Genomic DNA, 56,275 nt, shown 5'->3' on the forward strand with positions numbered 1-56,275 from the left:
TTCGTCTGCCATGATCACAGCACGCTGCGGCAGATGCACCGTGTTGAACGGGATCATGCCGCGCTTGCTGCCCCCGACAACAACAGCCGGTGCACCGCGCTGGCCGGCCGGGACAAGCGACAGCGTGTCGCCGTCGCGCTCGATCTGTACCGTCGTCGTCGTGATGCCGTCCTCTTCGAACAGCCCGAGCGTGCCGATTCGGCCCGGAACGTACGGCTGCTCGTTGATCGCAGCACTCAGGGACGACAGCGAGAACGCGTCGTCTTGAAACAGGGCGATATCCGCCATACAACCTCCGACATGAAAATGGATACAAAAACGGCCACGCGGACTGCGTGGCCTTGAATGGCGTGCAATGCGATCAGCGGACGATCACGTGTCGCTCGGCTAGATCCTCGCGACCGGCTGCGTCGAGTCCCGTGAGCTGCCCGCCAGCGACTTCGGCGAGCCGGACAATCACCGTTGCCCGGCGGGGCTCTTCAGACGCCGCCAGCGGAGCATAGAGAATCGCGGCGGCGACCTCGGAGCCGTCGTGCGCAGCGTTGTCGTACGGCGCATACTCGCCAGTACCGGTCACGCCGAGCACCTGCCCGGCTGGCAGCGCCACCCCCGCCTGCACAACGATCTGCTCGCGCGAGATCTGACCGTTACCCTCCGACACGAGAAATTCGGCCGGCAGCACGCCTTGTTGCTTCACGTTCGACATGAGTTTTCCCCTCCTCGGGTTACGTCAAAGTTACTTGCTGCTCTTGCGAGCCGCGTAGATGGACGCCGCACGCGGCGCATTCGCGACCACGGGCACGTCTTGCGACGCAACCGGGGCAGCACGATGGTTGATCGGCTTCTGCGAGGCTGTCACGCGCTCGAACAGTCGTGCGCGAACCTGATCGGGCGTGAGGCCGTCTGCGACGAAGCCGGCGGTCAACTCGGTCAGGCCCGCAGCCAGACAAATACCGGCGATGTCCTGTGCGCTACGGATCGCTGCGTCGACGGTCGCGCGGTCGCGCAGTCCCGTCGACAGCACGATGCCTTCAACGCAGTGCTCGATCTTCGCGTCGCGACACGCGCTATACACGTGCGACGCCAGGACCGACACCTCCGACGCCGTTGCGGACGTAGGCGTCGGCACTCGGCCGGGTTCAGGAGCAGGCGTCATGTCGTCGTCATCTTCCAGCAGTGCCCGAATCGCGACTGGCACCTCCGAGAAGTGCGCCGCAAGCCGCTCCGCGCCCGCGTATGCCTCAATGCGAATCGGGTCGGCGATCTCGTCGCAAAATCCCTGCTCCTTCGCTTGCGCTGCCGTCATCCAGGTCTCGGCGTCCATGATCTCCTGGACCTCCTCTTCGGTCCGGCCACTGCGATCCACATAAGCCACCACCATGTTGCTGCGCGTGCTATCGAGCAGGTCCGCACGCTTACGTAGATGGTCTGCCTCCCCGATAGCGAACGTGTGCGGGTTGTGGATCATCAGCATCGTGTTCGACGGCATCACGATCGTGTCGCAAGCCATCAGAACGAGTGATGCGGCGGACGCGGCGACACCATCGACGCGCCCTGTCACCTTGCCGGCATGCCGACGCAGTGAGTTGTAAATCGCGAACGCATCGAACACATCACCGCCCATCGAATTGATCGCGACGACGATCGACGTCGCCGTCGACCCTACCTCGTCCAGCTTCGCGGCAAACATCTCTGCGTCGGTGCCCCAAAACCCGATGTCACCATAGAGCCGCACCTCGACCTCCGTACCGCCTGCCGCATTTACTTGCGCACGGATGTCCCACCACCGCTTCTTCCCTTTCATTCGCCATCCCCATAAGAAAGATCGCCCGCCCCGTCGACCGGATCGAGCGTGTCATATCGAATCCCGAGCCGGCGCTCACGCGCGAGATCGTCCGCGTTCTCTTGGTCGACCTGCTCCGGATCATCACCACGCGACAACACCGCACCCGTTCGGCTCGCCAGCCCGGAGCGGATCTCCATCCGCTTCGCCGTGACGTCCTGCACCGGATGGATGTACGGCCAGCCCTGCGGCACCCACCGCACCCGCAGATACTCGCGACGGCGTCGGTAGTAGTCCGCCATCGGCATTGCACCCGACAACGCGCAGACGTCGACCCACCAGCGCCAGACCTTCCGGCAGAACTGATGAATGAACACGTTCCACTGGATCTGCTCGATCGACCGTCGGAACTCGTTCAAGATCACGCGCAACACGCGATCGCTGACGTCGCGCAGGTCGCCCGTCATGACCTCGTACGGCATGCCAACCGACGCCGCAGCGGCCATCAGTTGCTGACGCATGAACGGGCCGTAGTCGGTTCCCGAACCCGGCGGCTCGGCGAACTTGACGTCCTCTCCGGGGGCCAGCTCCTGCATGCTCCCCGGTTCGAGCGATACGACCGGCGAAAAACCGTCGACGTCGTACTGCATTTGGCCGCCCGTGACGGGATCTCCAAGAAAGCCCGGCTCGGCAGGCGGCTTCGTGATGAAGCCGGCAAAGAGGTTGCTGACCTCCTGCCGGAACAGCACTGCATCGTCGAAGTTGTCCAACGACTTGAGCCGCAGCAGCACGGTCGACAGCTCGGGAACTCCGCGCACCTGGCCGGGCCGCAACGCGAGGAACACGTGCGCGATCTCATCGGCCGGCACGCGAACGGTCTGCATGTTGGCCGTCGATGCACGCCCGTACTCGCCGGGATGACGCTGCAGCAGGTGATACGCAACGCGTCGACCGTCCGCATTGAACTCGACGCCGTTAACGATCTCGCCCCCGCCCGGGACGGTCTCGTTCTTTTCCATCGGCAGCAGATCGCCTTCGAGTAGCCGGATCTGCATCGGGACCGCCAAGCCCTCGCTCGGGCTGCGAAGCTGGCGACGCACCAACACCTCGCCGTCACTGAAGAACGCACGCGCTGCGAGCGTCTGCACGCCCGCCATGTCGAACAGCTCGTCCGCGTCGATCTCCTCGCAGCTATCCTCCCAAAGTTGCTTTTGCATCATTCGCACCGCAGCGTTCGGATGCTTCGGGTGCGCTTGGATGCCGTTCCCGATCGTGTTCGATACGAGTCGGGCAATCGCCGTCTTCGCCCACGGGTCGTTTCGGATCGCATCGCGAGCACGGGAGCGCAGTAGCGGCAGGTTTTGCACCGCCGCCGCATTCGGTCCCGCGCTCGACGTCCGCCACGACTTCGCCCGTGCGCCCGTCGTGCTCGCCGACTCGTAGGCCGCCGCCTTGAGCCGCGTCGGCACCACGAATCCGCGCCGCGCGAGTGACGGATAGCCCCCCTTCATCGCACCCCCTTGCCGGCGTGGCGAATCCGGACGATCGACGAACGCCCGGCAGCGCCGTTCAGGTCACGAATGATCTCGGTGCGCGCCTCGCGCAACTCGCCGATCGAGCGATATTTCACGCGCCGGTCGGCATACTGGACTTCCAGCTCGCCCTTCGCGATTGCAGACTGGATGTTCTGCAGATCCTGTTTTGTGTATGCCATGCCATTCCCTCGTTTAGCGCCGCTTCAGGTACGTCGAGCGACCAACACGACGCCCCTGAATGCGCGAAACCCCGCTCGGGGGCGGGGTTTCGGTGGGTTTTGCTACCTGCGGCGACGGCCGCGGAGTCTCTGTAACGGTCTCTTCGACCGGCGGATCGGGAAGTACCTCGGCAGGCAGCGCCGACGGCAATGTCTCCAGCACCGGAACCGCGTCGAACAGCGAGGCCTGCGACACACGATGCTGCTCGACCTGCCAGTGCGCCTCGGTCATCAGATGCACTTTCACACTCCGGGCCGCGTGCAGCGCGTAACCTTCGCAGTCCAGTGCCTCGTTACGCGGGCTGATCTTCTTCCATACGCGCTTACCGCCACGCGGCCCCGGCACCTTAACCTCCGCCGTGAGCTGCGACAGGTAGTCGCTGCGCACGTCGCTGTACCAGTGCATGCGACCCGGCCCTTCGCCCTCAAGCTTCAGCCGGTTTTCGAGGATCAGATCCTTCGCGCGGCTCACACCGACCATATAAGGCCGCAGCCCGTACTTTGCCGCCTTGCTGTTGTTGCGCGTCGAGTCGATCGACGCCTTCGGCACACTGAAGATCTCCGCGTCGATGTTGCTACTGCCCTTGGCGGCCATGACGTTGTAACCGGCCCTTTGCGCCGCACGCACGTAGTTGTATACCGCATCCGACGTCGCTCCGTCCGACGAGTCGATCGACGTCGCGCGTACACGCAGCAGCCAGCCGTTCTCGTGCCGGTATGCATGCGACAGCAGCATCGTCAACGCGCCCCACACACCGCCAGCCATCGGGTCTTGCTGCTGCTCCGTCACGTTGCCGTAGATCTCTCCCCACAAAACGAGCCAGCTTTCCTCTCCACGTCCCCATGCGCGCAGGACGATCGCGAGCCGGTCGTGCTGCACGTCGACGCCAAGCGTCAATACCAGACCGCCGGCCGGCACCGTCAGCTCCTCGTACGGCAGCGCACGCTCCGCGAGCACGTCCAGCTCGGGCAGATCCGTCCGGTACTTGTACGGCCGCCCCTGCGAGTTGTTCACGAACGCGCGCATCTTCGTATCGTCGCCTTCGCGCAGCGCCTTGTCGGCCGTCAGCCACTTCTTGACCAGCTCGGCCATGTTCGAGCCGGGAAACGGCGACACCAGCTCGTTGATGCGAAAGCCGGCAACGCCGTGAAACGGCGCCGTCGCAACCCATCGCCCCCGGCGAACTGCGCGAATGCGCGTCGCGTCGTCCCACAAAGAGCCGCAATGCGGGCAGGTGTAGCGGGCCGTCTCCGGTTGCGCACGGCCGTAGACCTCATGCACGACTTCGGCACCCTCGCTCCAGGTGACGTTCTCCCACGCCAGCTCATGCTCCTCGTCACAATCAGGGCATGGCACCAGATACACGCGTTGATCCGATGCCGCATAGCCCTGCTGGATGCGCGACAGGCCGTCGACGGTCGGCGTGCCGCCCAAGATCATCTTGCGCTGCCGGCCCGAATAGCTCTTGATCCGCTCTTCCAGCAGCGTGATCGAATCGCCCTGATCGCGCACGTTCGTGTTCGCGTCGTCCGGTTCCTCGACCGCTACGACCGGAGCCGGCGTCGACTTCACGTCATCCGGTGCGTTCGACGTGACGAACTTCAGGAAACCGCCAGCGAACGTCTTGTGATCCCACAGGTTGTTTTTGTCACGTGCCGCGTGCACGGGCAATTTGGCCGACAGGCGAGGCGTTACCTCGACCATCGGCTCGAACTTCTCCAGGTTGAATTTCTTCGCCGTCTTCTCTTTCGGGAACATGACAACCATCGGACACGGAGCAACGTCGATCCGCTTGCCGATGTAGTTCAGAAGCACGCCGTCCGTCCACGCGACCTGCGCCGACTTCATGCACACGACCTTCTGCACGGTCGGATCGTCCAGCGCGTCGTGCATGCCGAACACCCACGGCGTGATGTTCGGGTTATAGCGGCCGGGACTGGCGGATCCCTTCGCGCTCAACCTGCGATGCTTGCGCGCCCATTCCGTCGTCCCAATCTTCTCCGGCGGGCGCAGCATCTTCGCCAGCCGGCGAATCACCGCGTTGACTGTCTGGGTCGTATTCAGAAAGCTGCTCAAGACATCCATATATGTGCTCGTTCAACCATTCGACGTCGACCTCGACGCCGTATAGCGTGTGCAGCTCCTGCACCAGCTTGTCGGTCAGCGACAGCAGTTCCGTTTGAAATGCGCCGACCATCAGGCCGTACGCCTGTTCGAGCTGCGCCGCATTGACGAGCTGGCCCTTCTTCTCGGCCAGCGTCAGCAGTTTGATCTCGCGATCGACACGCTCCGTCATCGCTCGCTCGGCGACGAGGTCAATCCCGGTCTCGCTTGAGCGACCGGCCGCAACCTCACGCAGATGCCGGATATAGGCGATGCGGATCTCGTCGATCGACACCGCGCGGTAATCGAGCCGAGCCTTGTCGACGAACCGCGAAACGGCCGACTGGTCAAGGTCGAGATGGTCAGCGATCTGCTGCTGAGTCGGCATGAATATGACCCCCTATGGAAACTCGCCAGTAGAGAAAAAACGCGGGTGCGAGCCCCCGCGTGTGGCGATGCCCCGAGGGTCCCCGCCTGCTCAAAAAATAGGCAGACCTGCACCAACCGCGACATCGGCAGTCACGCCGTCGCCCGCGCGGTCCATCGCCCACACGACGCGGTCCATCGCGTCGTCAAACACGAAGCACCGTGCGGTAACGCGCCCCATGCTTCGATCTTCATCCCACATCGACCAGACCTCGCTCGGCCCGGCGCTCGTCGACTCGATTCGCATTTCGGCGCCCCAATGCAAAAAGCCCCGAGGGCTTTCGCACTCAGGGCTATACCACCGCTAAAAATCCCACCGATCGCTCAGCGATTAGCTGAACTGAAATCGCAACCGAATCTCACAAGAACACCCCAAGATATGCGATTCCGGTTGCAACTTGACACTTCTCTGAAACGTGCACCTTCGGACTACCGGCGAGTCCGGATGCATACGGTTCTGAACACTACATGTTCCGCTTTTCCGCAAGGTCCGCAGCAGTCGCCTTCAAATCCGCTTCCATGTTTGCGTTTCCGGGAAAGAACTCCGCAAGATATTCTTTTAAACGGCCTTCTTGCCCGCTCATTGTTAACAACACTAGCCCCAAGTAGTATATCGAGATTCCACTCGCCACCCCTTTAGCCGGCCAAACCACCTGGGAGAGTTCACGTCCATCTCGCGTGACAAATCGATGGGCGAATTTGACGATTTTCTCCTCGTGCTCCTGCAATAGCTGCTTCAACTGACCAACGCGATCAATCCCCAGGAATCGTAGCTGTGACACATTCCGGTCCGTTCTCGATTTAGGCGATGGAATCACAACCCCACTCGATGGACCGACTATCGCGTCGTCAATGCTCTTCACAAGTGAATCACCATTCACAAATGCAACATATGATGCTGCGTCAATTGCGACATCACTTAGATCCTTCGACATTCGACTAGCCAACGCCTGCTCGTACGCATCGATCTCTTTGCGTATTGTCATAAACTCTTCGTCTGCCAACTCCAGCAATCCAGAGAGACGCGAGAATCGCCTTCTGACGGGCGCAGGAACGTCTTCCGATGCCTTATATCCAAGGTCGTGTTCTATTTCCGCCCACGCATGCTGAAGTATCGAGCGAATCTGAATTTCTGCCTTGCAGGACTCATACCGCCGGTACTCAGACAAACATCTCCGGCTTGCTCGGTGCGTTACGACAAAGTGTACCGAGCGGTAGCCAAATCGATCCGGATCGCTCGCGTGGTACTTGTCCGTTGAGTTTTTCTCATCGATGTCAAACTCAGCGCGAATCAGATCAGCCACACGCGAAACGTCACCTTCAAAATAAGTGATCACGCGTACACCGCAAACATCAGTGACATCAGCCAACGACTTGTACCGCCCTACGCCTTTCGTAGCAATCTTTCTCTCCAAACTCCCCTTGCCTTTGACACGCGATGTCACACTCAATATTTCGATGCGTTTTTCGCTCAAAAGATCGCGAAGCAGACGCTCTACTGAACCGCAGAAGTCTGAGTACAACCCGTTGTTCTTGTCATAGGCGTCGAGCATTTTTGTCGAAACATCTTTTTCCATGCCTTCCCCGTCCGCTGCTCGTTCAACATGTCACTAGCATATCAGGTGACGGTCAGCGCATGGCAAAAAGCAAGAAGCCCTGAATGCACAGCAATCAGGGCTTCGATATTCATTTCGTAAGGGCGAACGCCCTCCCAACAGATCCCGACAGACAATTATCGTTGTTGGTCGCGGCGCTCCCGCGAATCAGTACGCCTGTCGGGCTAAGGTTGCGACACGAGTATGCGGTCGCTCATTTATCCAGTGACGCGGTAAAGGATGTGCAGAGTTTAAGCGATCCGCTCTTGAAATGGAATACGTTTCATCCTCGCAATTGCCGACGCAATGTGTCGTACACCGATCCATCAACCGTATCCAGCAGCGCGAGCATGTCGTGGAAGCGCCACGACCAGTTCTTCCGATACTCGTCGAGCGATACGCCGAGCGCGTGCGCTCGGCCAGCGTCGTCGACCTGCCGCTTGCCGGAACCGGAACAGCACGGGCAAATATGCCGGCCCTTCGAATCTGAAGCCGGCGACGCAGCGATCCGCCCCATCCCGCCGCAGTCGTCGCATGGTTCGTATTCCCGAAAGACAAGCGGCCCGTTACGCCCTTCGAAGAACGGAATACGCTCCTCTGATACGCACACTTTCCCGCTGCCTCCGCACACATCACACGTGCGCGTTGACGTCGTGACGGCAGGCACGCGACGCACAACGCCGCGTCCCTCGCACTCGACACACTGGTCGTTCACCCACTCGTCCAGCAACCGCAGAGCGAACCGCTCAACGATGTCGACCTTCGAACGCTCGACAGTGTTCCCCGCACGTTGATCGCGCCGCTCGTCGCGCGACAGGCCCGTGAATCGCGCACGCTTGAATCGGCCCGACGTCCGGATCATCTGCGCCAACAGCAACGTTGCACGTCGGACCGTCGCCGCCGTCGGCAGCGGCCCGGCCTTGATTCGGGCCAGCAAGCTCCCGAGATCGTTCGCAAAGGCGAGTGCGCCCAAAGTTACTTTAGGATCGGCAATCGGGTCGGTGAACTGCCCACGAACGCTCATCGCAACGCCCACCCGCTCTTTCAAATCGATCATCACTCTCTCCTACTCGTCCTAATGTCTCAATGTCCCAAGGGAAAAGGCTTGGAGGCGTGCGCGCCTGCGACATGCGACATGCGCCGCTCACGTCGCGCATGTCGCGCCCCTGCACCCGCGCCCGAGACCGCGCCTTGGGACGTTGGGACATGGGACGTCCACAGCGCGCCAAGGCGGGGCAAGTGGCGCGCTTTCCGTGCAGGCACGGCGCGCCACGCGATCACAACGGACTGTCGTCATCACCCGCTGCGACCAGCTCGCGCTCCGCTTCCGGCTCTTGCTCTTCCTTCACGTAGTACCAACCACGCGAACCGGTCGACTCACGCTTGCGCACCCACCCGAGCGACTTCAACGCCTTGCCGATGCGGCGTTGCTCCGCGAGCGTCCACTTCGAAGTGTCGAGCTTCAGAATGTCCGCGAGGATTTCCTCCATCGTCGTGCGCGCCACGAATTCCAGGGCCTTGGCGATCTTGTCCTCGTACACGTCGCCTTCGTAGCGCTCCGCCTGCTCGATCTCGAACAGCGGGCGCTCATGCTCTTCGACGTGCCACACGACGCCCGAGCGATACAGATGCACGGCTTCCGCCCAGAGCTGATCACGAATGGCCACAATGCCGTCGATGTCGACCAGCCCGCCGACACGCAGCGGCCAGTAGCGCCGGTTGCCCGATTCGTCCTTCAGGTACGTGTCGAAGTTGACGGAGCCAGCGAACACGCACTGACGCGGGACGTCGGTCGCCCGTTTGCCGTAGAAATTGCGGAACCGGTCGACGGCCGTCGCGAAGAAGCTTTTTACCGCCGACGAGTCGGCCTTGTTCAATGAGTCCAGCTCGGCCAGCTCGATCACCCACTTCCCGGCCAGCACCGCGTATGTGTCTTTGTTGCCGATCTGGATCGGCGTATCGGTGAACCACGATGCGCCGGCCAGCACCTTCAGCGCTGTCGATTTGCGATGCCCCTGCTTACCTTCGAGGATCAGGACGTTGTCGACCTTGCAGCCCGGCTCCATCACGCGCGCGACGGCCGCGATCATCCATTTCATGAACGCGAGCCGCACATACTCGCTGTCGGCCACGCGCAGGTATGTTGATGGCATTGATCGCACGCGCGGCACGCCGTCCCATTTCAGCCCTTCGAGGTATTCGCGCACGTCATGGAAGTGAGTCGCGTCCGCCACCAACAGGACCGCGTTCATCACGATATCGGTACGCGTGTCGAGACCATATCGTCGAGACAACCACAGAACAGTGCGCTGGTCGTCCATGTCGGTCCACTCTCCCGTGACACCCTGCGGGAACGGCGGCGCTTTGCGCTTCATCACACGACCACCGAAGTCGTCCTGCTCGATCACGCCCTGCCACGCCTTGTGGTTCGAGAGGATCAGGTGCACGTTTCCGAGCGTCGGCAGCAGCCTCCCCTTGTCAGACCGCGCGAGATCCTGCTCCCAGGTGTGCGCGCCGTTCTCTGCCTCGCGGCCATCCCATTCCGGCTGTTTCGCGGCAGCGGACGTCGCGGCCGGCTTCGTCGGCGTTGAGTCCGCGGTCGACACTGCAACCGTCGCCGGCCGAATCTCTTCGTTCGCTGGCGCGATGACGCGCAAGATTGCCGCCTGCACCTGCGCCTCGACCGCCTCGAAGCCCTCTTCGACGTGCAGGTCATTGAAATCGGTCAGCTTGCGCTCGCCGCGATTGGCAAATGCCGGATAGACGACGCTGACGTCGGCGACCGTCGCTGCCGCCTCGTACGCACGCTTCAGGCCCGTGTTCTCGAAGCGCTTACGGCGCAACGGCATCACGTCGTTTCCGTAGCTCACCTCGGCATACGGCACGCCATTGTCGTCAAGACGGCGTGACGCGGCGACCATGTACCACGTGTTCTTCGCCTCGATCCGCACCGGTTCGGCACCGAACACCAGCTCGCCCCGGAAAGCGAACTCGTCGGCGAGCCAGTCGCGCATGCGCTGTTCGATCTTCCAGTCGTCGTCAGCGCAGACCAGCACGTGCACATCGGGATACGTCGTACGCAGATAGCGCACCGCCGGGAGGATACCGCCCGCGTCGAAGCAGACATTGACCGCGAACGCCTCGTCGATCGCCATACGGATCGAGCGCGCGGTCGCGTAGCCTTCGGCGACCAGCACGATCTGATCGTCTGCGCCGACCGCGCCGAGGAGATACGACGCGCCCTTCTTTTCCATGCCCTTATTGAAGCGCTTCGCGCCGTCCGGCGTGATCTTCTGCAGGCCGACGAGCCGAGCATCGCCGCCGTACTGATACATCGGCACGAAAATCGTGCCGTCCGCGTCAAAACGCACGCCTTCCGCCGTGATGCGCTTACGTTGAAGATAGGCGGACTCGCCATGCTCCGCCGCACGGTTCCACTGATCTCGCGCGCGGTTCGCGGCGAGCTTCGCCTGACGCGCATCACGCTCCGCCTGCTCACGGTCGGCGGCTTCCTGCCGGCGACGCGTCTCCGCGAGCACTTCCTCGCTCATCGGTGCACCGCTCCACTCGAATCGCTCGGTGCCCGGATCGTCGCCCGAGAAATGGCCGAACGTACCGCCATAGCCGATTACCGTGCCCTTGCTGATGATTTCTCGAAGCTGATACCAGTATTTCTTGCGCGGCCCGTATCGATGATGCTTTCCGTCCGCGATGGGATGCCCGGCGGGCAACTCAGGATGCCCCGCCGCACGCAATTGCTGAATGATCTGGTCCAGTGTTGCCATACGAAAATTCCCTCGATCAAAGTTACTTTGGCCGCGTCTCGCGGCCAGACCACGATTCGTTGAGCAGCCTCCCCTTAGCTCGCACGCCGAGGCGAATCCAGCTCGGCGAGGCGACGGTCGCGTGCGACCCTGTGAGAGAAGCTGCGCCACGCTGCCCGGCCGGCGGCATAGCACTGCCGGCCACTCGGCGAGCGGCTGTACTGAGACGCACCGCGTCGCAACGCGCTGCTGATTCCGTTCACATTCACTGGGGTCTCCGGTTATTTGCCGCGCAGTCGACGCCATTCCGCCGACATGAGATCGTCGAACGCCGCAAGGTCCAGCGCGCAGAGACGATCGGTAAGCTGATCGCGGAACGCGTGCCGTTCCGCCTTGGTTGCGAGCGCTGCGCATGCACGCGCAGCTCGCTCTACGAATGGACGCACCTTTCCCGCTGCGCTCGCTTCCGCAAGAATCGGAGCGAGGCGATCCGGGAAGGCGGCAATCAGTTCTGACAGCAGGCGTCCTGCTTCAGCGGGGGCACACTCGAATTGAGATGCGAGCTTCGTGACAGCGCACGCCAATTGCTGCTGCGGTGAGCAGCAGAGGCCGACCCGCTCACGATCGGGCCGGCAGCAAGCCATGCCTTGCTTGAATCGCTCCATATCAGCGACGCCGACGCTTGGCCGCAAGGGTACGAGCTGCATGGATCAGCTTCTGGAACAGCCGCTGCCCCTTGCGCCCGGTCGCGATGATCTCTTCGGCCTTGCGGTCATCGATCCGCTGATCTTCGAGCGCACGGGTTACGTCATCGGCTACGCGACCGACGTGCGCCTGCAGGTGCAGCGTCGTAGAGACAAGATGCATCGTGCCCGGCTCAAGCGCCTCGTCTGATCCGTGATCGCCGACTTGCTCGGCGACCAGTCCGAATCGCGCGTTCAACGCGTGGAGCGCATCGAGTGCGTGCGCACTGCCTCCCGTCTTTTCCTGCATCCACTCGACCAACAGCTCGAACATTTCCATCGACAAACGACTGTCGCCGACGCCGCGCAGGCGCAGGCGGAGCGATTCAGGTGTGATGTTCTTACTGCGCCGGATAGTGAGATGGTTTGCGGCGTCGGCAACGCCGCCAGGCGTGTTTCGAACGGATGTATAGAGCACGTCCAGCCATTCGGTGCTGTCGTATCGGCAAGTCATCGCAGGGTTGCTTGAGAAAGGGCCTGTTTCATGCTGTCGCTACATTTCGACTGACGCATAAGATGCATCGCCTGCAGGAACTGGCCCTCGCCGGCTCGGATCGTCCTTCGACGCAGCAACAACGCTTGGCATGAACAAGTCGGGGCGCTCGACCTTGACCGCCGCAGGTATGCCTCGGACGAGCCAGTTGCAGACCCGCTGCGTACCACCAAGGCTTTTTTCGTAGCCGAGAAGCTCGGCCACCCTTGCCGGGCCGCCGAGTCGTTCGATCGTCTGTCGATCCGTTCGGATGTGCGCTGATTTGTCCATAGCGCACGATTAAACACCATGTTTATACACATTGCAAACACAGCGTTTAACAACAAGACGTTTACTTCATCGAACATTGGCTCCATGCGAGCCATACACGAAACCACGCGTCGTCTTTACGCTGCGGCCAAGGAAATTTGGGACATTGAGGGTCCCGCGAATGTGGCTCGCCTGCTCAACGAGTCGCCGCAGTTGATCAATAACTGGGAGCGACGTGGCATGTCCGCGTCCGGAATCATTAAGGCCGCGAGAACAATCGGCTGCCGGGCGGAATGGCTCAGATCTGGCGACGGCGACATGGTCGACAGAGGTGCAGCGAAAGGCACGTTACGAGAAGGTAAGGTCTCTGATAGCGCAAGCACTCGTCAGAAACCGGAGCCGCTGTCGACCGCCAGCCCCCATCTCGTCGAGCGCACCAAATCGTTCTGCATCGCTCTGACGCGAGCAGCCGAAGGAGGTCTTGTAACCCCTCAACTACTTCAAGCGCTCGAAGGCATGCTGGAGGCCGGTGTCACAAGCACAAGCTCAGCGGCGTTTGCCAAACGCTCACTCGCCGCAATACGTGCGGCCGTGAAGCCAGAAGACCACGCTAACGATGAAGGACAGAAACGGGGACCCACGCGATAACGTAATCGACTTCGCCTCATATCGACGGACACGTGAGCAACGCATAACGACGGACCCAGCTGGGTCAGAGTTTGTAACAGAAGTTCACTTTTCAATTTCACGCGGCGGCACAATCGCCGCTCCCCCGCCCCGCCTCGACGAGAACCATCTCCTCGCAGTTCTTGCTTGGAGCCAAAGCTTGTCAACCCTCGTACTCGAAACCTATCTAGACGCAACCACGTGAGATAACGAGATAACGCCATCTCCGGGCCTGCGCGCGCCGACGCACACCCCCAAAATAAACATTGTGTTTACACAAATCGTAAACGTAGTGTTTAATTCGAGGGCAGCGTCGACAGACGCGTCACCGGAGAAGCTAAATGAAACTCACCGATCTGCACGCCGAAACCCGCCGGGAATGGCTTCGTCACGAACAAGCGCCCCGGATCGCCCCGCGTGAACCGGGCGGCCAAAGCAACTTTGAAAAATCGAAGATCTTCCGCTGGACGGTAGTCGCCGCCCTGCTGTTTGTCGTCGTGAACGTGTTCCAGGACGATCCGGTAGTCGCTCCGACCACCGCATATCACGTCAGCGTTTAAGCCGCCCCGACCTTGCCGGGGCGACCGGCCCCGGCGTCATGGAGACCACCATGCCGCGAATCAAAGCCCGCCCCCTTCCCGTCGTCGACGTTGAGCGTCGCGACACGCTGTCACTGCGCACCATTACGCGATACGACCGGAACGCACGCCGGCCGTCGACCCCGATCCTGATCGGCAAATACGTTGTCGGTCGCCGCCCCTTGGTCGACAGCGTGCATACGGAATATTTGATCCTCGACGGCGCTGAGATCGCTGGCAAGCAGATCTCGATCCCGAGCGAAGGCGACTGCGCCGATGCGATCAAGCGCCTGCGAGACGCAAAGCGTGCGGCGGGCATAGCGACATCGAACGCTATCGATAAAGCGAAGAAGGCCGGCAAGCCGCGTACCACCTCAGCATCGGAGGTTGCGTAATGGACGATCGCACCCGACAGCTCGATCTGACCGCGTCGATCCCGACCGGCAACATCAAGGCCGCAGCCGCAGCGGCCGGCGCAACGTCAGCGGACCTCTGGATGGTCCCCTACGAACAGCTTCACTACGACCCGTCCGACAACATTCGGCCGGTTGATGCCGAATGGGTAACGCACCTCACCGCACTGATGATGGAGAACGGATACGACAAGGGTTCACCGCTCCATTGCTACGCACGGAAGGTCGACGGCAAGGATCTCCTGTACGTGTACAAGGGGCAGCACCGCTACCTTGCGGCCGGCAAAGCGATCGAAGCGGGCAAGGACATCGGCAAGATTCCTGTCGTCGTCCGCGACGCCAAGACGGTCAATCGTGCCGAAATGATTATCGACGGCTATAACAGCAACAACGGGAAACCGTCGTCGCCGCTCGATCTGGCCGCTGCCGTCGCAGAGTTGCGAGATATTCACGGCATGACGCTCGCAGCCATCTGCAAGCGCTTGAATGTCACCGACCAAACGATCCGCGACGTCGGTCTGCTCGAACGTGCACCGGCCGAACTGCATCAGCTCGTACGGAAGGGGCAATGTACCGGCACACTGGCGATCGAACAGATCCGCCAGCACGGCGGCGACAAAGCGCTCGAACGCATCGTCGCAGGCTTGTCCAAAGCGGCCGAAGCCGGCAAGTCGAAGGTGACGAAGAAGTATCTCGAAGCAGTGCCCCTGCTCGATACGCAGCCGGACCCGGAACGTTCGCCCGAGCACGCAGCACCCGCAGCACCCGCAGCACCCGCAGCACCAGCAGCAGCCGCAGCAGTCGACAGCAACACCGACACCGTCGCTGACGCTGCACCGCTCGTCGCGTCGCCGGCCGCGGATGCCACGATTGAGACGCAGCCGCCGGTGCAGGCAGCGTCGCGTCAAAGCGCCCCCCTCAAGATCTGCGAGAAACAGTCAAAGCAACTTTTGCAGGCCCTGCAGGCAGTACTCCATGACAAAAATTTCGGCCGACTGGCAAAGCCGACAATCGAAGCCGTTCATACCGCGCTGCTGCCGCTCACCGACCAACTCGACTACCCCTCGCCTCGAAAGGTCTGGCCCGTCTCCGAGCCGGATGCAAATGGCGGCTGCGAGCCTATCGATACGGTATGCGGACCTGAGCGGACCGGGAGAATCAAGGGCCCGCTGGCGTACATTCGCGTCGCACAGCCTGCGCCTGGCGCATGGATTTACGCGATCGAATACAACACCGGGACCAGCTTCGCGAGCGACGCGCTGAAGGTGTCGCCACAGACGCGCGCGGTATGGACGCGCGTTCAAGCGATCCGTTCGGGCGCAGCGCGGCTCATCGAGACGATCAAATCGCCGGTCCACGGGCGAACGAAGGCAGAGCAAGCATCATTCAAGCGCATTCTCGAATGGGCACACAAGATCATCGACATGCCCGATCCCGACATGACAGCCGAATTCTCTGCCGCGACCGCCAAGGGCGAACGCCCTGATTTGTCGGATGTGTTGACGGCCATCGGCCATAAGCAGCGGATCGCGTCGAATAAGGCACTTCTCGACACAGCGTTCCCGGCGCGGAAAGCAAAGACCGGCCTCGACCCAGCATCCGCATGGCCGTTCCCGAGCGGAGCCGCAAATTGACCCCGCGCCCGGCCCTTTCTACCCCACGTCCGCTGCCGCGAAAGCGGGGACACGCAAAGAAGCGCCCGGCTATCGCACTGGCGAGTGTCAACGGAACTTCGATGCAGTCCGATTGCAGCGGGCTGACGCCCGCAAAAGCGATCCAGAAGGACGAAGCGCCGCTCGCGCGGCGCAAACCTATCCAGACGAACGAAGCCTTGGCGGAGCCCCGCCAAGGCAGGCTCGCGCGATTCGACGCCCTACGCATCGAGATCCGCGCGTTGATCACCGAGATCTCGCACGCGGCCGACGTCGAGCTGCTGGACCTCATGGCCAACGAGATCGGATCGTTCGCTCGCCACAAGGCGGCGCAGGACGCACGCACCTGGGCAGCAACCGCCGGCATCACACTGGAAACCGGGCTGATGCAACTGGCTCGCGCCGTACCCGGCGCGGCCGACGAAGCATTGAAGAATCAAGGAGTACCTGCATGACCGTTGCAATGAAACCGATCTACCTCGATATCGAATCGGTCTCGGCCGCAATCTCCCTGTCGCCAGCCGTCATCCATAAGCTTGTCCGACAGGAAGAGTTCCCGAAGCCTCGCGCGCTGTCAGGTCGCCGCGTGGGATGGCTCACGCGGGAAATCGAAGAATGGGCAGAGGCCCGGATGCCGTCGGAATTCCTACCGCCGCCCAACTGCGGAACTGGACGACGAAAGGCTAGCGCACATGCGCCTGACTGACCGCCTCCAGCTTCGCGCTCAACTGCGACAACCACTGCCTGCGCTCGGCGTCATAATGGTGACGATTGTAGACGCCACCAATCCCCGGCAGCATGTGCCCGATGATCGCCTCACCGATCTCGTATGGACATCCGAGCGCAGCCAGCATGGTGCGAGCCGTGCGACGCAGGTCGTGTGGCGCCCAATGAGTAACTGCGAGACGTGGCCGCTGCTGCTCCGGTCGCGTTTCACTATAGGGCATATGAAAATGAACAGCCTGCCCGAACACTTTCTGCTGCATCGGGCCACCGCGCTCTGCCGGGAACAGCCACCCTTTCCCATAGCGCTCCAGTCGCCGACGTACAATTGCTTCCGCTCGGCCCACTAGCGGCACCCGCAAGTCCGTCGCGCTTTCATGGCGAGCGTTTTTGGTCTTGATCTTCGGTATCGTCCACCAAAGCCCGTCCGCCTCTTCGGCAATTTCCCGCCCTTCCATCGCGCCAATCTCGGCACCGCGCGTTGCCGTCCACAGATACAGCGTCAGCGCGTCCGCGACGTTGCGACTGAAGTTTGGCAACCAGTTGATCACCGCCCCCGCCTCAGCGTCGCTCAGAAACCGCTTTACAGTTCCAGTCGGTTGTCCCTGAATTCGCTTACCGTTGCTACGCAAACGACCGCGCATGACCTGACGCCACCAGTTCGGCGTGGACTCTGGCAATTTGCCGGCGTCGAGCGCATAGTCCCACGCAGCCCCCAACTCAAGCCGTAGCTTCGACGCCTGCACCGGTATATGGCGAAATGAGTCGATCTTGGTAAATGCGCGCTCGCGCGTCAGCTCGGCAGCTGGCGTCTCGGCGATATCTCCGAGCATGGTGCGAAACATCCGGGCAACTTCGGCGGCTCCCTTCGGCTTCCGATTGCGCTCGACATGCCCTTTCAGATAGGCGGAACACACTGCGCCCACTGTCGGCGAATCCCCTTGCTGTACCATTACGGCGACAGAGCTGAGTGCTTGCCGCTTGGTTTGTGCGGGGTCGTTGCCTGCGTTGCGCTGGTCCCTTAAGCGCTCCCACTCGACGGCCGCCGCTGCGATCGACAGCGCCGGCCATTCGCCGATTTTAATTTGTCGCATGCGCCCGTCGACGGGCGATTTGTACCGGTAGATCCAGCTACGACGCGACGCTGTCGCTTCGAGCCGTAGGCCGGGACAACCGTCGATAGTTATATGTGCACCGGGCAAAAGTTGCTTTGCCGTACGCGCGTCAAACCGCATTCAAACCTCAGCGTAGGTTTCCGCCACACGCCGGACAGCACCCGCGTAGGCGTAGGTTTCACGAAAGACGAAAAGCTACGCTGACGACGAAAATTTAGCAAGATGTCGCAACATGGGGAAACTCCATACCGAAGCCCCCAAAATTGACGGAATGCCTTGATGGATAAGGACGTGCAGGAAATTACGGAACGAAAACAGCAGCTTACAGAAGCGGCTTTTAACAACCACACGCCCATGATGCAGCAGTACCTGCGCATCAAGGCGGATCATCCCGACACCCTCGTCTTCTACCGGATGGGCGATTTCTACGAGCTGTTCTTCGAGGACGCCGAGAAGGCCGCGCGCCTGCTCGACCTGACCCTCACGCAGCGCGGCGCATCGGCCGGCAATCCGATCAAGATGGCCGGCGTGCCGCACCACGCGGTCGAGCAATATCTGGCCAAGCTCGTGAAGATGGGCGAATCGGTCGCGATCTGCGAGCAGATCGGCGATCCGGCGACGTCGAAGGGTCCCGTCGAGCGCAAGGTCGTGCGCGTCGTCACGCCCGGCACGCTCACCGACGCCGCATTGCTGTCCGACAAGAACGACGTCTACCTGCTCGCGATGTGCACGGGCCACAACAAGCGCGGCGTCGCGGTCAACATCGGCCTCGCATGGCTGAACCTCGCAAGCGGCGCGCTGCGGCTCGCCGAGATCGAACCCGATCAGCTCGGCGCGGCACTCGAGCGCATCCGCCCGGCCGAAATCCTGACCGCGGACGGCGCGACCGACACGATGCCGCCCGGCGCGGGCGCGATCAAGCGCGTGCCGGCATGGCACTTCGACATCGCATCGGGCACGCAGCGCCTGTGCGACCAGCTCGACGTCGCGGGCCTCGACGGCTTCGGCGCGCATTCGCTGACGAGCGCCTGCGGCGCGGCGGGCGCGCTGCTGCTGTATGCGGCCGCCACGCAGGGACAGCAGCTGCGTCACGTGCGCAGCCTGAAGGTCGAGAACGAGACCGAATACATCGGCCTCGATCCGGCGACGCGCCGCAATCTCGAACTGACCGAGACGCTGCGCGGCACCGAATCGCCGACGCTGTACTCGCTGCTCGACACCTGCTGCACGACGATGGGCAGCCGCCTGCTGCGCCACTGGCTGCATCATCCGCCGCGCGCGTCGGTTGCCGCGCAGTCGCGCCAGCAGGCGATCGGCGCACTGCTCGACGCACCCGCGAACGCGAGCCTCGACGCGTTGCGCAGCGCGCTGCGCCAGATCGCCGACGTCGAGCGGATCACCGGGCGGCTCGCGCTGCTGTCCGCGCGGCCGCGCGACCTGTCGAGCCTGCGCGACACGTTTGCGGCGCTGCCGGCGCTGCGCGAGCGCATCAGCCCGATCGTCGCGAATGCGGATGCGCTCGCCCGCATCGACGCGGCGCTCGAGCCGCCCGCCGAATGTCTGGACCTGCTGACGAACGCGATCGCACCCGAGCCGGCCGCAATGGTGCGCGACGGCGGCGTGATCGCGCGCGGCTACGACGCCGAGCTCGACGAGCTGCGCGACATCTCCGAGAACTGCGGGCAGTTCCTGATCGATCTCGAAGCGCGCGAGCGCGCCCGCACCGGTATCGCGAACCTGCGCGTCGAATACAACAAGGTGCACGGCTTCTACATCGAGGTCACGCGCGGCCAGACCGACAAGGTGCCCGACGACTATCGCCGCCGCCAGACGCTGAAGAACGCCGAGCGCTACATCACGCCCGAGCTGAAGACCTTCGAGGACAAGGCGCTGTCGGCGCAGGAACGCGCGCTGTCGCGCGAGCGCGCGCTGTACGACGCGGTGCTGCAGGCGCTGCTGCCGTTCATCCCGGAATGCCAGCGCGTCGCGTCGGCGCTCGCGGAACTCGACCTGCTCGCCGCGTTTGCCGAACGCGCCCGCGCGCTCGACTGGGTCGCCCCCACCTTCACCGACGAAATCGGCATCGAGATCGAACAGGGCCGCCACCCGGTCGTCGAGGCGCAGGTCGAGCAGTTCATCGCGAACGACTGCCGGTTCGGCGCCGAACGCAAGCTGCTGCTGATCACCGGCCCGAACATGGGCGGTAAGTCGACGTTCATGCGGCAGACCGCGCTGATCGCGCTGATGGCCTATGTCGGCAGCTACGTGCCGGCGAAGTCGGCCTGCTTCGGCCCGATCGACCGGATCTTCACGCGCATCGGCGCAGCCGACGACCTCGCGGGCGGCCGCTCGACCTTCATGGTCGAGATGACCGAAGCGGCGGCGATCCTCAACGACGCGACGCCGCAAAGCCTCGTGCTGATGGACGAGATCGGCCGCGGCACGTCGACGTTCGACGGCCTCGCGCTCGCGTGGGCGATCGCCCGCCATCTGCTCGCCCACAACGGCTGCTATACGCTGTTCGCGACGCACTACTTCGAGCTCACGCAACTGCCGGCCGAATTCCCGCAGGCAGCCAACGTGCACCTGTCGGCCGTCGAGCACGGCCACGGCATCGTGTTCCTGCACGCGGTCAACGAAGGCCCGGCGAACCAGAGCTACGGCCTGCAGGTCGCGCAGCTCGCCGGCGTGCCGGCACCCGTGATCCGCGCGGCGCGCAAGCACCTCGCGTATCTCGAACAGCAGTCGGCCACCCAGCACACGCCGCAGCTCGACCTGTTCAGCGCGCAGCCGACGGCCGGCGACTTCGAATGCGCGGACGCGCCGACCGTGCCCGACACGCCGCACCCGGCGCTCGAAAAGCTGCGCGAAGTCGATCCCGACGACCTCAAGCCGCGCGAAGCGCTCGACCTGCTGTACGAGCTGCGCACGCTCGTCCGGTCGCACGATGCCGACGGGCACGCGTAAGCACCCGATGTCGGGCCTGCCCGCACGCGCGGCCGCTGCGTTCGTCGCGGCGGCCCTCGCGCTGTCGCAGGCCGGCGCGCTGGCGGCGCCCGCCGCGCGCACCGCCGCGCCCTATTCGTTCGCGGTCGTCTCGGGCGTCATCAGCGTGCCTGCGGACGAAGCGGCCGCGCAGCGCATGCTCGAAGCGATCGCACGCGAGCGCAACCTCGCGTTCATCGTCTATGCGGGCGACCTGAAGGGCGCGAAGGAAGCATGCCGCGATTCGGTGTATACCCAGCGCGGTGCGATCCTCGATGCCGCGCGCGTGCCGCTCGTGTTCATCCCCGGCCACGACGACTGGGTGACCTGCGGCACGCCGGCCGGCGGCGGCTACGATCCCGTCGAACGGCTCGACTTCCTGCGGCAGACCCTGTTCGCCGACTCGGCGCTGCCCGATCCCGGCGCACTGCAGATCACGCGCGAAAGCGAAGTCGCACGCTTCCGGCCATATCGCGAAAACGCGCGCTGGATGCGCGACGGCATCGTCTATGTCGCACTCAACGCGCCCGCGCCGAACAATCATTTCCTGACGGCCGGCGGCCGCAACGGCGAATTCGAGGACCGCATCATCGCGAACGGGTTCTGGATCGACCATGCGGCCGAATATGCGAAGCGGCGCGATGCGCGCGCGATGGTGGTGATTTTCGAAGGCGATCCGCAGTTCGATCGCTATGAGCGCGCGGAGCGCTTTGCGTGGCTGCGCTTCAACCGGCCGCGCGGGCGAGACGGCTTTCGCGAGCTGAAACGCACACTGGTGAAGGCCGCGACGACGTTCCGCGGCCCGATACTCGTGATGCATGCGAGCGCGGAACCGCTCGCGAGCGGTTTTCTGATCGACCGCCCGCTGCACGCGGACAACGGCGAACTGGTGGGAAACGTGACGCGTGTCGCGATCGGACCGCGCCAGCCGGCGAATCAGTGGGTGAAAGTGAGCGTGTCGCCGGCGCGGCAGACGCTCTTCAGCGTGAGCCTGCAGAACGTGCCCAAAAACCTGCCGGTGCCGCCCGCCCTGCCGCTGATGCCGCACGACGACGTCCCGCTGCCGCAAATGCCGGAAATCCCGGCGTTGCCGGCGCTGCCCGACTCGTCGTCGGTCGCGCCGCCGCTGCAGGGCGACAGCACGATGCCGGGCGGCGCATCGTGGCCGGCGCCGCCCGCTGCGTCCGGGCCGACACCCGGCCGGCCCGCGAGCTCAGTGCAGGGTGCGCCCTGACGGCGACTCGCCGTTCGCGCCGTCTTCCTCGTCGTCATCCTCGTCGACGATCTCCAGCCCTTCCGCGCCATGCGCGTGCTCATGCTCGATCTCGTCTTCGGTCGCTTCGCGCACGTCCTGCACGGTCAGCGCGAAACGCAGCGCCATACCCGCGAGCGGATGGTTGCCGTCGAGCACGACCTTGTCTTCGGCGATGTCGGTGACCGTATAGATCAGCGAGTCGACTTCCTCGTCGCCATCCTCCGGCGTGCCTTCGAACTGCATGCCCACTTCGATCGGCTCGGGAAAACGATCGCGCGGCTCGATCTTCACGAGTTCGGGATCGTAGTCGCCGAACGCGTCCTGCGGCTCGAGCTGAATCTGCGTCTGGTAGCCGGGCTCATGACCATCGAGCTGTTCCTCGATCTTGGGGAACGTGCCATCATAGCCGCCGTGCAGATAGACCATCGGCTCGTCGCTTTCCTCGATCAGGTTGCCTTGCGCATCCGACAGCTTGTAAGCGATCGAGACGACCGTGTTTTTTGCGATTTTCATCCAATTCTCCCAAATACAAGTCTCATTATACGATGCGCAACCGGTCTCAAGCCGAACCGCGGGACGCCGCTGCCGCCCCGTTCGGCGCGCTGCCTCCCGATCTTCCCACACCGCTGCTCGGCGGTCTCACGCCGGCGCAATTCATGCGCCGCTACTGGCAGAAAAAACCGCTGCTGATTCGCCAGGCGATGCCCGGCGTGAAGCCGCCCGTCACGCGCGACGCGCTGTTCGAGCTGGCAGCCGACTATGACGCAGAATCGCGACTGATCACCCATTTTCGTAACAAGTGGCAACTGGCGCACGGCCCGTTCGAGCCCGGCGCGCTGCCCGCGACGACGCGCAAGGCCTGGACGCTGCTCGTGCAAGGACTCGACCTGCACGTCGACGCGGCGCGCGCGCTGCTCGACCGGTTCCGCTTCATCCCCGATGCGCGCCTCGACGATCTGATGATCTCGTACGCGACCGACGGCGGCGGCGTCGGCCCTCACTTCGATTCGTATGACGTATTCCTGCTGCAGGTCGAAGGGCGCCGCCGCTGGCGCATCGGCGCGCAAAAAGACCTGTCGCTGCTGCCGGACGTGCCGCTGAAGATCCTCGAGCATTTCGAGCCGAGCGAAGAGTGGCTGCTGGAGCCCGGCGACATGCTGTATCTGCCGCCGCATATCGCACACGACGGCGTGGCCGAAGGCGAATGCATGACGTGCTCGATCGGCTTTCGCGCGCCGTCCGCCGGCGAGCTGGGCGCGCAGTTCCTGTATTACCTCGCGGAGCGCGGCGGCCTGCGCGAGCGCGTCGGCGACGACCTCTACCGCGACCCGAAACAGCCGGCGGTCGACACGCCGGCGCAGCTGCCGCCGGCCATGGTCGAACGCGTCGCCGAGATCGTCGACGCGATCCGCTGGCGCAAGCGCGACATCGCCGAATTCCTCGGCTGCTACCTCAGCGAACCGAAGCCGAACGTCGTGTTCGACCCGCCCGCGCGCCCACTGTCCGAAGCCGCGTTTGTCGCGCAGGCCTCGCGCCGCGGCGTGTGTCTCGACAGACGGGCCGCATTGTTGTATAACGCGCGCTCGTACTTCATTAATGGCGAGGAAGGGCCGCTCGAGCAAGCCGACGAATGGCTTCCCGAATTGGCAAATCAGCGCCAGATGGAGGCGAAACGGTTTGTAACACTCTCCCGGGTTCCCTCAATGACAGCCTTGCTGCACGAATGGTATCGTGCGGGCTGGATACGGGTCGGGAGCCGGAATTAGGGTGGGCCGACCTGTACGCTCATGCAAATCAATTTTTGTATGGGAAAGACAACGTATTGACCCCGCATTTGTCGACGGTCGATAGGAAAGTGCATATAATTTCCGCCCAAGCCGTAGGGAAGATTCACGCTCTAGAAGTGCGTCTCCACCAGCGGCCCAGGTCGGTGTTGGAGCACATTACCGGTATTGTTTCGCGCTGTTGCTTACCTTTAACCATAAAAGGACGTGATCATGAAGAAATCCCTCCTCGTAGCTTCCCTGTTGGCTGCTGTTGCTCTGGCTGCTTGCAACAAGAGCGCAGACCAAAGCGCATCGTCGGCTGCTAGCGACGCATCGGCTGCCGCTTCGTCGGCTGCTTCGGCAGTTGCTGGTGCTGCGAGCGACGCGTCGGCTGCTGCTTCGTCGGCATCCGCTGCTGCGAGCGATGCAGCTGCTGCTGTGGCGTCGGCTGCTTCGGCTGCGACGGCTGCTCCGGCTTCGGGCGCAAGCCAGTAAGCCTCAGCATCAGCTGAAAAAAAACCGGCCCATGGGCCGGTTTTTTTACGTCTGCCGTTTGGCGGAACCGGGCAGCGCGTCCGCGCCGGCGCAATGGCCGCCATCGCGACCCTGCCCCCCCCGGCCGCTCAATCGAGCATCAGCCAGTCGAAGCCCGTGTCCTGCGTGGCGACGATCACGTCCTCCCCGTCCGTCCCCAGCACATCGGCAAACGCCTGGCGCGCCAGTTCCGGCAGGTTGTTCTGCTGGCTCAGGTGCGCGGCCACCAGATGCCGCAGCCGGCTGCGTTCGAGCGACGCGAGGATGCCGGCCGCCGCGTCGTTGCTCAAGTGACCGTGGCTGCCGCCGATACGCGCCTTCAGCGACTGCGGGTAGCGGCTCCCGGCGAGCATCGCGGTATCGTGGTTCGATTCGAGCACCAGCGCATCGCAGCCGCTCAGCACGGTCGTGATGTGCGGCGTGGCCATCCCGACGTCGGTCAGCACGCCGAGGCGGCGGCAACCGTCCATAAAGACGAACTGAAGCGGCTCCCGCGCGTCGTGCGGGACCGTATAGGGCATCACGGCCAGATCGCCGATTGCGGCCGTCTCGTCGCCCCACAGCACGTGGAGATCGACATCGGCGTCGTCCGCGCCGACCGCGCGCGCAGTGCCCCAGCTCATGTAGAGCGGCAGCGATGCGCGACGCGCGAGCGTCAGCGCACTGCCGACGTGGTCGCTGTGTTCATGCGTGATCAGGATCGCATCGAGATCGCCGATGCAGAGATTCAGGCGGCCGAGCCGACGCTCGACCTCCTTCGCGGAAAAACCGCAGTCGAGCAGCACGCGCGTGGTGGTCGTGCCGCTCGTGGCCTCGACGACCAGCGCGTTGCCCTCGCTGCCGCTTCCGAGGCTGGCGAATCGCACGCGCTCAGTTCAGCTGCGCGTGGAGCAGCGAAATGATCCGCTGCGCATCCGACGAGTTGTCGACCTGGCCGTTCGCGTCGACCACCGCGACCTGCGTGCCGCCATTGCCCTGCGCACGCACGTTGACCAGGAACTCCTTGCCGGGCTTCGCGGCCGACGGGCCGCCGTAGAACAGCTTGCCGAACAGGCCGTCGCGCTTGAGCTCTTCCATCGAGTTTGCATAGCGCACCGTGTACACGCCCTTCTCGCGGTCTCGATTGTCGACCGTGAAGTTGGTGCGGTCGAGCGCGAGGCCGACGCGCAGCCATGCGCGGTCGAACGACTCGGACAGCTGCAGCGTCGCCGCGCCGCTGCTCGTGTCAGTCACCTGCGCGGGCGCAGTCGACGAGCGCGCATCGGTCAACAGCTGCTTCGCCTGCGCCTCGGTCAAGCCGAACTTCTGCATCAGCTTGGTCAGGAACACCGCCTCGAGCACCGGGTTGCGCGGACGCTCCTCCCAGCGCGACGACGTGCCGCCCTGCGGGCCGACCATCATTTCCTCCATCGCGCTGTGCGTGATCGAGATGTCGGTGTTGCCGTCCGGCGTCCGGTTCACGAGCGTGCGGAACCGGTCGCGGGTGCCCGACGAGTACGCGAAATCGATGACCTTGCCGATCGTGCGGCGGAACCAGTCGTCGGGAATGTTCGCGCGGTTCTCGGCCCAGTCGGTGGTCATGATGCCGGTCGACGGCGCGTCGGTCTTCAGCGAGAAACCGTTCTCCTGCCAGAATTCCTTCAGGATCGGCCACAGCTGCTCCGGCGTGCGGCCGTCGACGACGAGCCAGCGGCGATCGCCGTCGCGCTCGATGTGCATGCCGTACGGATCCTGCGCATTCGGGATGCCGTCCGTCGCGTTGCCGGCCGCCGTCGTCGCCCGCGGCGGCAGCGTGCCGAGCCCGGCGTTGGTCGGCGGCGCGACGAACTGCTGCGTCGTCGGCACCGGCTTCAGGTCGCTCGGCACCGCGAGCGGCGGCGCCGAGCCCGTGTTCTTGTAGTTGACCCGGTCGGGGGCCAGGTAGTCGTTCAGCGTATCGCAGCCGGCGAGCGCGCCCAGCGCCAGCGCCATCACCGACATCTGGATGGCGCGAGAGGAAAAGGCGAAACGTTTCATGAAATCCTTCGTCTTGCTTGAACGCTCGTCAGGAGCGGCGCCGGACGGAGCCGGCCGGTGCGGGTTGATCAGGGGTCGAGGGCGGCCGCAGGGCGCGGCCGCCGGGACATCAGGCGAGCACGCCCGCCTCGACGAGTGCCGAACGCACGGCATCGTGACAGCGCTCGTCGAGTGCCGTCAGCGGCAGGCGGATACCGCCCTGCATCTTGCCCATCGCCTGCAGCGCCCACTTCACCGGGATCGGGTTCGCCTCGATGAACAGGTTCTTGTGCAGCGACAGCAGCTTCATGTGCAGTTCGCGCGCCGTCTTCACGTCGCCGGCCAGTGCGGCGCGGCACAGCGCGCTCATCGCGCGCGGCGCGACGTTCGCCGTCACCGAAATGTTGCCGTGGCCGCCGAGCAGCATCAGCGCAATCGCGGTCGGATCGTCGCCGCTGTAGATCGCGAAATGCGCGGGCGCGGCCTTGATCAGCTGCGCGGCGCGATCGATGTTGCCCGTCGCTTCCTTCACGCCGATGATGCCCGGCACCTGCGCGAGGCGCAGCATCGTGTCGTTCGCCATGTCGGCGACCGTCCGGCCCGGCACGTTGTACAGGATCACCGGCAGGTCGACCGCTTCGGCGATCGTCTTGAAGTGGCGGTACATGCCTTCCTGCGTCGGCTTGTTGTAGTACGGCACGACCTGCAGCGTCGCGTCCGCGCCGACGGCCTTCGCGTGCTTGGTCAGCTCGATCGCCTCGGCGGTCGAGTTGCCGCCCGCGCCCGCGATGATCGGGATGCGCTTGGCCGCATGCTCGACGGCCGTGCGGATCATCAGGATGTGCTCTTCGACGTTGAGCGTCGCCGACTCGCCGCTCGTGCCGACCACGACGAGCGCGTCGGTGCCTTCCTCGATGTGCCAGTCGATCAGTTTGCGAAACGCCGGCAGGTCGAGACTGCCGTCTTCGAGCATCGGGGTGACGATCGCGGGGATGCTGCCGCGGATTTGAATGCCGTCTTGGGTGCCGTTAGCCATGAAACGCGATTGAATATGTACCGGTAAACATTGAGATTGTAGCGGATTAGCCGGGCAGTTCGTAACGTGGAATTCCCGCCCCCGCCTTCGGGGTCGCGCCCTCGCGTACTGCACCGAGGCGCTGGACGAACGCGGCGCGCGGCGCGGCGACGAATCCGTCCTCGTACGCGACCACCCGCAGATGGCCCCGCACCGCGTCCAGCAGCTCGCCCGGGGCGAGCAGGAACGCAGGATTGGACGGCTTGCCGACCGTTTCGTTTCCTTGCGCGAACGTTTCGTAGATCAGCACGCCGCCCGGCGCCACCGCATCGAGCAGGTGCGGCCAGAGCGGGCGATGCAAATAATGCGTAACAATCACCGCCGCGAACTGCGTGCCGGCCGGCAACGGCCACGGCGCGCCTTCGAGATCGGCGTCGCGGGCGTCGACGCCGGGAATCGCACGCAGCGCGGCCAGCGCCGCCGGGTCGCGATCGAGCGCGAGCACCGGATGCCCGTGCGACGCGAACCAGCGCGCATGGCGGCCGCCGCCCGCGGCAACGTCGAGCACCACGCCGCCCGCGGCCACGAGATGCGACCAGCGGGCGACCCAGCGCGACGGTTCGGCCTGCGCAAGATGACCGCCCGCGGCGGCGCTGACGGGTTCGTGCATGGCGATCAGGTGTACGACAGGCCCATCGCGTCGCGCACGTCGCGCATCGTTTCGGTCGCGTGCTTGCGCGCCTTGTCGCAACCGTCCGCGACGATCGCGCGCAGCAGCGACGGATCGTCCATGTACTTCTGCGCGCGCTCGAGCATCGGCTGCTGCTCGCGCAGGATGCCTTCGACGACCGGCTGCTTGCAGTCCAGACAGCCGATCGCCGCCGAACGGCAACCCTTCTGCACCCAGTCGTGCGTCGCTTCGTCCGTATAGACCTGGTGCAGCTGCCACACCGGGCACTTGTCCGGATCGCCCGGGTCGGTGCGGCGCACGCGCGCGGGATCGGTCGGCATCGTGCGGACCTTCTTCGTGATCGTCTCCGCGTCCTCGCGCAGGCCGATCGTGTTGCCGTACGACTTCGACATCTTCTGACCGTCGAGGCCCGGCATCCGCGACGCCTCGGTCAGCAGCGCCTGCGGCTCGACCAGAATGATCTTGCGCGCGCCTTCGAGATAGCCGAACAGGCGCTCGCGGTCGCTCATCGACAGGCTCTGCGACTCCTGCAGCATCGCCCGCGCCTGTTCGAGCGCCTCGTCGTCGCCCTCCTGCTGGTACGCGTTGCGCAGCTCGTGATACAGCTTCGCGCGCTTGCCGCCGAGCTTCTTCGCGGCTTCCAGCGCCTTCTCCTCGAAGCCCGGCTCACGGCCGTACAGGTAATTGAAGCGGCGTGCGATCTCGCGCGTCATCTCGACGTGCGGCACCTGGTCCTCGCCGACCGGCACCAGCGAGCCGCGGTACAGCAGGATGTCGGCCGCCATCAGCACCGGGTAGCCGAGAAAGCCGTAGGTCGACAGGTCCTTGTCCTTCAGCTTCTCGATCTGCTCCTTGTAGGTCGGCACGCGTTCGAGCCAGCCGAGCGGCGTGCTCATGCCGAGCAGCAGCGCCAGCTCCGCATGCTCGGGCACCTTGCTCTGGATGAACAGCGTCGCCTGCGCCGGGTCGATGCCGGACGCGAGCCAGTCGATCAGCACGTCCCACACGTTCTTCTCGATGACCTCGGGCGTCTCGTAGTGCGTCGTCAGCGCATGCCAGTCGACCACGCAGAAGAAGCACGGGTACTCGGACTGCAGCTTCACCCAGTTTTTCAGCACGCCGTGGTAATGGCCGAGGTGCAGCGACCCGGTGGGTCGCATGCCGGAGAAAATACGATCTGGGAACATGATTGTCGTTAGAAAAGCGAGGCGAAAGGAGTCAGGATGGCGCTCACGACGTCGTAACCGATATTGACGAGCGGACGCAGCCAGAATTTCGTCAGCACGCCCGTCATGACCAGCACGAGGACGATGATGAAACCGTACGGCTCGATGCGCGACAGCGCGATCGATTGCTTCGGCGGCAGCAGCGCCGCGAGCACGCGGCCGCCGTCGAGCGGCGGCAGCGGAAACAGGTTCAGCACGCCGAGCACGAGGTTGACGCTGACGCCGGCGACCGCCATCCGCGTGAAGAACGGCTCGTCGACGCCCGCGGCGGCCAGCACGATGCTCAGCACGCCCCACAGCAGCGCCTGCACGAAGTTGCAGGCGGGGCCGGCGAGCGACACCCACAGGCTGCCCCAGCGCGGATTGCGCAGGTTGCGGAACGCGACCGGCACCGGCTTCGCATAGCCGAACAGGAACGCGCCGCCGGTCAGGAAATACATCGCGAGCGGGATCGCGATCGTGCCGAGCGGGTCGATGTGGCGCATCGGATTGAACGACACGCGCCCCATCATGTAGGCGGTGTTGTCGCCGAGCAGGCGGGCGGCATAGCCGTGGGCAGCCTCGTGCAGCGTGATCGCAAAGATCACCGGCAGCGCGTAGACGGCGATGGTCTGTATCAGGGAAGCATCCATATCGCGTTATTGTAACAAGCGCGCTCGCGCAAAAATGAACGGCGCACTCATGCGGCGGCGAGCCCGAACGGTTCGAGCGCGCCGCGCCCCGCGCGGACGAGCTGCGGCTCGTCGCCGGTCAGGTCGATCACCGTCGACGGTTCGCGCGGGCAGGCGCCGCCGTCGATCACGAGGTCGACCTGCTTTTCGAGCCGTGCGCGGATTTCCTCCGGGTCGTTGAGCGGCTCGTCGTCCGGCGGCAGGATCAGCGTCGTGCCGAGCAGCGGCTGGCCGAGCGATTCCAGCAGCGCGAGCGTGATCGCATGGTCCGGCACGCGCAGGCCGATCGTCTTGCGCGACGGATGCGACAGCCGGCGCGGCACTTCCTTGGTCGCCTGCAGGATGAACACGTACGGGCCCGGCGTCACCGACTTGATCAGCCGGTACTGGCGATTGTCCACCATCGCGAAATTCGCGAGTTCCGACAGGTCGCGCACCAGCAGCGACAAGTGCTGCTTGTCGTCCAGGCCGCGAATGCGGCGCACGCGCTCGACCGCGTTCTTGTCGTCGAGGTGGCAGGCGAGCGCGTAGCTCGAGTCGGTCGGCATCGCGATCACGCCGCCCTTGCTGACGATCTCCACGGCCTGCTTGATCAGGCGCGGCTGCGGATCATCCGGATGAATCCTGAAGAACTGGGACATGGGGACAGATAAAGAAGGAAGGATCGAAGGGGCGTGCCGGCAGTCATGCGGGCGACGGGCCGCCGCGCAGCGTCAGAGCCAGCGCTCCCAGACCGGTTTCAGGCCCGACGGCAGCGGCGGCAGGCTGCCCAGCTCGACGCGGCCCTCGCCGGGCGCGTGGAAGTCCGAGCCGCGCGACGCCTCGAAACCGAAGCGGCGGGCGACATCCGCGTATTCGCGGTACTGGTCCGGCGTGTGGCTGCCCGTCACGACCTCGATCGCGCGACCGCCGAGATCGATGAACTCGCCGAAGAACGCGTCGAATTCGACCGGCGTATAGCGATAGCGGCCCGGATGCGCGACCACGGCCTCGCCGCCCGCGCCGCGAATCCATTGCACGGCGTCGGACAGCGCCGCCCAGCGGTGCGGGACGAAGCCGGGCTTGCCGTCGCCGAGCAGGCGGTCGAACACGTCGACGGTCGATTCCGCATAGCCGTTCTCGACCAGGAAGCGCGCGAAGTGCGTGCGCGAGATCAGGTCGGGATTCGACACGTACTTCAGCGCGCCTTCGTAAGCGCCGGCAATGCCGAGCGTCGCGAGCTGCGCGCCGATCGCCTGCGCGCGCGCCGCACGGCCGTGGCGCGTGCGGTACAGGCCGTCGACGAGCGCCGGATTCGCCGGATCGATGTTCAGGCCGACGATGTGCACGGTGCGCGACGCCCACGTGACCGAAATCTCGACGCCGCTCAGGTAGCGCATGCCGAGCGCTTCCGCAGCCGTGCGCGCGGCTGCCTGGCCGCCGATCTCGTCGTGGTCGGTCAGCGCCCAGAGGGTCACGCCGCCGGCATGGGCGCGGCGCGCGACGTCGGCGGGCGACAGCAGTCCGTCGGAAACATTCGAGTGGCAGTGGAGATCGGCGTTCATTGTCGGCATGGCAGGTGAAGCTTCATTCTACTGCAATGCGGCAATCGCGCCGCCCGCCTGCCCCGCCGCGGTGGCGGCGCCTACGCGCAGAACGCCTCGATCAGCGCCGCGATCTGCTCGGGCTGGTCGTGATGCACCATGTGGCCGGCGTCTTCGACGAGCTTCTCGCGCCAGTCCGGGAATGCACCGAAGCGCGCCTTGAATTCCGGCAGCGGGATGGCGCCGGCGATCTGCGCGAGCGTCGGCGAATTGACGGCCTCGACGTGCAGCACCTTCGCGCGCACCTTCGCCCACACGGCCATCACTTCGTCGAGCCGGTACAGCAGCGGGCCCGGCATCTTGTGCGCGGGATCCGCGAGCAGATGATAGAGACCGTCGTCGCCGCGCTTCGACCAGTGCGCGGCCAGGAACGCCGCGCGGCGCGGGTCGAGCCGCGGGTTGGTCTTGGTCAGGCGGGCCGCGACGTCGTCGAGCGACGCATACGCGCGCAGCGCGGGCGGTTCGCGCAGTTCGTCGAGCCAGCCGCGCAGCCGGCGCGGCGCCTGTTCGGCACGCGCAGGCGCCAGCCCGAAGCCTTCGAGGTCGACCACGCGCCGCACGCGCTCCGGCCGCGCGCCCGCATACAGGCACACGACGTTCGCGCCCATGCTGTGGCCGACCAGGTTCACCTCGCCGGTCGGCGCATAGTGGTCGACGAGCGCATCGAGATCGCCGAGGTAGTCGTGGAACCAGTAGTGGCCGCCGCCCTGCCGCGCGACCGGCCAGTCGGACAGCCCGAAGCCGCGCGCGTCCGGCGCGATCACCTGCCAGTCGCCGGCGAGCGCATCGACGACGAACTGGAACGACGCGGCGACGTCCATCCAGCCGTGCAGCATGAACAGCGTCGGCGCGTCGGGCCGGCCCCAGCGCCGCACATGCAGCCGGACGCCGCGCACCGTGACGAAATCGGAAACAGAACTCGAGGCATTCATTGCAGCCGCCAGAAAAAAGAATGGTCGTTCGATTATAGCGGCGGCGCCCTCGCTGCGGCGGGCCGCGCGGCGAGGCACCTCTCTAGCGCCGGCGCCGGCGCGGCATCCCGGATCGGCGCCGCTCCGGACGGCAGCCTAGCCGTTCTCGGCGCGCCCGTCCTGCGCGGCCAGTTCGTCGAGTTCGGCCGGCTCGAATCCGGCGCTGCGCCGCGCATCGAAATTGAACGGGCCGCGCAGGCGCGGCGCACGATACCGCTCGGCCAGCTCGCGGTAAGTCGGCACGGGATCGCGGCCGGCCTGCCCGCACAGATGCCGGAACCAGCGGTTGCCGATCGCGACATGGCCGATCTCGTCGCGCAGGATCACGTCGAGGATCGCCGCCGATGCGTCGTCGCCGGCCTGCGCGAGCCGCGCGCGGATCGGCGGCGACGCGTCGAGCCCGCGCGCCTCGAGCGTGCGCGGCACCAGCGCCATGCGCGCGAGCACGTCGTCACGGGTCCGCTCGCACATCTCCCACAGTCCGTTGTGTGCGGGAAAGTCGCCGTAAACATGGCCGAACGCCGCCAGCCGCTCGGCCAGCAGCGTGAAGTGATACGCCTCTTCGGCGGCGACCTTCAGCCAGTCCGCATAGAACGCGTCCGGCAGGTCCGCGAAGCGCCACACCGCGTCGAGCGCCAGGTTGATCGCATTGAACTCGATATGGGCGAGCGCGTGGAGCAGCACCGCGCGCCCCTCGGGCGAACGCATGCTGCGCCGCTCGAGCTGGCGCGGCTCGACGAGCATGGGGCGCGCCGGGCGCCCCGGCAGGTCGGCCGGCTCGGCCAACGCGAGCGACGGCGAGATCGCAGCCTGCCCCGCCAGCAGTGCGTCGTAGAGCGCACGCACCTGCGCCGCCTTGCCGGCCGGCTCGGGTTCGCGCAGTGCGGCGAGCGCCGCACGGCGCACGCAGGCCCGCGCATCGACGGAAGAAGAAGACACCATATTCACCCGCGGAACGCTGTCGCGCGCATCGCGGGAGCGCATGCACGCGACGGTTTACAATACGTGTTTTCGCCACGGCGCGGCGCGCCGGGCAACGCGCCATTTTACCGGCGCCCATCATCGAAAGAGACCAAGGAGACTCCGTGACGATCTACAAGCTGGGCGATACGGCCCCGACGATTCACGAAAGCGTGTTCGTCGCCGATACGGCGGCCATCATCGGCAAAGTGGTGCTCGAGGAAAACGCGAGCGTCTGGTTCGGCGCGACGATTCGCGGCGACAACGAGACGATCGCCGTCGGCGCGGGCAGCAACGTCCAGGAAGGCGCGGTGCTGCATACCGACCCCGGCTATCCGCTGACGATTGCCGAAAACGTGACGATCGGGCACCAGGCGATGCTGCACGGCTGCACGATCGGCGAGGGTTCGCTGATCGGCATCCAGGCCGTGGTCTTGAATGGTGCGGTCATCGGCCGCAACTGTCTGGTCGGTGCCGGCGCGGTCGTGACGGAAGGCAAGACGTTCCCGGACAACTCGCTGATTCTCGGCGCACCGGCGAAAGTCGTGCGCGAGCTGTCGGCCGACGACATCGCGCGGCTGCGCGCGAACGCGAAGACGTATGTCGAGCGACGCGCGCATTTCAAGGAGCAACTCGTGCGGATCGGGTGATCCGCGCGGATTTCAAGGAAGAAGAGTGAGCGACCAGTTACAGAAATTCATGTTCAATGCGGCGCCCGTGCGCGGCGAGATCGTTTCGCTGCGCAACACGTGGCAGGAAGTGCTCGTCCGGCGCGACTACCCTGCCCCGGTGCGCACGGTGCTCGGCGAGATGATGGCCGCGTGCGCGCTGCTGTCCGCGAACCTGAAATTCAACGGCACCCTCATCATGCAGATCTTCGGCGACGGGCCGGTGAAGATGCTGGTCGTCCAGTGCGGCTCGGATCTGTCGATGCGGGCCACCGCGAAGTTCTCCGGCGAGGCGGCGCAGACGATCGGCGACGACACGAGCTTCGCGGCGCTCGTCAACGCGAGCGGCCACGGCCGCTGCGTGATCACGCTCGACCCGTCCGACAAGCTGCCGGGCCAGCAGCCGTACCAGGGCATCGTGCCGCTGAACGGCGTCGACGGCCCGCTCGAATCGGTGTCGCAGGTGCTCGAGCAATACATGCATCACTCGGAGCAGCTCGACACGCGGCTGTGGCTCGCGGCCGATCGCGAACGCGCGGTCGGCATGCTGCTGCAGAAGCTGCCGGGCGACGGCGGCATCGTGCCGCGCAACGCCGAGACGGACACCGACACGTGGGAACGCGTGTGCACGCTCGGCGGCACGCTGTCCGCGCAGGAACTGCTCGAGGTCGAGCCGGAAGTCGTGTTCCGCCGCCTGTTCTGGCAGGAAAACGTGCAGCACTTCGAACCGGCCGTCACGCGCTTCCAGTGCTCGTGCTCGCGCGAGAAGGTCGGCGCGATGCTGCGCATGCTCGGCCGCGACGAAGTCGACAGCGTGATCGTCGAGCGCGGCCACGTCGAGATCCACTGCGAATTCTGCAACCAGCGCTACGAATTCGATCCCGTCGACGTCGCGCAGTTGTTCGCGGCCCCCGAGCTCGCGAGCGGCATCACGCCCGCCGCCGGGCAGCATCACTGAGCCGCGCGCCCGCGCGTGCACCACGCGCGGGCGCATAATGACGCACGAGCGTCGCACGCGCAGCGCCACGGCTTCGGCCGTCGGCGCCTGCCGTTTCCCGCCGTCGGCGCGCCGCAGGAGAAATTCATGAATCGCCCGTTCCGCACCATCGTCCTGACGAGCGTCGCCGCCGGTACGCTCGTGCTTGCCGGCTGCGCGGTGCAGCCGTCGTCCACGATCCTGAGCCGCCTGCCGGAGCCGGGCGCATCGGGCGGTCAGCCGCCTGCACTGTCGGCCGCCGAGCGCAAGCGCTACGACGAGATCGACCGGCAGGTGCTGCGCGACCAGAACAATGCGATGGCGGCCGAAGCCGCCGCGCGCGCGTGGTCGTACTATGCGCCGCCGCCGGTGACCGTCTACGGCGGGTATTACGGCGGCGGTTGGGGAAATCGCTGGGGCACGGGCATCAGCTACGGCTACCCGGGCTGGTGGTGGTAACGCGCGACCGATTGACGACTCTCAGGAAATAAAAAAGCGCGGCATTTCCCGCGCTTTTTCAATTCGACCGGCTCGTCGCGTTCAATGATGCGCGGCCTTGCCCTTGTCGCCGCCGTGATGGCGCGACGGCTTCGCGATCGACTGCGGATTCGGCACGACGCGCACCGGCGCCGCGGACACGACACCGCGCGTCGACGTGTTCGACGGCGCATTGTTCACGGGCGCGGCGGGCGCATTCGGCGACACGAACTGCACGAACACCTCGCCGTCCTTCACCATGCCCATCTCGTAGCGCGCACGCTCCTCGATGGCCGCGGTGCCGCTTTGCAGATCCTGCACTTCGCCCGCGATCCGCTCGTTGCGCAGCTTTTCATCGGCATTCTTCTGGAGCTGATCGCCGAGCTGCTGACGCAATTCGTGCACCCGCAACCAGCCGCCGTGTCCCCACCATAGGGGGTACTGAATGAGCGCCAGCAAGGCAATCAGGACGACAGTGACAAGCCGCATGTAAGAGACGCAGATATAAGAAGCGCCGCTCCGCGCATCGTGGCACAGAGCGGCGTCGATATGACGAACCCGATAGTAGCGCGTTAGCGCAGGTTATAGAAAGCCGATTTGCCCGGGTAGCTCGCGATATCGCCGAGATCTTCCTCGATGCGCAGCAGCTGGTTGTACTTCGAGATGCGGTCGCTGCGCGACAGCGAGCCCGTCTTGATCTGGCCGGCGTTCAGGCCGACCGCGATGTCCGCGATCGTCGAATCTTCCGTTTCGCCCGAGCGGTGCGAGATCACGGCCGTGTAGCCCGCACGCTTGGCCATCTCGATCGCCGCGAACGTTTCGGTCAGCGTACCGATCTGGTTGATCTTGATCAGGATCGAGTTCGCGATGCCCTTCTCGATGCCTTCCTTCAGGATGCGCGTGTTCGTGACGAACAGGTCGTCGCCGACCAGCTGCACCTTCTTGCCGAGGCGCTCGGTCAGCAGCTTCCAGCCTTCCCAGTCGCCTTCGTGCATGCCGTCCTCGATCGACACGATCGGGAACTTGTCGGCGAGCGTCGCGAGGTAGTCGGTGAATTCGGCCGACGACAGCTGCAGGCCTTCACCCGCGAGCTGGTACTTGCCGTCGTGGTAGAACTCGGAGGCCGCGCAGTCGAGCGCAAGCAGCACGTCTTCGCCGGCGCGGTAGCCGGCCTTCTCGATCGCCTGCAGGATCGTCGACAGGCATTCGTCGTTGCTGCCGAAGTTCGGCGCGAAGCCGCCTTCGTCGCCGACCGCCGTGCTCATGCCGCGGTCCGACAGGATCTTCTTCAGCGCGTGGAACACTTCGGCGCCGCAGCGCAGCGCTTCGCGGAAGGTCGGCTGGCTGACCGGGACGATCATGAATTCCTGGATGTCCAGGCTATTGTTCGCGTGCGCGCCGCCGTTAACGATGTTCATCATCGGCACCGGCAGCTGCATCGCGCCCGAGCCGCCGAAGTAGCGGTACAGCGGCAGGCCGGCCTCTTCGGCGGCGGCCTTCGCGACGGCCATCGACACGGCCAGCATCGCGTTCGCGCCGAGGCGCGACTTGTTGTCGGTGCCGTCCAGCTCGAGCAGCGTCTTGTCGAGGAACGCCTGTTCCGACGCGTCGAGGCCCATGATGGCTTCGGAGATTTCGGTGTTGATGTGCTCGACTGCCTTCAGCACGCCCTTGCCGTTGTAGCGGCCGGCTTCGCCGTCGCGCAGTTCGATCGCTTCACGCGAGCCGGTGGACGCGCCCGACGGCACCGCCGCGCGGCCCATCGTGCCCGATTCGAGCAGCACGTCGCATTCGACGGTGGGGTTGCCGCGCGAATCCAGAATCTCGCGGCCGATGATATCTACGATTGCACTCATGGGTTTCCTCTGAGAATGACGATGGATTCTTCAAACTGCGGCGGCTCGCGCGTCAATACCGCTTTCGCTACTGACGCGCGAAGCCGCCGCAAGGTTCATTCGGTCTTTAATTGAAATCGTTTTCCAGGAACGGGTTGCGCTTCACCGCCTGGTCGAGCGTGACGAGCGTCTCCAGCAACGCGCTCATCCGGTTCAGCGGCACCGCATTCGGGCCGTCCGACTTCGCGTCGGCCGGATTCGGATGCGTTTCCATGAACAGGCCCGCGACGCCCGTCGCGACCGCCGCGCGCGCGAGCACCGGCACGAATTCGCGCTGGCCGCCCGAACTCGTGCCCTGCCCGCCCGGCAACTGCACCGAGTGGGTCGCATCGAACACGACCGGTGCGTTCGTCTCGCGCATGATCGCGAGCGAGCGCATGTCGGACACGAGGTTGTTGTAGCCGAACGAGACGCCGCGCTCGCACGCCATGAAGCGGTCTTCCGACAGCCCCGCTTCACGCGCCGCGTCGCGCGCCTTGTCGATCACGTTCTTCATGTCGTGCGGCGCGAGGAACTGGCCCTTCTTGATGTTGACCGGCTTGCCCGAGCGCGCGCACGCATGGATGAAGTCGGTCTGGCGGCACAGGAACGCGGGCGTCTGCAGCACGTCGACGACCGATGCGACCGGCTCGATCTCCTCGATCGAATGCACGTCGGTCAGCACCGGCAGGCCGAGCTGGCGCTTCACCTCGGACAGGATCCGCAGCCCCTCGTCCATTCCGAGGCCGCGAAACGACTTGCCCGAACTGCGATTCGCCTTGTCGTAGGACGACTTGTAGATGAACGGAACGTTCAGCTTCTCGCAGATCTCCTTCAGGCGGCCCGCCGTGTCGATCGTCATCTGCTCCGATTCGACCACGCAGGTTCCCGCGATCAGGAAGAAAGGCTTGTCGAGACCGACCTCGAAATCGCACAGCTTCATGCTTTCACTCCGGCGCGCGCCTGCTTGTTGGCGAGCGCGGCTTCGACAAACGACTTGAACAGGGGATGACCGTCACGCGGCGTGGACGTGAATTCCGGGTGGAACTGCACGCCGACGAACCACGGGTGCATCGAGCGCGGCAGTTCCATCATTTCCGGCAGATCCTCGCTCGGGGTACGCGCGCTGATGATAAGGCCGCCGCTTTCGAGCTGGGGCACGAAGCGGTTATTGACTTCATAACGGTGGCGATGACGCTCGTTCACGTCCTTGCCGTAGATTTCTTCCGCCATCGTGCCGGGCTTGATCGGGCAGCGCTGCGAGCCGAGGCGCATCGTGCCGCCGAGATCGGATTCCTCGGTGCGCGTCTCGACCTTGCCTTCGCGGTCGTACCATTCGGTGATCAGCGCGACCACGCGTTCCGGCGTGTCCGGATCGAACTCCGTGCTGTTCGCCTGCTTCAGGCCGACGACGTCGCGCGCGAACTCGATCACCGCGAGCTGCATGCCGAGACAGATGCCGAGGTACGGCACCTTCGCCTCGCGCGCATAGCGGATCGCCGCGATCTTGCCTTCGGTGCCGCGACGGCCGAAACCGCCCGGGACCAGCACCGCGTCGAGGTGCTTCAGGCTGTCGACGCCGTTCGTCTCGATCTCTTCCGAGTCGATGTACTCGATGTTGACCTTCGTCGACGTGTGCAGCGACGCGTGGCGCAGCGCCTCGATCAGCGACTTGTACGATTCCGTCAGATCGACGTACTTGCCGACCATGCCGATCGTCACTTCGTGCTTCGGATTCTCCAGCTTCTCGACGAGCTCCGCCCACATGCTCAGGTCGGCATCGTGCGGCGACAGCTTCAGCTCGTCGCAGATGATCCTGTCGAGGCCCTGGTCGTGCAGCATCTGCGGGATCTTGTAGATGCTGTCGGCATCCCACACCGAAATCACCGCGTCTTCCGGCACGTTCGAGAACATCGAGATCTTCTTCGATTCGTCGTCCGGGATGCGGCGGTCCGCACGGCACAGCAGCACGTGCGGCAGGATGCCGATCTCGCGCAGCTTCTGCACGCTGTGCTGGGTCGGCTTCGTCTTCAGCTCGCCGGCCGTCGCGACGTACGGCACGAGCGTCAGGTGCACGAAGCACGCGCTGTTGCGGCCGAGGCGCAGGCTCATCTGGCGCGCGGCCTCGAGGAACGGCAGCGACTCGATGTCGCCGACCGTGCCGCCGATCTCGACGATCGCGACGTCAGGCTCGCCGCAGGTGGCCGACGCGGCCCCGCGCTCGATGAACGCCTGGATCTCGTTCGTGATGTGCGGGATGACCTGCACGGTCTTGCCCAGATAGTCGCCGCGGCGCTCCTTGCGGATCACCGATTCGTAGATCTGGCCGGTCGTGAAGTTGTTGGCCTTGCGCATCTTCGTGCTGATGAAGCGCTCATAGTGGCCGAGGTCGAGATCCGTCTCCGCGCCGTCTTCCGTCACGAACACTTCGCCGTGCTGGAACGGGCTCATCGTGCCGGGGTCGACGTTGATGTAGGGATCGAGTTTGAGGAGGGTGACTTTCAGACCGCGCGATTCGAGGATCGCGGCGAGAGAGGCGGCGGCAATACCCTTGCCGAGGGAAGAAACTACGCCGCCGGTGACGAAAACATATTTGGTCATCGCTGGATGCTCGCGGGAAAAACGGATTATACCGTAAAGCCCGCCCTTCTCTCAGCAATTGACGCGATGATCGCGCCCCTTCGCGCTGTGCCGCGCCGGTCGTGCGCGCCGGGGCGGACCGGCCGGCCGGTCGGCGCGGCAGCCCGCGTGCGCATGCCGCGCGCAGCACGTCACGCGCGCTTCGCGAGCGGCGCGACGCTTTCTTCCCCGCGCAGCGAATTCAGCATCCGCTGCAATGCCCGGGCGGTCTCGACCGGCCGCTCCATCGGGAACAAGTGGCTGCCTTCGAGCCATTCGATGCGGCCGTGCGACGCCCGGCGCGTCGCATCGAGCCCGACCTGCCGCACCTCGCGCGAACGCGTGCCGGCGAGAAAGCCGAGCGGCACCGGTGCACCGTGCGCGAGCCGCGGGCCGAGCGTGTGCGGCAGCGTCCGGTAGATCAGGTATTCGACCTGCCGATCGAATGCGAGCGCCCGTTCGCCGTCGATGCCCGCCTGCGGAATCCCGTAGTCGATGTAGTCGGCCAGCATCCGCTCGTCCCAGCGCGCGAACGCAGGCTTCTCGCGGAAATGCCGCCATGCTTCGTCGCGGCTCGCCCAGCGCGTGCGCCGGTTGCGCGTCGCGGCGGCCGGCGACAGCCGCTCGTCGAGCCCCGCCCACTGGCTCGCGCGCAGCGCGCCCGCGCGCCAGCCCGCGATGATCGGCGAATCGAGCATCACGACGCCGCGCACCCATTGCGGCTTCCGCAGCGCGGCCATCAGCGACAGGTAGCCGCCGAGCGAATGACCGACGAGCCATACCGGGCGCTCGTAGCGGCTGCCGATGTCGTCGAGCAGCTGGTCGACCAGATGCGGCCAGTCGCGCGTGACCGGATAGCGGCGATCGTGGCCGATCCGCTCGATGTAGCGCAGCTCGTAGTCGTCGGCCAGCTCGGCGAAGATGGTCCGGTACGTCGACGCCGGAAAGCCGTTCGCGTGAGAGAAATGCAGGATGTCCTTCAAACGCCGATGCCTCCGTGGTCTTGTCGAACCGGGCGGGCGCCTGCCCGGTTTCCTTGCCCTGCGTCGGGTCGCGCCGACATCGCTGCGGCCCGACGCCCGCCCGCTCACCGATCCATCCAGTAGCGGCGCTGCGCATCGCGGTAGCGCTCGAACGCGAACCCGCGATCCGCCGGCGCGACGTCGAACCGCACGGCCCCGTCGCGATCGGTGCGCGGCAGCGGAATCGCGCGTGCCGCGTAGCGGGCGAGGACGCTCGGGTGCGGATGCCCGAAACGGTTCCGATAGCCTACAGGAAATACCGCGACGCGCGGCCCGACCGAGTCGAGGAAAGGCTCGACCGACGAGGTGCGGCTGCCGTGGTGCGGCACGACGAGGATCTGCGCGGCCAGCGCGTCGCGCATCGTGTCGACCAGCCGACGCTCGGCATAGGCATCGATATCGCCGGTCAGCAGCGCGGACGTCCCGCCCGCGTCGATGCGCAGCACGCACGACTGCCGGTTCGACGCGCCCGCGCCGGGGCCGCCCGGCGGCCACAGCACCGTAAAGTCGACGCCGTCCCAGCGCCAGCGCTGCCCGGCCGCGCACGGCAGGCGGTCGGCGACGCCCGCCGACTGCGCGTCGCGCCACAGCCGGTGGCCGCGCGGAATGCCCGCCAGCAGCTGCCGCACCTGCGCCGACGCATAGACGGCCGGCGCACCGCCCGCATGATCGGCATCCGCGTGGCTGAGCACGAACGCGTCGAGCGTGCGGATGCCGCGTGCGCGCAGCGACGGCGCGACGATCCGCTGGCCCGCGTGGGTCGACTCCGCGCCCGGCCCCGCGTCGAACAGCAAGGTGCGGCGCGCGGTTTCGACCAGCACCGATGCGCCCTGCCCGACATCGAGCACGGTCAGCCGAAAGCCGCCGACGGGCGGCGCGTCGGCCGCCGGCGCGACGAGCGGCAGCCACGTGAGCGGCGCGGCCCAGCGCAGCGGCCAGCCGCGCGGCATCAGCATCCAGACGACGCCTGCGCATGCGAGCGCCAGCACCGGCCAGCCGGGCATGCGCAGCGCCATCACGCCCGGCGGCCAGTCCGCGAGCCGCCCGAGCAGCGCCATCATCGGTTCGAGCGACGCATGCGCAAGCCGGAACGCATGGGCATCGAGCGGCGCGGGCAGCACGAGGCCGGCCAGCACGACCGGCGTGACGACGAAACTGACCCACGGAATCGCGAACGCGTTGCCGAGCGGTCCCGACACCGAGATCTGCGCGAACCACGCGGCCGTCAGCGGCGCGAGTCCGATCGTCACCGCGTATTGCACGCGGGCCGCCTCGGCGACGCGCCGCGCCGCACGCCGGTACCACGCGCGCAGCCGCTCCCACCGACCGGCGACTGCGCCGCCGTCCGCTTCGTCGTCCTCATCGCGCACCGCGCGCCAACCGGCGACCGACAGCAGGATGACCGCGACCGCGCCGAACGACAGCCAGAACCCGGCCGACAGCACGGCCCACGGATCGGCCAGCAGCACGCCGCCGAGCGCCGCGCACAGCACCGCCGAGGTCGGCACGCTGCGCCCGGCCAGATACGCGACGCCGCCGGCCGCGATCATCCACCATGCGCGCTGCGCCGGCACGTTGAAACCGGCCAGCGCCGCGTAGCCGGCGGCGGCGACCAGCGCCGCGAGCGCCGCCGCATAAGGCGCCGGCACGGCGAGCGTCGCGGCCCGCGTGCGCCAGCGCAGGCGACGCCAGATCATCGACGCGAACCCGGCCGCGAAGGCGCCGACGAGCCCGACATGCAGACCGGAGATGGCGACCAGATGACTCGTGCCGGTATTGCGCAGCACGCGCCAGTCGTCGTCGCCGATACCCGACTGGTCGCCGATCGCGAGCGCCGCGACGATGCCGCGATGCAGCGCGTCGGCGCCGAGCACGTCGACGATGCGCGCGCGCAGTGCATCGCGCAGCCGGTCGATCGATGCGCTCGATCCCGCCGCACGCGCATCGACCAGCACCGCGCGCTGCGGCGCGGCCACGTAGCCGATCGCGCGAATGCCCGCGGCCAGCCACGCCGCCTCGCTGTCGCGCACGCCCGGATTGGCTTCGGCATGCGGACGCTTGAGCCGCACGACCAGCCGCCAGCGCTGCGCGGCGCGCAGCTCGGGCACGGCGTCGCGGCTCGCAGCCGCATCATAGGTGCGCCACGACAGCCGGATCAGCTGCGGAAAACGGGCGAGCCCCGCATCGTTCGATTCGACGGCGAGCAGCAGCCGTGCGCCCGACGCATCGACCACGGGCAGCCCCCTGATCACGCCCGTGACGACAATGTCGCGCCTTTCCCACTCGACCGGCAGGCTGTCGCGCAGCCGCCACTCGGCGCGCGCCGCCGCATAGCCGAACCCCGCGACGCCGGCCGCGACCGCGCACAGCGTCCACCCGAGCACGACGCCCGCGCGCGTGCGCGGCCGGCGCATGCGCCACGCGTACAACACAGCGCACCCGGACAGCGCGGCCGCGACGACGAGCCACGCAAGCGCGCCCGGCAACGCCGCCTGTCGTTGCAACACGACGACGCCGAGCGCGAATGCCATCCACCCCACGCGCATTCCGCCTCCTCGCCGACACGACGCCGCGCTGCATGCGGCGCCTTCCGGCAACGATTATGCGGACGAAAGCGCGAGTCGCGGCAGCGCGGCGAGCGCGTTGGCCGTTGTGCCGACGCTCAGCGCATGCGCGTCGATGCCGCGCAGTTCGGCGAGCACGTCGCCGATGCGCGGCACCTGGTCGGGCGTATTGCGGGATTTGTACGCCCATTCGGGCGCGATGTCGGGTGCGTCGGTCTCGACGACGATCGCGTCGAGCGGCAGCTGCGCGGCAAGCCGGCGGATCTGCCGCGCACGCGCGAAGGTCACGTTGCCGCCGAAGCCGAGATGCAGCCCGTGCGCGAGATACGCGTCGGCCTGCTGAAAGCTGCCGTTGAACGCATGGGCGATGCCGCGCCGCACGTCGAAGCGCCGCAGCCCCGCCAGCACGCGATCCTGCGACTTGCGCACGTGGCACAGCACGGGCAGGTCGAAGTCGCGCGCGAGCCTGAGCTGCCCCTGATAGAAGAACTGCTGCCGCGCTTCGTCGAGCCCCGGCACGAAGTAGTCGAGGCCGATCTCGCCGATCGCGACGAAGCGCGGATCGTCGAGGCTCGCCTCGATTTCCATGCGCAGCCGGTCGAGATCCTTGTCGCGCGCATGAGGCGTGTACATCGGATGGATGCCGAGCGCATAAACCGCGCCCGGCGTGCGCGCGGCCAGCTCGCGCACCGTCGTGAAGTTGTCGCGGCCGATGCTCGGAATCACGATGCGCGACACGCCGGCCGCGCGCGCCGCATGCACGACCGCGTCGCGGTCGGCGTCGAATTCGGCCGCATCGAGATGGCAGTGCGTGTCGATCCACATGTCGGGCACTCCTGCGCCCCGCCGTCCGCGCCGCCACACGGGCGGCAAGCGACAACCCGGAGCGGCGGGCGTTGGTTCAGACCGGCAGCGCCGGCTCTTCGTGCAGCACGCCGTCGCGCAGCCGCATGATGCGATCGCAGCGCGCGGCGAGATCGGGGTCGTGCGTGACGATCACGAAGCTCGTGTTCAGCGTCTCCGACAACTCGAGCATCAGGTTGAACACGGTATCGGCCGTCGCGCCGTCGAGGTTGCCGGTCGGCTCGTCGGCGAGCACGCAGGCCGGCTGCGTGACCAGCGCGCGCGCGATCGCGACGCGCTGCCGTTCGCCGCCCGACAGCTCGCCCGGCCGGTGCTTCGCGCGCGGGCCGAGCCCCACGCGCTCGAGCATCGCCTGAGCCTGCGCGCGCGCGTCTTCGGTCGTCATCCGGCGAATCCGCAAGGGCATCGCGACGTTGTCGAGCGCGGTGAACTCCGGCAGCAGATGATGGAACTGGTAGACGAAGCCGAGCGCGCGATTGCGCAGGTCGTTGCGCTCGCGCTCCGCGAGCTGCGTAAACGGCTTGCCGAGCAGCGACACCTCGCCCGCGCTCGGCTCGTCGAGCCCGCCCAGCACGTGCAGCAGCGTGCTCTTGCCGGAGCCCGACGCGCCGACGACCGCGAGTTTCTCGCCGCGCCGCACCGTCAGCTCGGTATTGTCGAGCACCTGCACGTTGAAGCCGCCCTGCACGAACGCCTTCGTGATCCCGCGCGCCTGAAGCACGTATTCCTGCATACCTGCCGAATCCTGTTTGATGTGTTGTCGTGAATCCGCGAATGCGGTCGCGCGGTCATTCATAGCGCAGCGCCTCCGCCGGCTTCACCTTCGCACCGCGCCAGCTCGGATAGAGCGTCGCGACCGCCGACAGCGCGAACGCGATCAGGCCGATCTTGATCACGTCGCTCGCGACGAGTTCGGACGGCAGCTCGCTGATGAAATACACGGACGGCGGCAGGAACTGCACGCCGAACAGATGCTCGATCATCGGGATCAGCCACGGGATGCTCCACGCGATCAGGCAGCCGAGCGCGACGCCCGACGCGGTGCCGACGAAGCCGATCGTCACGCCCTGCACGACGAAGATCTTCATGATCGAGCCGGGCTGCGCGCCGAGCGTGCGCAGGATCGCAATGTCGGCCTGCTTGTTGGTCACCGTCATCACGAGCGACGACACGAGGTTGAACGCGGCCACCGCGATGATCAGCGTGAGGATGATGAACATCATCCGCTTCTCGATCTGCACGGCCGAGAACCAGGTCTTGTTCTGCTGCGTCCAGTCGCGGATGTACAGGCTGCCCGACAGCGTATGCGACAGCTCGAGCGCGACCTGCGGCGCCTTCTGCATGTCCTTGAGCCGCAGCCGCACGCCGGTCGGCGCGGACATCCTGAACAGCGCCTCGGCGTCGCGGATGTCGATCATCGCGAGCGTGCTGTCGTATTCGTAGTGCCCCGACTCGAACACGCCGACGACCGTGAACTGCTTGAGCCGCGGCATCATCCCGGCCGGCGTGATCGAGCCTTCGGGCGCGACCAGCGTGATCTTGTCGCCGACCGTCACGCCGAGATTGCCGGCCAGCGCATCGCCGAGCACGATGCCGAACTGGCCCGGCACCAGCGCGCTCAGCTGGCCGGCCTTCATGTCCTTGCCGATGTCCGACACCTGCGGTTCGAGCGACGGCTCGACGCCGCGCAGCATCACGCCGCTGACCGCGTCCTGGCGCGTGAGCAGCGCCTGCGCTTCGACATACGGCGCGGCGCCGATCACCGACGGATTGCGGCGCGCTTCCTGCGCGGTCAATTGCCAGTCGGGCATCGAGCCCGTCGGCGAGAAGATCTCGACGTGCGCGAGCACCGACAGCATGCGGTCGCGCACTTCCTTCTGGAAGCCGTTCATCACCGACAGCACGACGATCAGCGCGGCGACGCCGAGCGCGATCCCGAACATCGACACGAGCGCGATGAAGGAAATGAAGCCGTTGCCGGTCGTACGTTTGCCGGCGCGCGTGTAGCGCCAGCCGATCTGCCATTCATACGGAAGTTTCAAGCGAATCCTTTCTGCTGGTTGCGGCGGGGCGGCGGCCCGCGGCGGGAGCGCCGCCGGTGCGGCACGCTGCCGGCCCGGAGGCGGTCGAAAAATGGCCGCCGGACGCAATCGGGCCGTCTGCCGGCCCGATCACGCGCGCAGTTTGCCATACAATGCGCAGCATCATGCACGACCGACGCCTCCATTTTCTCGTTCCGTTCGCGCTGCCGTCGGCGGCCGATGCGGCCTCGTCCCTGCACACGCTGGACAGCCCCGCGCTCGAAAAGTTGCTTGCGCGCGCGAGCCTCGTCGAGCGCGTCGCCGGCGAGGACTTCCAGCGCACGCTGCCGCACGAGCGCTGGCTGGCCCGCCAGTTCGGCGCAACGCACGGCAGCGCCGCCGACGAGGCGCCGCTCGCGCCCTACATGCTGCTGGCAGACGGCGGCAACCCCGGCGCGCACGCGTGGGCCTGCGTCGAGCCGGTCCACGTCGAAATCGCGCACGATCACCTCGTGCTGGTCGATCCCGCGGCCCTCGCGCTCGACGACGGCGATGCCGCCGCGCTGCTCGCAGTCGCGCGCCCGCTGATCGAGGAACTGGGCGTGCGCGTCGAAGCGCCGCAGCCGACGCGCTGGTACCTGTCGAGCGAACAGTTCGCCCATCTCGCGGGCGCCGCGCCGCTGCGCGCGAGCGGCCGCAACATCGAGATCTGGCTGCCGCACGAGGCGCACACGGGCGAACGCTCGCGGATGTGGATGAAGCTGCAGAACGAAGTACAGATGGCCTGGTTCCAGCATCCGGTCAACGAGGCGCGCGAGGCGCGCGGGCTGCCGGCCGTCAATTCGATCTGGTTCCATGCGCAGGGCACGCTGAAGCCGGTCGGCAAGCCGTTCGCGCGCGTGCTGTCCGCGTCGCCCGCGGCGCTCGGCCTGGCCCGCGCGGCCGGCACCGACGCCGGCGCGCCGCCGGCCGCGTTCGGCGCCCTGCCCGCCGCCGACGGCGCGACGCTCGTCGAGCTGCCGGCGCTGACCACCCCGTTCATCGAACAGGACTGGGCGCGCTGGCACGACGCGCTCGCCGCGCTCGAGCGCGACTGGTTCGCGCCGGCGCTTGCCGCGCTGCAGCGCGGCGAGTGCGCCGGCGTCGATTTCACGCTGTGCGGCGACACGAGTTCCGTGACGCTGCGCGCGACGCGCGGCGACCTGCGCAAGTTCTGGCGCCGCCGCGCGCTCGCGTCCCTGTTCGAATAAGCCGAAAGAAGACCCCGAATGACCCGCATCGTTACCCGCTCCGTCGCGCCCGCCGACGCCGAAGCGCTCGCCCGCCACGGCCTGCATCCGGTGCTCGCGCGCCTGTATGCGGCGCGCGGCGTACAGTCCCCTGCCGACATCGAGACCGCGCTCGCGCGCCTCGTGCCGCCTACCGAACTGAAGGGCTGCGCCGACGCGGCCGTGCTGCTCGCCGATGCGATCGCCGCCCGGCGGCGCCTGCTGGTCGTCGCCGACTACGACTGCGACGGCGCGACCGCCTGCGCGGTCGCCGTGCGCGGCCTGCGGATGTTCGGCGCACAGATCGACTATCTGGTGCCGAACCGCTTCGAATACGGCTACGGCCTCACGCCGGAAATCGTCGAGCTGGCGGCCGCGCGCCAGCCCGACCTGCTGATCACCGTCGACAACGGGATCGCGAGCGTCGCGGGCGTCGAGGCCGCCAACGCGCGCGGCATCGACGTGCTCGTGACCGATCACCACCTGCCCGGCGACGCGCTGCCCGCCGCGCGCGCAATCGTCAACCCGAACCAGCCCGGCTGCGGCTTCCCGAGCAAGCACATCGCCGGCGTCGGCGTGATGTTCTACGTGCTGCTCGCGCTGCGCGCCGAACTGCGCCGCCGCGGCGCGTTCGCGAGCAAGGAAGCCGAGCCGCGCCTCGACGGCCTGCTCGACCTCGTCGCGCTCGGCACCGTCGCCGACGTCGTGCGGCTCGACGGCAATAACCGCGTGCTGGTCGCGCAGGGGCTGCAGCGGATCCGCAACGGCCGGATGCAGCCGGGCATCGCCGCGCTGTTCCGCGCCGCGGGCCGCGAAGCGCGCAGCGCGTCGGGCTTCGACCTCGGCTTCGGCCTCGGCCCGCGCCTGAACGCGGCCGGGCGGCTGTCCGACATGTCGCTCGGCATCGAGTGCCTGATCACCGACGACATCGGCCGCGCATGGGACCTCGCACAGCAGCTCGACGTGATGAACCGCGAACGCCGCGAGATCGAGGCCGGCATGCAGCAGCAGGCGCTCGCCGATCTCGCCGACGTCGATCCGGCCGACGCGTGCACGATCACGCTGTTCAACCCCGAATGGCACCAGGGCGTGATCGGCATCGTCGCCGGGCGGCTCAAGGAAAAATTCCACCGCCCGTCGTTCACGTTCGCGCACGCGGACGAGCACGGCACGCGGGTCAAGGGCTCGGGCCGGTCGATCCCCGGTTTTCACCTGCGCGATGCGCTCGACCTCGTATCGAAGCGCGAACCGGACCTGCTCGTCGCGTTCGGCGGGCATGCGATGGCTGCCGGCGTCACGCTCGACGCCGACAACGTGCCCCGCTTCGCGGCCGCGTTCGAGGCGGTCGCGCGCGAATGGCTGTCCGACGACGCGCTCGCGCGCGTGATCGAGACCGACGGCGAGCTCGAGGATGCGTACTTCACGCCGCAGTTCGTCGGGCTGCTCGACGAGGCCGTGTGGGGCCAGGGCTTTCCGGCCCCGCTTTTTTCCGGCGAGTTCGACGTCGTGTCGCAGAGCCTCGTGAAGGAAAAGCACCTGAAGCTGCAGCTCGCGCGCGGCCGCCAGCGCTTCAATGCGATCTGGTTCAACCATACCGAGCCGCTGCCGGCGAGCGCGCTGATCGCGTATCGCCTCGTCGCCGACACCTGGAACGGCGTCACGCGCGTGCAGCTGATCGTCGAGCACGCGGCCGGATAACGCGCCGCGCCGCCTCGCGCACAGGGGCCGGCCAAAACGGCGCGCGCCCCGCGCCGCACGGGGCCGCCGCGGGCGCGCGCATTCGATCCGCGCCACCGGGAGCCTCTGCCGATCGGCTATAATTCCGCTTTTTTACGAAGCACGAAAAGCGAAACGATCATGGAAGCGGAACGTCTCAACGCGATCGAAAGCTCCCTGCTCGACCTGCGCCAGCGCGCAGGCGAGCTTCGGGGGTATCTTTGACTACGACGCCAAAGCTGCGCGTCTGATCGAAGTCAACAAGGCACTCGAAGACCCGAACGTCTGGAACGATTCGAAGAACGCCCAGGCGCTCGGCCGCGAAAAGAAGCTGCTCGAGGGCGTCGTCACGACGCTGACGGTGCTCGACGGCGACCTGCGCGACGCGCTCGACCTGTTCGAGCTGGCCCGCGAGGAAGGCGACGAGGACACGCTCGTCGCGTCGGAAGAAGACGCCGCGAAACTCGAAGCGCGCGTCGGTGACATCGAATTCCGCCGGATGTTCTCGAACCCGGCCGATCCGAACAACTGCTTCATCGACATCCAGGCCGGCGCCGGCGGCACCGAAGCGTGCGACTGGGCGTCGATGCTGCTGCGCCAGTACCTGCGCTACTGCGAGCGCAAGGGCTTCAAGGCCGAAGTGCTCGAAGAATCCGACGGCGACGTCGCCGGCATCAAGAACGCGACCGTCAAGGTCACGGGCGAATACGCGTACGGCTTCCTGCGCACCGAAACGGGCATTCACCGGCTGGTGCGCAAGTCGCCGTTCGACTCGTCGGGCGGCCGCCATACGTCGTTCTCGTCGGTGTTCGTGTATCCGGAAATCGACGACTCGATCGAAGTCGAGGTGAACCCGGCCGACCTGCGCATCGACACGTACCGCGCGTCGGGCGCGGGCGGCCAGCACATCAACAAGACCGACTCGGCGGTGCGGATCACGCACATGCCGACCGGCATCGTCGTGCAGTGCCAGAACGACCGCTCGCAGCACCGCAACCGCGCGGAAGCGATGGCGATGCTGAAGTCGCGCCTGTACGAGGCCGAGATGCGCAAGCGCCAGGCCGAGCAGGACAAGCTCGAGTCGAGCAAGACCGATGTGGGCTGGGGCCACCAGATCCGCTCGTACGTGCTCGACCAGAGCCGCGTGAAGGACCTGCGCACGAACGTCGAAATGAGCAACACGCGGGCGGTGCTCGACGGCGATCTCGACGACTTCATCAGCGCGAGCCTCAAACAGGGCGTCTGAGCGCCGCGGCGCGGGCCCTCCGCGCCGCCCTCCCCGTTTGCGTAGCCGCCCCCACCCCGAATTCCGACCATCATGACCGAATCGACCCAAACGCAAGCCGCCGTCGCGGCGGACGAAAACCAGATCATCGCCGAGCGCCGCGACAAGCTGCGCGCGCTGCGCGAACAAGGCGTCGCCTATCCGAACGATTTCCGGCCGACGCACCACGCGGCCGAACTGCAGGCGAAATTCGCCGAGTCGGACAAGGAAGCGCTCGAAGCGAATCCGTTCGAGGTCGCGATCGCCGGCCGCATGATGCTCAAGCGCGTGATGGGCAAGGCGAGCTTCGCGACGGTGCAGGACGGTTCGGGCCAGATCCAGTTCTTCGTGACGCCGAACGACGTCGGCGCGGAAACGTACGATGCGTTCAAGAAGTGGGACCTCGGCGACATCGTCGCCGCGCGCGGCGTGCTGTTCCGCACCAACAAGGGCGAGCTGTCGGTCAAATGCACGGAGCTGCGCCTGCTGTCGAAGGCGCTGCGCCCGCTGCCCGACAAGTTCCACGGCCTCGCCGACCAGGAAATGCGCTATCGCCAGCGCTACGTCGACCTGATCGTCACGCCGGAGACGCGCGACACGTTCCGCGCACGCACCAAGGCGATCGCGTCGATCCGCAAGTTCATGGGCGACGCCGACTTCATGGAAGTCGAGACGCCGATGCTGCACCCGATCCCGGGCGGCGCGGCCGCGAAGCCGTTCGTCACGCACCACAATGCGCTCGACATGCAGATGTTCCTGCGCATCGCGCCGGAGCTGTATCTGAAGCGGCTGATCGTCGGCGGCTTCGAGCGCGTGTTCGAGATCAACCGCAACTTCCGGAATGAAGGCGTGTCGCCGCGCCACAATCCGGAATTCACGATGATGGAGTTCTACGCCGCGTACACCGACTACCGCTGGCTGATGGACTTCACCGAGCAGTTGATCCGCCAGACCGCGATCGATGCGCTCGGCACCGCGACGATCCAGTACCAGGGCCGCGAGCTCGATCTCGCGAAGCCGTTCCACCGCCTGACGATCACGCAGGCGATCCAGAAGTTCGCGCCGCAGTACACCGACGGCCAGCTGTCGGACGACGCGTACCTGCGCAGCGAGCTGAAGCGCCTCGGCGTCGACGTCACGCAGCCGGCGTTCCTGAATGCCGGCATCGGCGCGCTGCAGCTCGCGCTGTTCGAGGAAACGGCCGAAGCGCAGCTGTGGGAGCCGACCTTCATCATCGACTATCCGGTCGAGGTGTCGCCGCTCGCACGCGCATCGGACACGGTGCCGGGCATCACCGAGCGTTTCGAGCTGTTCATGACGGGCCGCGAGATCGCGAACGGCTTCTCGGAGCTGAACGATCCGGAAGACCAGGCCGCGCGCTTCAGGAAGCAGGTCGAACAGAAGGATGCCGGCGACGAGGAAGCGATGTTCTTCGACGCCGACTACATCCGCGCGCTCGAATACGGGATGCCGCCGACCGGCGGCTGCGGGATCGGCATCGACCGTCTCGTGATGCTGCTGACCGACAGCCCGACGATCCGCGACGTGCTGCTGTTCCCCCACCTGCGCCGCGAAGACTGACGCCTGCCCGCGCGTGTGCCGCCCGCCGCGGCGCGCACGCGCCGGCTTTGTAACGACGCGTAAATCCCGCCCGCCGGCGTTCGCCGGCCACTGATTCCTCCCTGTTTTATTTCCTTGCCGCGCCGGCCCGCTGCGGGTTTTCCCGGTATCGAGCGCCGTGGCCGGGCTGCAATTCGTTACACCTTGATACGGCGGCCGCCTCGCGCGTAGACGACACTCCTTTCCGTCACCACGCATGACCACGGGGCCGGAGCCCGGCGCAAAAAAGCCGACTCCGAGCGACCCCGACGCGTGGGATCCGGGCCACACCCGGATCGACCAGGAGAAAAAAATGGACAATCAGAATCAGACCACGCCGCAAAAGCAACGCCTCCACCCGCTGGTCGCGACCGCGGCCGGCGCCGTCATCGTCGCCAGCCTCGCCGCGACGGCAGCGATCACGGGCGTATTTCCGAAAGCCAACAGCAGCAACGAACAGAACGGCCAGACCCAGGCCGCGCTGATCGCGTCGCAGCCGGCCGTCGACACGGCGGCGGCAGCCAGCGCCGCGCTCGCCGCGCAGGCGCAGCAGCAGGCGGCGGAACAGGCCGCGCAGCAAAAGGCGCTCGCGCAGGCCGAACCGAAGCCGGCGCCGCGACCGGTGACGCACCACCACCGCGCACCCGCGCCGCAACCGCCGCAATACGCGCAGCAGCCGTCCGCGCCCGTGCAGCCGGCCTATTGCCAGACCTGCGGCACGGTTGTCGCGATCACGCAAACGCGCACGCCGGGCCAGAGCTCGGGCATCGGCGCGGTCGGCGGCGCAGCGGCCGGCGGCCTGCTCGGCAACCAGTTCGGCCACGGCAACGGCCGCACCGCGATGACGATCATCGGCGCGCTGGGCGGCGGCCTGGCCGGCAACCAGGTCGAGAAGCAGGTGCGCGCGGAAACCGACTACCAGGTGCAAGTGCAGATGGAAAACGGCGCGACGCGCACCTTCACATACCGCAACGCGCCGCCGTTCGGCCAGGGGCAGCGCGTGCGCGTCGAGAACGGCACGCTGGTCGGCGCCTGACGCCGCCGCGCACCGCATGGCCGCCCGCGCCGGGCAGCCGTGCGATTCGCCAAACGAAAACGGCTCGTGAATCATCACGAGCCGTTTTTGCGTAAGCCGCCGCGCGACGCGAAGAACGAACGTCGCGCGCGCCGCTCAGTCTTCGTCGTCGAAGTCCGATTCGTCGATCCAGTGCGCCTGGATCGCCTCGAGGATTTTCTCGCCCGAGCGGCCCGGATCGTCGTCGAAACCGTCGAGCGCGATCACCCACGCGCGCAGGTCGACGAAATTGATCCGCTGCGGATCGACGTCCGGATGCTTGTCTGCAAGCGCGATCGCAATCTCGCGCGAATCGGTCCATTTCATGCCTGCTCTCCTTGTCATCCCGAAATCGACCCGCGCCGGCGCAGCGGCAGCGGGTCAGGTCGCATGCAGCGCGCTCAGTGATTTTCCTTCGCGTGATTGATCGAGTACTTCGGAATCTCGACCACGAGGTCCGAATCCTCCGTCACGATCGCCTGGCACGACAGGCGCGACGTCGGCTCGAGGCCCCACGCCTTGTCGAGCAGGTCGTCCTCGTCCTCTTCGGACGGCTCGAGATCGTTGAAGCCTTCGCGGATCACCACGTGGCACGTCGTGCACGCGCACGACTTCTCGCACGCGTGCTCGATCTCGATGCCGTTGTCGAGCAGGTTGTCGCAAATACTCTTGCCGGGCGTCGCGTCGATCACCGCGCCGTCCGGGCACAGTTCGACGTGAGGCAGCACCACCAGTTGAGGCATGTCCGTTCCGTCAGTCAGGGTGCGGCGTCATGCGCCGCACGGTTCAATATCGCGCGCGGGCCGTCACCGGCCGGCGCGCGCTGCATTCTTCGTTCAGATCTCGTCGAGCCGGCGGCCCGACAGCGCGCGCTTGATGCTCTTGTCCATCCGGCGCGCCGCGAATTCGTCGGTGCCGTCGGCCAGCGCCTTGGTCGACGCCTCGATCGCATCCGCGTCGTCGCGCTGTGCGATCGCGCGCAGCGCCGCGACGCGCGCGTCCACTTCCGCACGCTCGGCCGCGTCGAGCAGTTCGCCGTCGGCCGCGAGCGCGGCTTCCGTCGCCTCGATCATCCGCTGCGCTTCGACCTGCGCTTCGCGCAGCGCGCGGGCGCGCATGTCGATCTCGGCGGTCTTGAAGCTGTCCTCGAGCATTTTCGCGATGTCGTCGTCGGCGAGGCCGTAGGACGGCTTCACGACGACCGACGCCTCGACGCCCGAATGCTGCTCGCGCGCGAATACCGACAGCAGCCCGTCCGCATCGACCTGATAGGTCACGCGGATGCGCGCCGCACCGGCCGTCATCGGCGGAATGCCGCGCAGCTCGAAGCGCGCGAGCGACCGGCAGTCGGCGACGAGCTCGCGCTCGCCCTGCACGACGTGGATCGCCATCGCGGTCTGGCCGTCCTTGAACGTGGTGAATTCCTGCGCGCGCGCGATCGGAATCGTCGAATTGCGCGGGATGATCTTCTCGACGAGGCCGCCCATCGTCTCGACACCGAGCGACAGCGGAATCACGTCGAGCAGCAGCCAGTCGTCGCCGCTGCCGCGGTTGCCCGCCAGCAGGTCGGCCTGGATGGCCGCGCCGAGCGCGACGACCTGGTCCGGATCGAGATTGACGAGCGGCGGCTGGCCGAAGTATTTCTCCACGGCTTCGCGGATCACCGGCATGCGCGTCGCGCCGCCGACGAGCACGACGCCCTTGATGTCGGCCGGCGTAACCTGCGCGTCGCGCAGCGCCTTGCGGGTCGGCGCCAGCGTGCGCTGCACGAGCGGCTCGACCAGCGACGCGAACGTGTCGTGCGAAATCGTCTGCACGAGGTGCGCGCCGCTCGACAGCGTCACGTCGAGCGTGGCCTGCGGCGCCGACGACAGCGCTTCCTTCAGCACGCGCACGCGGTCGAGCAGCAGCCGCACGTCTTCCGGCGCGAGCGTCTTCGCGTCGATGCCGCCCTGCGCGAGCACGTGCCCGAACAGCGCATGGTCGAAATCGTCGCCGCCGAGCGCGGAGTCGCCGCCCGCAGCCAGCACCTCGAACACGCCCTTCGTCAGCTTCAGGATCGACAGGTCGAAGGTGCCGCCGCCGAGGTCGTACACCGCATAGAGACCTTCGGCCGCGTTGTCGAGACCGTAGGCGATCGCCGCCGCGGTCGGCTCGTTCAGCAGGCGCAGCACGTTGAGGCCCGCGAGGCGCGCGGCGTCCTTGGTCGCCTGGCGCTGCGCATCGTCGAAATAGGCGGGCACCGTGATCACCGCGCCGACCAGCTCGTCGCCGAGCGTGTCTTCGGCGCGATAGCGCAGCGTCGCGAGAATCTCGGCCGACACCTCGACCGGGCTCTTCACGCCGTCGATCGTGCGAATCTGCACCATGCCCGGCGCATCGACGAATTCGTACGGCGCATTCGCCGCGCCTTCGACCTCGGCCTTGCCGCGGCCCATGAAGCGCTTGACCGACACGATCGTGTTGCGCGGATCGGTCGCGGCCTGTTCCTTCGCTTCGTGGCCGATGCGACGGCCGCCCTTCTCCAGATAACGGACCACCGACGGCAGCAGCACGCGGCCCGCCTCGTCCGGCAGCACT

55 protein-coding genes (2 of these 55 only partly in view) are annotated in these 56,275 nt (G+C 66.2%); 17 read left to right on the top strand and 38 right to left on the bottom strand.

Going from position 1 to position 56,275, the window contains the following annotated elements; translation table 11 throughout:
- The 13 genes from BST28156_RS10655 to BST28156_RS10715 all read right to left on the bottom strand — a co-directional run.
- Positions 1–288, bottom strand: the 5' portion of a protein-coding gene (locus BST28156_RS10655; protein WP_174902177.1) for a major capsid protein. 708 nt of this gene lie to the left of the window's left edge; the window shows 288 of its 996 coding nt (coding positions 1–288); the start codon lies at positions 286–288; its stop codon lies off the left edge, out of view.
- Positions 289–361: 73 nt separating this feature from the next.
- The gene (locus BST28156_RS10660; RefSeq protein ID WP_174902178.1) at positions 362–706 is read right to left on the bottom strand and encodes a head decoration protein; all 345 of its coding nucleotides are present in this window, start codon (positions 704–706) and stop codon (positions 362–364) included.
- A 30-nt stretch (positions 707–736) separates the two neighbouring features.
- Positions 737–1,804, bottom strand: coding sequence for a head maturation protease, ClpP-related (locus tag BST28156_RS10665; protein ID WP_174902180.1), 1,068 nt, complete (start codon positions 1,802–1,804; stop codon positions 737–739).
- Complete coding sequence (locus BST28156_RS10670) at positions 1,801–3,294, bottom strand: phage portal protein (RefSeq protein WP_174902181.1); 1,494 nt, start codon at positions 3,292–3,294, stop codon at positions 1,801–1,803. The genes BST28156_RS10665 and BST28156_RS10670 overlap by 4 nt, the downstream gene beginning before the upstream one ends.
- Entirely contained in the window at positions 3,291–3,497 is a 207-nt protein-coding gene (locus BST28156_RS10675; protein ID WP_006497114.1) for a phage head-tail joining protein, read from the bottom strand. The genes BST28156_RS10670 and BST28156_RS10675 overlap by 4 nt, the downstream gene beginning before the upstream one ends.
- 13 nt (positions 3,498–3,510) lie before the next feature.
- A complete protein-coding gene (locus BST28156_RS10680; protein ID WP_367651224.1) occupies positions 3,511–5,553 on the bottom strand; it encodes a phage terminase large subunit family protein in 2,043 nt (680 codons plus the stop codon).
- On the bottom strand, positions 5,459–6,028 hold the full coding sequence (locus tag BST28156_RS10685; RefSeq protein WP_174902182.1) for a MarR family transcriptional regulator: 570 nt from the start codon (positions 6,026–6,028) through the stop codon (positions 5,459–5,461). Before BST28156_RS10685 ends, BST28156_RS10680 begins: the two co-directional genes overlap by 95 nt.
- Positions 6,029–6,118: 90 nt before the next feature.
- Positions 6,119–6,313, bottom strand: a complete 195-nt coding sequence (locus BST28156_RS10690; RefSeq protein ID WP_174902183.1) for a hypothetical protein — start codon at positions 6,311–6,313, stop codon at positions 6,119–6,121.
- 217 nt (positions 6,314–6,530) lie between these two features.
- On the bottom strand, positions 6,531–7,643 hold the full coding sequence (locus BST28156_RS10695; protein WP_174902184.1) for a GTP pyrophosphokinase: 1,113 nt from the start codon (positions 7,641–7,643) through the stop codon (positions 6,531–6,533).
- A 301-nt stretch (positions 7,644–7,944) separates the two neighbouring features.
- Positions 7,945–8,718 carry a DnaJ-like cysteine-rich domain-containing protein gene (locus BST28156_RS10700; RefSeq protein ID WP_174902185.1) on the bottom strand — a complete coding sequence of 258 codons (774 nt, stop codon included), beginning with the start codon at positions 8,716–8,718 and terminating at the stop codon, positions 7,945–7,947.
- A 220-nt stretch (positions 8,719–8,938) separates the two neighbouring features.
- Positions 8,939–11,446, bottom strand: a complete 2,508-nt coding sequence (locus tag BST28156_RS10705) for a virulence-associated E family protein (RefSeq protein ID WP_174902186.1) — start codon at positions 11,444–11,446, stop codon at positions 8,939–8,941.
- A gap of 260 nt (positions 11,447–11,706) precedes the next feature.
- A complete protein-coding gene (locus BST28156_RS10710; protein WP_174902187.1) occupies positions 11,707–12,090 on the bottom strand; it encodes a hypothetical protein in 384 nt (127 codons plus the stop codon).
- A 1-nt stretch (position 12,091) separates the two neighbouring features.
- Positions 12,092–12,622 (bottom strand): phage regulatory CII family protein, encoded by a 531-nt coding sequence (locus BST28156_RS10715; protein WP_174902188.1) that lies wholly within the window; start codon positions 12,620–12,622, stop codon positions 12,092–12,094.
- Between the two features lie 327 nt (positions 12,623–12,949).
- Here BST28156_RS10715 and BST28156_RS10720 point away from each other — a divergent pair, with 327 nt between their 5' ends.
- The 6 genes from BST28156_RS10720 to BST28156_RS10745 all read left to right on the top strand — a co-directional run bounded on the left by BST28156_RS10720 (position 12,950) and on the right by BST28156_RS10745 (position 16,925).
- Positions 12,950–13,558 carry a hypothetical protein gene (locus BST28156_RS10720; RefSeq protein WP_174902190.1) on the top strand — a complete coding sequence of 203 codons (609 nt, stop codon included), beginning with the start codon at positions 12,950–12,952 and terminating at the stop codon, positions 13,556–13,558.
- Between the two features lie 359 nt (positions 13,559–13,917).
- The gene (locus tag BST28156_RS10725; RefSeq protein WP_174902191.1) at positions 13,918–14,136 is read left to right on the top strand and encodes a hypothetical protein; all 219 of its coding nucleotides are present in this window, start codon (positions 13,918–13,920) and stop codon (positions 14,134–14,136) included.
- Between the two features lie 50 nt (positions 14,137–14,186).
- Entirely contained in the window at positions 14,187–14,549 is a 363-nt protein-coding gene (locus tag BST28156_RS10730) for a beta-hexosaminidase (RefSeq protein ID WP_174902192.1), read from the top strand.
- Positions 14,549–16,201, top strand: coding sequence for a ParB/RepB/Spo0J family partition protein (locus tag BST28156_RS35175; RefSeq protein ID WP_174902193.1), 1,653 nt, complete (start codon positions 14,549–14,551; stop codon positions 16,199–16,201). The genes BST28156_RS10730 and BST28156_RS35175 overlap by 1 nt, the downstream gene beginning before the upstream one ends.
- A 101-nt stretch (positions 16,202–16,302) precedes the next feature.
- A complete protein-coding gene (locus BST28156_RS10740) occupies positions 16,303–16,674 on the top strand; it encodes a hypothetical protein (protein WP_174902194.1) in 372 nt (123 codons plus the stop codon).
- An 8-nt stretch (positions 16,675–16,682) separates the two neighbouring features.
- Positions 16,683–16,925, top strand: coding sequence for a helix-turn-helix transcriptional regulator (locus BST28156_RS10745; RefSeq protein WP_174902221.1), 243 nt, complete (start codon positions 16,683–16,685; stop codon positions 16,923–16,925).
- Here BST28156_RS10745 and BST28156_RS10750 read toward each other — a convergent pair.
- A complete protein-coding gene (locus BST28156_RS10750; RefSeq protein WP_174902195.1) occupies positions 16,903–18,177 on the bottom strand; it encodes a tyrosine-type recombinase/integrase in 1,275 nt (424 codons plus the stop codon). The genes BST28156_RS10745 and BST28156_RS10750 overlap by 23 nt on opposite strands.
- A gap of 159 nt (positions 18,178–18,336) precedes the next feature.
- On the opposite strand from BST28156_RS10750, the gene mutS reads away from it, so the two are divergent.
- Positions 18,337–21,024: a DNA mismatch repair protein MutS gene (mutS, locus tag BST28156_RS10755; RefSeq protein WP_437341286.1), complete on the top strand. Its 2,688-nt coding sequence runs from the start codon at positions 18,337–18,339 to the stop codon at positions 21,022–21,024.
- Positions 21,005–22,276 (top strand): hypothetical protein, encoded by a 1,272-nt coding sequence (locus tag BST28156_RS10760; RefSeq protein WP_174902197.1) that lies wholly within the window; start codon positions 21,005–21,007, stop codon positions 22,274–22,276. Before mutS ends, BST28156_RS10760 begins: the two co-directional genes overlap by 20 nt.
- Here the strand turns inward: BST28156_RS10760 and BST28156_RS10765 are convergent.
- Positions 22,256–22,810 carry an FKBP-type peptidyl-prolyl cis-trans isomerase gene (locus BST28156_RS10765; RefSeq protein ID WP_060245261.1) on the bottom strand — a complete coding sequence of 185 codons (555 nt, stop codon included), beginning with the start codon at positions 22,808–22,810 and terminating at the stop codon, positions 22,256–22,258. The two genes, BST28156_RS10760 and BST28156_RS10765, sit on opposite strands and share 21 nt — an antisense overlap.
- Before the next feature lie 32 nt (positions 22,811–22,842).
- Here BST28156_RS10765 and BST28156_RS10770 point away from each other — a divergent pair, with 32 nt between their 5' ends.
- A complete protein-coding gene (locus BST28156_RS10770) occupies positions 22,843–24,063 on the top strand; it encodes a cupin domain-containing protein (protein ID WP_174902198.1) in 1,221 nt (406 codons plus the stop codon).
- A 322-nt stretch (positions 24,064–24,385) separates the two neighbouring features.
- Here BST28156_RS10770 and BST28156_RS10775 read toward each other — a convergent pair whose 3' ends face one another.
- The 11 genes from BST28156_RS10775 to BST28156_RS10825 form a co-directional block, all read right to left on the bottom strand.
- The gene (locus BST28156_RS10775; protein ID WP_162482999.1) at positions 24,386–24,568 is read right to left on the bottom strand and encodes a hypothetical protein; all 183 of its coding nucleotides are present in this window, start codon (positions 24,566–24,568) and stop codon (positions 24,386–24,388) included.
- A gap of 118 nt (positions 24,569–24,686) precedes the next feature.
- A complete protein-coding gene (locus tag BST28156_RS10780; RefSeq protein WP_174902199.1) occupies positions 24,687–25,463 on the bottom strand; it encodes an MBL fold metallo-hydrolase in 777 nt (258 codons plus the stop codon).
- A 4-nt stretch (positions 25,464–25,467) separates the two neighbouring features.
- On the bottom strand, positions 25,468–26,613 hold the full coding sequence (gene bamC / locus BST28156_RS10785) for an NlpB/DapX family lipoprotein (RefSeq protein ID WP_060245264.1): 1,146 nt from the start codon (positions 26,611–26,613) through the stop codon (positions 25,468–25,470).
- A 109-nt stretch (positions 26,614–26,722) separates the two neighbouring features.
- Positions 26,723–27,628, bottom strand: a complete 906-nt coding sequence (dapA, locus tag BST28156_RS10790; RefSeq protein WP_174902200.1) for a 4-hydroxy-tetrahydrodipicolinate synthase — start codon at positions 27,626–27,628, stop codon at positions 26,723–26,725.
- A gap of 46 nt (positions 27,629–27,674) precedes the next feature.
- On the bottom strand, positions 27,675–28,277 hold the full coding sequence (locus BST28156_RS10795) for a class I SAM-dependent methyltransferase (protein ID WP_174902201.1): 603 nt from the start codon (positions 28,275–28,277) through the stop codon (positions 27,675–27,677).
- A 5-nt stretch (positions 28,278–28,282) separates the two neighbouring features.
- The gene (locus BST28156_RS10800) at positions 28,283–29,485 is read right to left on the bottom strand and encodes a tryptophan--tRNA ligase (protein ID WP_174902202.1); all 1,203 of its coding nucleotides are present in this window, start codon (positions 29,483–29,485) and stop codon (positions 28,283–28,285) included.
- A gap of 8 nt (positions 29,486–29,493) precedes the next feature.
- Positions 29,494–30,156, bottom strand: coding sequence for a site-2 protease family protein (locus BST28156_RS10805; protein ID WP_060245267.1), 663 nt, complete (start codon positions 30,154–30,156; stop codon positions 29,494–29,496).
- Between the two features lie 47 nt (positions 30,157–30,203).
- Complete coding sequence (locus BST28156_RS10810; protein ID WP_174902203.1) at positions 30,204–30,836, bottom strand: L-threonylcarbamoyladenylate synthase; 633 nt, start codon at positions 30,834–30,836, stop codon at positions 30,204–30,206.
- Between the two features lie 72 nt (positions 30,837–30,908).
- Positions 30,909–31,739 carry a 3',5'-nucleoside bisphosphate phosphatase gene (locus BST28156_RS10815; protein WP_174902222.1) on the bottom strand — a complete coding sequence of 277 codons (831 nt, stop codon included), beginning with the start codon at positions 31,737–31,739 and terminating at the stop codon, positions 30,909–30,911.
- An 80-nt stretch (positions 31,740–31,819) separates the two neighbouring features.
- A complete protein-coding gene (locus tag BST28156_RS10820; RefSeq protein WP_174902204.1) occupies positions 31,820–32,710 on the bottom strand; it encodes an alpha/beta fold hydrolase in 891 nt (296 codons plus the stop codon).
- Positions 32,711–32,845: 135 nt separating this feature from the next.
- On the bottom strand, positions 32,846–33,691 hold the full coding sequence (locus tag BST28156_RS10825; RefSeq protein ID WP_374991888.1) for a ferritin-like domain-containing protein: 846 nt from the start codon (positions 33,689–33,691) through the stop codon (positions 32,846–32,848).
- Positions 33,692–33,834: 143 nt separating this feature from the next.
- Between BST28156_RS10825 and BST28156_RS10830 the strand changes: the two genes are divergently transcribed.
- From BST28156_RS10830 to BST28156_RS10840, 3 genes are all read left to right on the top strand, one after another.
- Positions 33,835–34,359: a gamma carbonic anhydrase family protein gene (locus BST28156_RS10830; RefSeq protein WP_059518833.1), complete on the top strand. Its 525-nt coding sequence runs from the start codon at positions 33,835–33,837 to the stop codon at positions 34,357–34,359.
- Positions 34,360–34,384: 25 nt separating this feature from the next.
- A complete protein-coding gene (gene hslO, locus BST28156_RS10835) occupies positions 34,385–35,335 on the top strand; it encodes an Hsp33 family molecular chaperone HslO (protein WP_174902205.1) in 951 nt (316 codons plus the stop codon).
- Between the two features lie 126 nt (positions 35,336–35,461).
- On the top strand, positions 35,462–35,812 hold the full coding sequence (locus BST28156_RS10840; protein WP_059481361.1) for a hypothetical protein: 351 nt from the start codon (positions 35,462–35,464) through the stop codon (positions 35,810–35,812).
- Between the two features lie 81 nt (positions 35,813–35,893).
- Here the strand turns inward: BST28156_RS10840 and ftsB are convergent, their stop codons facing one another.
- The 9 genes from ftsB to BST28156_RS10885 form a co-directional block, all read right to left on the bottom strand.
- Entirely contained in the window at positions 35,894–36,319 is a 426-nt protein-coding gene (ftsB, locus tag BST28156_RS10845; protein ID WP_040127751.1) for a cell division protein FtsB, read from the bottom strand.
- Between the two features lie 83 nt (positions 36,320–36,402).
- Positions 36,403–37,686, bottom strand: a complete 1,284-nt coding sequence (gene eno, locus BST28156_RS10850; RefSeq protein ID WP_009689673.1) for a phosphopyruvate hydratase — start codon at positions 37,684–37,686, stop codon at positions 36,403–36,405.
- Positions 37,687–37,792: 106 nt separating this feature from the next.
- Entirely contained in the window at positions 37,793–38,647 is an 855-nt protein-coding gene (kdsA, locus tag BST28156_RS10855; protein ID WP_174902206.1) for a 3-deoxy-8-phosphooctulonate synthase, read from the bottom strand.
- A complete protein-coding gene (pyrG, locus tag BST28156_RS10860; protein ID WP_009689675.1) occupies positions 38,644–40,305 on the bottom strand; it encodes a CTP synthase in 1,662 nt (553 codons plus the stop codon). The genes kdsA and pyrG overlap by 4 nt, the downstream gene beginning before the upstream one ends.
- Before the next feature lie 170 nt (positions 40,306–40,475).
- Complete coding sequence (locus tag BST28156_RS10865) at positions 40,476–41,306, bottom strand: alpha/beta fold hydrolase (protein WP_060245274.1); 831 nt, start codon at positions 41,304–41,306, stop codon at positions 40,476–40,478.
- 104 nt (positions 41,307–41,410) lie between these two features.
- Positions 41,411–43,891 carry a DNA internalization-related competence protein ComEC/Rec2 gene (locus BST28156_RS10870; protein WP_174902207.1) on the bottom strand — a complete coding sequence of 827 codons (2,481 nt, stop codon included), beginning with the start codon at positions 43,889–43,891 and terminating at the stop codon, positions 41,411–41,413.
- 54 nt (positions 43,892–43,945) lie between these two features.
- Positions 43,946–44,734 (bottom strand): TatD family hydrolase, encoded by a 789-nt coding sequence (locus BST28156_RS10875; RefSeq protein ID WP_174902208.1) that lies wholly within the window; start codon positions 44,732–44,734, stop codon positions 43,946–43,948.
- Positions 44,735–44,810: 76 nt separating this feature from the next.
- The gene (gene lolD, locus BST28156_RS10880; protein WP_081077257.1) at positions 44,811–45,569 is read right to left on the bottom strand and encodes a lipoprotein-releasing ABC transporter ATP-binding protein LolD; all 759 of its coding nucleotides are present in this window, start codon (positions 45,567–45,569) and stop codon (positions 44,811–44,813) included.
- Entirely contained in the window at positions 45,562–46,815 is a 1,254-nt protein-coding gene (locus BST28156_RS10885; RefSeq protein WP_060245278.1) for a lipoprotein-releasing ABC transporter permease subunit, read from the bottom strand. Before BST28156_RS10885 ends, lolD begins: the two co-directional genes overlap by 8 nt.
- 164 nt (positions 46,816–46,979) lie before the next feature.
- Between BST28156_RS10885 and BST28156_RS10890 the strand changes: the two genes are divergently transcribed.
- From BST28156_RS10890 to BST28156_RS10910, 5 genes are all read left to right on the top strand, one after another.
- On the top strand, positions 46,980–48,044 hold the full coding sequence (locus tag BST28156_RS10890; RefSeq protein WP_254596368.1) for a regulator: 1,065 nt from the start codon (positions 46,980–46,982) through the stop codon (positions 48,042–48,044).
- Positions 48,045–48,062: 18 nt separating this feature from the next.
- Positions 48,063–49,760 (top strand): single-stranded-DNA-specific exonuclease RecJ, encoded by a 1,698-nt coding sequence (gene recJ / locus BST28156_RS10895; protein ID WP_174902210.1) that lies wholly within the window; start codon positions 48,063–48,065, stop codon positions 49,758–49,760.
- A 159-nt stretch (positions 49,761–49,919) separates the two neighbouring features.
- A protein-coding gene (gene prfB / locus BST28156_RS10900) for a peptide chain release factor 2 (protein ID WP_208456436.1) occupies positions 49,920–51,024 on the top strand; the annotation gives its coding sequence in 2 pieces (ribosomal slippage) (positions 49,920–50,000 and positions 50,002–51,024; 1,104 coding nt in all).
- 72 nt (positions 51,025–51,096) lie between these two features.
- Entirely contained in the window at positions 51,097–52,623 is a 1,527-nt protein-coding gene (lysS, locus tag BST28156_RS10905; protein WP_009690698.1) for a lysine--tRNA ligase, read from the top strand.
- A gap of 331 nt (positions 52,624–52,954) precedes the next feature.
- Positions 52,955–53,677 (top strand): glycine zipper 2TM domain-containing protein, encoded by a 723-nt coding sequence (locus BST28156_RS10910; RefSeq protein WP_060245281.1) that lies wholly within the window; start codon positions 52,955–52,957, stop codon positions 53,675–53,677.
- 135 nt (positions 53,678–53,812) lie between these two features.
- Here BST28156_RS10910 and iscX read toward each other — a convergent pair whose 3' ends face one another.
- From iscX to hscA, 3 genes are all read right to left on the bottom strand, one after another.
- Positions 53,813–54,022 (bottom strand): Fe-S cluster assembly protein IscX, encoded by a 210-nt coding sequence (gene iscX / locus BST28156_RS10915; protein ID WP_060245282.1) that lies wholly within the window; start codon positions 54,020–54,022, stop codon positions 53,813–53,815.
- 74 nt (positions 54,023–54,096) lie between these two features.
- The gene (gene fdx, locus BST28156_RS10920) at positions 54,097–54,438 is read right to left on the bottom strand and encodes an ISC system 2Fe-2S type ferredoxin (RefSeq protein ID WP_009691725.1); all 342 of its coding nucleotides are present in this window, start codon (positions 54,436–54,438) and stop codon (positions 54,097–54,099) included.
- Positions 54,439–54,531: 93 nt separating this feature from the next.
- Positions 54,532–56,275, bottom strand: the 3' portion of a protein-coding gene (gene hscA, locus BST28156_RS10925) for a Fe-S protein assembly chaperone HscA (protein WP_174902212.1). The gene runs 125 nt beyond the window's last position; only the last 1,744 of its 1,869 coding nucleotides appear in the window; its start codon lies beyond the right edge, outside the window; the stop codon is at positions 54,532–54,534.

The sequence above is a fragment of the Burkholderia pseudomultivorans genome, assembly GCF_902499075.1.
Lineage (GTDB): Bacteria > Pseudomonadota > Gammaproteobacteria > Burkholderiales > Burkholderiaceae > Burkholderia > Burkholderia pseudomultivorans.

Bases quoted from the DNA above. Each gene is read 5' to 3' on its own strand.
- BST28156_RS10700 (WP_174902185.1), bottom strand. From the start codon at position 8,718: ATGATCGATTTGAAAGAGCGGGTGGGCGTTGCGATGAGCGTTCGTGGG.
- fdx (WP_009691725.1), bottom strand. From the start codon at position 54,438: ATGCCTCAACTGGTGGTGCTGCCTCACGTCGAACTGTGCCCGGACGGC.
- ftsB (WP_040127751.1), bottom strand. From the start codon at position 36,319: ATGCGGCTTGTCACTGTCGTCCTGATTGCCTTGCTGGCGCTCATTCAG.
- BST28156_RS10680 (WP_367651224.1), bottom strand. From the start codon at position 5,553: ATGCTGCGCCCGCCGGAGAAGATTGGGACGACGGAATGGGCGCGCAAG.
- BST28156_RS10695 (WP_174902184.1), bottom strand. From the start codon at position 7,643: ATGGAAAAAGATGTTTCGACAAAAATGCTCGACGCCTATGACAAGAAC.
- BST28156_RS10740 (WP_174902194.1), top strand. From the start codon at position 16,303: ATGCAGTCCGATTGCAGCGGGCTGACGCCCGCAAAAGCGATCCAGAAG.
- BST28156_RS10690 (WP_174902183.1), bottom strand. From the start codon at position 6,313: ATGCGAATCGAGTCGACGAGCGCCGGGCCGAGCGAGGTCTGGTCGATG.
- BST28156_RS10805 (WP_060245267.1), bottom strand. From the start codon at position 30,156: ATGGATGCTTCCCTGATACAGACCATCGCCGTCTACGCGCTGCCGGTG.
- BST28156_RS10725 (WP_174902191.1), top strand. From the start codon at position 13,918: ATGAAACTCACCGATCTGCACGCCGAAACCCGCCGGGAATGGCTTCGT.
- BST28156_RS10765 (WP_060245261.1), bottom strand. From the start codon at position 22,810: ATGAAAATCGCAAAAAACACGGTCGTCTCGATCGCTTACAAGCTGTCG.
- BST28156_RS10795 (WP_174902201.1), bottom strand. From the start codon at position 28,277: ATGCACGAACCCGTCAGCGCCGCCGCGGGCGGTCATCTTGCGCAGGCC.
- BST28156_RS10840 (WP_059481361.1), top strand. From the start codon at position 35,462: ATGAATCGCCCGTTCCGCACCATCGTCCTGACGAGCGTCGCCGCCGGT.
- BST28156_RS10890 (WP_254596368.1), top strand. From the start codon at position 46,980: ATGCACGACCGACGCCTCCATTTTCTCGTTCCGTTCGCGCTGCCGTCG.
- BST28156_RS10875 (WP_174902208.1), bottom strand. From the start codon at position 44,734: ATGTGGATCGACACGCACTGCCATCTCGATGCGGCCGAATTCGACGCC.
- BST28156_RS10670 (WP_174902181.1), bottom strand. From the start codon at position 3,294: ATGAAGGGGGGCTATCCGTCACTCGCGCGGCGCGGATTCGTGGTGCCG.
- BST28156_RS10800 (WP_174902202.1), bottom strand. From the start codon at position 29,485: ATGTTCCCAGATCGTATTTTCTCCGGCATGCGACCCACCGGGTCGCTG.
- dapA (WP_174902200.1), bottom strand. From the start codon at position 27,628: ATGGCTAACGGCACCCAAGACGGCATTCAAATCCGCGGCAGCATCCCC.
- kdsA (WP_174902206.1), bottom strand. From the start codon at position 38,647: ATGAAGCTGTGCGATTTCGAGGTCGGTCTCGACAAGCCTTTCTTCCTG.
- BST28156_RS10810 (WP_174902203.1), bottom strand. From the start codon at position 30,836: ATGTCCCAGTTCTTCAGGATTCATCCGGATGATCCGCAGCCGCGCCTG.
- BST28156_RS10745 (WP_174902221.1), top strand. From the start codon at position 16,683: ATGAAACCGATCTACCTCGATATCGAATCGGTCTCGGCCGCAATCTCC.
- BST28156_RS10710 (WP_174902187.1), bottom strand. From the start codon at position 12,090: ATGGAGCGATTCAAGCAAGGCATGGCTTGCTGCCGGCCCGATCGTGAG.
- BST28156_RS10770 (WP_174902198.1), top strand. From the start codon at position 22,843: ATGCGCAACCGGTCTCAAGCCGAACCGCGGGACGCCGCTGCCGCCCCG.
- BST28156_RS10815 (WP_174902222.1), bottom strand. From the start codon at position 31,739: ATGAACGCCGATCTCCACTGCCACTCGAATGTTTCCGACGGACTGCTG.
- BST28156_RS10775 (WP_162482999.1), bottom strand. From the start codon at position 24,568: ATGCTGAGGCTTACTGGCTTGCGCCCGAAGCCGGAGCAGCCGTCGCAG.
- BST28156_RS10910 (WP_060245281.1), top strand. From the start codon at position 52,955: ATGGACAATCAGAATCAGACCACGCCGCAAAAGCAACGCCTCCACCCG.
- eno (WP_009689673.1), bottom strand. From the start codon at position 37,686: ATGAGTGCAATCGTAGATATCATCGGCCGCGAGATTCTGGATTCGCGC.
- BST28156_RS10820 (WP_174902204.1), bottom strand. From the start codon at position 32,710: ATGAATGCCTCGAGTTCTGTTTCCGATTTCGTCACGGTGCGCGGCGTC.
- iscX (WP_060245282.1), bottom strand. From the start codon at position 54,022: ATGAAATGGACCGATTCGCGCGAGATTGCGATCGCGCTTGCAGACAAG.
- BST28156_RS10715 (WP_174902188.1), bottom strand. From the start codon at position 12,622: ATGACTTGCCGATACGACAGCACCGAATGGCTGGACGTGCTCTATACA.
- bamC (WP_060245264.1), bottom strand. From the start codon at position 26,613: ATGAAACGTTTCGCCTTTTCCTCTCGCGCCATCCAGATGTCGGTGATG.
- BST28156_RS10825 (WP_374991888.1), bottom strand. From the start codon at position 33,691: ATGGTGTCTTCTTCTTCCGTCGATGCGCGGGCCTGCGTGCGCCGTGCG.
- BST28156_RS10705 (WP_174902186.1), bottom strand. From the start codon at position 11,446: ATGGCAACACTGGACCAGATCATTCAGCAATTGCGTGCGGCGGGGCAT.
- BST28156_RS10660 (WP_174902178.1), bottom strand. From the start codon at position 706: ATGTCGAACGTGAAGCAACAAGGCGTGCTGCCGGCCGAATTTCTCGTG.
- BST28156_RS35175 (WP_174902193.1), top strand. From the start codon at position 14,549: ATGGACGATCGCACCCGACAGCTCGATCTGACCGCGTCGATCCCGACC.
- BST28156_RS10730 (WP_174902192.1), top strand. From the start codon at position 14,187: ATGCCGCGAATCAAAGCCCGCCCCCTTCCCGTCGTCGACGTTGAGCGT.
- BST28156_RS10675 (WP_006497114.1), bottom strand. From the start codon at position 3,497: ATGGCATACACAAAACAGGATCTGCAGAACATCCAGTCTGCAATCGCG.
- mutS (WP_437341286.1), top strand. From the start codon at position 18,337: ATGGATAAGGACGTGCAGGAAATTACGGAACGAAAACAGCAGCTTACA.
- BST28156_RS10665 (WP_174902180.1), bottom strand. From the start codon at position 1,804: ATGAAAGGGAAGAAGCGGTGGTGGGACATCCGTGCGCAAGTAAATGCG.
- pyrG (WP_009689675.1), bottom strand. From the start codon at position 40,305: ATGACCAAATATGTTTTCGTCACCGGCGGCGTAGTTTCTTCCCTCGGC.
- BST28156_RS10685 (WP_174902182.1), bottom strand. From the start codon at position 6,028: ATGCCGACTCAGCAGCAGATCGCTGACCATCTCGACCTTGACCAGTCG.
- lolD (WP_081077257.1), bottom strand. From the start codon at position 45,569: ATGAATGACCGCGCGACCGCATTCGCGGATTCACGACAACACATCAAA.
- BST28156_RS10750 (WP_174902195.1), bottom strand. From the start codon at position 18,177: ATGCGGTTTGACGCGCGTACGGCAAAGCAACTTTTGCCCGGTGCACAT.
- BST28156_RS10760 (WP_174902197.1), top strand. From the start codon at position 21,005: ATGCCGACGGGCACGCGTAAGCACCCGATGTCGGGCCTGCCCGCACGC.
- BST28156_RS10870 (WP_174902207.1), bottom strand. From the start codon at position 43,891: ATGCGCGTGGGGTGGATGGCATTCGCGCTCGGCGTCGTCGTGTTGCAA.
- recJ (WP_174902210.1), top strand. From the start codon at position 48,063: ATGACCCGCATCGTTACCCGCTCCGTCGCGCCCGCCGACGCCGAAGCG.
- lysS (WP_009690698.1), top strand. From the start codon at position 51,097: ATGACCGAATCGACCCAAACGCAAGCCGCCGTCGCGGCGGACGAAAAC.
- BST28156_RS10720 (WP_174902190.1), top strand. From the start codon at position 12,950: ATGTTTATACACATTGCAAACACAGCGTTTAACAACAAGACGTTTACT.